This is a genomic window from Streptomyces sp. NPDC047028, from assembly GCF_040644095.1.
In the GTDB taxonomy this organism is placed as follows: domain Bacteria; phylum Actinomycetota; class Actinomycetes; order Streptomycetales; family Streptomycetaceae; genus Streptomyces.
This window is the reverse complement of sequence record NZ_JBEYVS010000024.1, coordinates 55,733-113,403: the sequence shown is the minus strand read 5'-3', so window position 1 is coordinate 113,403 and position 57,671 is coordinate 55,733. Positions and strand designations below refer to the sequence as shown.

General features: G+C 72.4%; 48 protein-coding genes and 2 pseudogenes (2 of these 50 running past the window's edge). 30 read left to right on the top strand and 20 right to left on the bottom strand.

The annotated features are described in order from the left end of the window. From ABZ854_RS22035 to ABZ854_RS22025, 3 genes and pseudogenes are all read right to left on the bottom strand, one after another. A protein-coding gene (locus ABZ854_RS22035; protein WP_361213470.1) for a PucR family transcriptional regulator crosses the window boundary here: on the bottom strand, positions 1-1,387 show its 5' portion. It extends 269 nt beyond the left edge of the window; only the first 1,387 of its 1,656 coding nucleotides appear in the window; it begins with the start codon at positions 1,385-1,387; its stop codon lies off the left edge, out of view. A gap of 125 nt (positions 1,388-1,512) precedes the next feature. Beyond that, positions 1,513-2,896: pseudogene (locus tag ABZ854_RS22030) on the bottom strand (FAD-binding oxidoreductase). Positions 2,897-2,983: 87 nt separating this feature from the next. Then, positions 2,984-4,786 carry a glycoside hydrolase family 15 protein gene (locus ABZ854_RS22025; RefSeq protein ID WP_361213514.1) on the bottom strand — a complete coding sequence of 601 codons (1,803 nt, stop codon included), beginning with the start codon at positions 4,784-4,786 and terminating at the stop codon, positions 2,984-2,986. A gap of 505 nt (positions 4,787-5,291) precedes the next feature. Between ABZ854_RS22025 and ABZ854_RS22020 the strand changes: the two genes are divergently transcribed. The 11 genes from ABZ854_RS22020 to ABZ854_RS21970 all read left to right on the top strand — a co-directional run bounded on the left by ABZ854_RS22020 (position 5,292) and on the right by ABZ854_RS21970 (position 18,037). Then, complete coding sequence (locus tag ABZ854_RS22020) at positions 5,292-6,959, top strand: CTP synthase (RefSeq protein ID WP_361213468.1); 1,668 nt, start codon at positions 5,292-5,294, stop codon at positions 6,957-6,959. Positions 6,960-7,044: 85 nt separating this feature from the next. Further along, entirely contained in the window at positions 7,045-7,671 is a 627-nt protein-coding gene (locus tag ABZ854_RS22015; RefSeq protein WP_361213466.1) for an NUDIX hydrolase, read from the top strand. 268 nt (positions 7,672-7,939) lie between these two features. Continuing rightward, the gene (locus tag ABZ854_RS22010) at positions 7,940-10,009 is read left to right on the top strand and encodes a tetratricopeptide repeat protein (RefSeq protein ID WP_361213463.1); all 2,070 of its coding nucleotides are present in this window, start codon (positions 7,940-7,942) and stop codon (positions 10,007-10,009) included. Positions 10,010-10,147: 138 nt separating this feature from the next. Beyond that, the gene (gene ald, locus ABZ854_RS22005; protein WP_361213460.1) at positions 10,148-11,272 is read left to right on the top strand and encodes an alanine dehydrogenase; all 1,125 of its coding nucleotides are present in this window, start codon (positions 10,148-10,150) and stop codon (positions 11,270-11,272) included. Positions 11,273-11,707: 435 nt separating this feature from the next. Further along, entirely contained in the window at positions 11,708-12,841 is a 1,134-nt protein-coding gene (locus tag ABZ854_RS22000; RefSeq protein ID WP_361213457.1) for a ParA family protein, read from the top strand. Continuing rightward, positions 12,826-13,389: a hypothetical protein gene (locus tag ABZ854_RS21995; protein ID WP_361213454.1), complete on the top strand. Its 564-nt coding sequence runs from the start codon at positions 12,826-12,828 to the stop codon at positions 13,387-13,389. Before ABZ854_RS22000 ends, ABZ854_RS21995 begins: the two co-directional genes overlap by 16 nt. Positions 13,390-13,407: 18 nt before the next feature. Continuing rightward, the gene (locus ABZ854_RS21990) at positions 13,408-14,469 is read left to right on the top strand and encodes a ScpA family protein (RefSeq protein ID WP_361213451.1); all 1,062 of its coding nucleotides are present in this window, start codon (positions 13,408-13,410) and stop codon (positions 14,467-14,469) included. Further along, positions 14,466-15,131, top strand: coding sequence for an SMC-Scp complex subunit ScpB (scpB, locus tag ABZ854_RS21985; RefSeq protein ID WP_361213449.1), 666 nt, complete (start codon positions 14,466-14,468; stop codon positions 15,129-15,131). The genes ABZ854_RS21990 and scpB overlap by 4 nt, the downstream gene beginning before the upstream one ends. Further along, positions 15,131-16,195, top strand: a complete 1,065-nt coding sequence (locus tag ABZ854_RS21980; protein ID WP_361213446.1) for a pseudouridine synthase — start codon at positions 15,131-15,133, stop codon at positions 16,193-16,195. Before scpB ends, ABZ854_RS21980 begins: the two co-directional genes overlap by 1 nt. A gap of 80 nt (positions 16,196-16,275) precedes the next feature. After that, entirely contained in the window at positions 16,276-17,283 is a 1,008-nt protein-coding gene (locus ABZ854_RS21975; RefSeq protein WP_361213443.1) for an ADP-ribosylglycohydrolase family protein, read from the top strand. A gap of 4 nt (positions 17,284-17,287) precedes the next feature. Continuing rightward, positions 17,288-18,037: a nucleotidyltransferase domain-containing protein gene (locus tag ABZ854_RS21970; RefSeq protein WP_361213440.1), complete on the top strand. Its 750-nt coding sequence runs from the start codon at positions 17,288-17,290 to the stop codon at positions 18,035-18,037. 15 nt (positions 18,038-18,052) lie between these two features. Here ABZ854_RS21970 and ABZ854_RS21965 read toward each other — a convergent pair whose 3' ends face one another. Together ABZ854_RS21965 and ABZ854_RS21960 are read right to left on the bottom strand one after the other, a co-directional pair. Beyond that, positions 18,053-18,742 (bottom strand): nucleotidyltransferase domain-containing protein, encoded by a 690-nt coding sequence (locus ABZ854_RS21965; RefSeq protein WP_361213437.1) that lies wholly within the window; start codon positions 18,740-18,742, stop codon positions 18,053-18,055. A gap of 22 nt (positions 18,743-18,764) precedes the next feature. Further along, the gene (locus tag ABZ854_RS21960) at positions 18,765-19,166 is read right to left on the bottom strand and encodes a Rieske (2Fe-2S) protein (protein ID WP_361213434.1); all 402 of its coding nucleotides are present in this window, start codon (positions 19,164-19,166) and stop codon (positions 18,765-18,767) included. A gap of 223 nt (positions 19,167-19,389) precedes the next feature. On the opposite strand from ABZ854_RS21960, the gene aroH reads away from it, so the two are divergent. The 5 genes from aroH to der all read left to right on the top strand — a co-directional run bounded on the left by aroH (position 19,390) and on the right by der (position 23,862). Next, entirely contained in the window at positions 19,390-19,752 is a 363-nt protein-coding gene (gene aroH / locus ABZ854_RS21955) for a chorismate mutase (protein WP_361213431.1), read from the top strand. Further along, complete coding sequence (locus ABZ854_RS21950; RefSeq protein WP_361213428.1) at positions 19,749-20,834, top strand: prephenate dehydrogenase; 1,086 nt, start codon at positions 19,749-19,751, stop codon at positions 20,832-20,834. Before aroH ends, ABZ854_RS21950 begins: the two co-directional genes overlap by 4 nt. A gap of 120 nt (positions 20,835-20,954) precedes the next feature. Beyond that, positions 20,955-21,641, top strand: coding sequence for a (d)CMP kinase (cmk, locus tag ABZ854_RS21945; protein ID WP_361213425.1), 687 nt, complete (start codon positions 20,955-20,957; stop codon positions 21,639-21,641). A 74-nt stretch (positions 21,642-21,715) separates the two neighbouring features. Further along, positions 21,716-22,303 (top strand): lysophospholipid acyltransferase family protein, encoded by a 588-nt coding sequence (locus tag ABZ854_RS21940; RefSeq protein WP_361213512.1) that lies wholly within the window; start codon positions 21,716-21,718, stop codon positions 22,301-22,303. A gap of 77 nt (positions 22,304-22,380) precedes the next feature. Next, positions 22,381-23,862: a ribosome biogenesis GTPase Der gene (der, locus tag ABZ854_RS21935; protein ID WP_361213422.1), complete on the top strand. Its 1,482-nt coding sequence runs from the start codon at positions 22,381-22,383 to the stop codon at positions 23,860-23,862. Positions 23,863-23,935: 73 nt separating this feature from the next. Here der and ABZ854_RS21930 read toward each other — a convergent pair whose 3' ends face one another. Beyond that, complete coding sequence (locus tag ABZ854_RS21930; protein ID WP_361213419.1) at positions 23,936-24,340, bottom strand: hypothetical protein; 405 nt, start codon at positions 24,338-24,340, stop codon at positions 23,936-23,938. Between the two features lie 137 nt (positions 24,341-24,477). After that, a complete protein-coding gene (locus ABZ854_RS21925) occupies positions 24,478-25,257 on the bottom strand; it encodes a hypothetical protein (RefSeq protein WP_361213416.1) in 780 nt (259 codons plus the stop codon). Positions 25,258-25,795: 538 nt separating this feature from the next. Here ABZ854_RS21925 and ABZ854_RS21920 point away from each other — a divergent pair. After that, the gene (locus ABZ854_RS21920; protein ID WP_361213413.1) at positions 25,796-26,446 is read left to right on the top strand and encodes a transglycosylase family protein; all 651 of its coding nucleotides are present in this window, start codon (positions 25,796-25,798) and stop codon (positions 26,444-26,446) included. Positions 26,447-26,847: 401 nt separating this feature from the next. Beyond that, positions 26,848-27,063 carry an I78 family peptidase inhibitor gene (locus ABZ854_RS21915; protein ID WP_361213410.1) on the top strand — a complete coding sequence of 72 codons (216 nt, stop codon included), beginning with the start codon at positions 26,848-26,850 and terminating at the stop codon, positions 27,061-27,063. Positions 27,064-27,083: 20 nt separating this feature from the next. On the opposite strand, the gene ABZ854_RS21910 is transcribed toward ABZ854_RS21915, so the two are convergent. Beyond that, positions 27,084-28,103: a phosphatase PAP2 family protein gene (locus tag ABZ854_RS21910; protein ID WP_361213407.1), complete on the bottom strand. Its 1,020-nt coding sequence runs from the start codon at positions 28,101-28,103 to the stop codon at positions 27,084-27,086. 220 nt (positions 28,104-28,323) lie between these two features. Then, the gene (locus tag ABZ854_RS21905) at positions 28,324-29,628 is read right to left on the bottom strand and encodes a mannosyltransferase family protein (RefSeq protein WP_361213404.1); all 1,305 of its coding nucleotides are present in this window, start codon (positions 29,626-29,628) and stop codon (positions 28,324-28,326) included. Positions 29,629-29,887: 259 nt separating this feature from the next. On the opposite strand from ABZ854_RS21905, the pseudogene ABZ854_RS21900 reads away from it, so the two are divergent. Continuing rightward, positions 29,888-31,432: pseudogene (locus ABZ854_RS21900) on the top strand (MFS transporter); the annotation flags it as partial. Positions 31,433-32,175: 743 nt separating this feature from the next. Continuing rightward, positions 32,176-33,366, top strand: a complete 1,191-nt coding sequence (locus tag ABZ854_RS21895) for an acyl-CoA dehydrogenase family protein (RefSeq protein ID WP_361213401.1) — start codon at positions 32,176-32,178, stop codon at positions 33,364-33,366. A 59-nt stretch (positions 33,367-33,425) separates the two neighbouring features. Here the strand turns inward: ABZ854_RS21895 and ABZ854_RS21890 are convergent, their stop codons facing one another. Continuing rightward, positions 33,426-33,863 carry a cell division protein SepF gene (locus ABZ854_RS21890; protein ID WP_129309927.1) on the bottom strand — a complete coding sequence of 146 codons (438 nt, stop codon included), beginning with the start codon at positions 33,861-33,863 and terminating at the stop codon, positions 33,426-33,428. A 333-nt stretch (positions 33,864-34,196) separates the two neighbouring features. Between ABZ854_RS21890 and ABZ854_RS21885 the strand changes: the two genes are divergently transcribed. The 3 genes from ABZ854_RS21885 (at position 34,197) to ABZ854_RS21875 (ending at position 38,125) form a co-directional block, all read left to right on the top strand. After that, positions 34,197-35,384, top strand: a complete 1,188-nt coding sequence (locus tag ABZ854_RS21885) for a DUF5685 family protein (protein ID WP_361213397.1) — start codon at positions 34,197-34,199, stop codon at positions 35,382-35,384. Between the two features lie 377 nt (positions 35,385-35,761). Further along, entirely contained in the window at positions 35,762-36,670 is a 909-nt protein-coding gene (locus ABZ854_RS21880; RefSeq protein ID WP_361213394.1) for a S1 family peptidase, read from the top strand. 372 nt (positions 36,671-37,042) lie between these two features. After that, positions 37,043-38,125, top strand: a complete 1,083-nt coding sequence (locus tag ABZ854_RS21875) for a S1 family peptidase (RefSeq protein WP_361213391.1) — start codon at positions 37,043-37,045, stop codon at positions 38,123-38,125. 2 nt (positions 38,126-38,127) lie between these two features. Here the strand turns inward: ABZ854_RS21875 and ABZ854_RS21870 are convergent, their stop codons facing one another. Then, positions 38,128-39,225: a DUF3533 domain-containing protein gene (locus ABZ854_RS21870; protein WP_361213388.1), complete on the bottom strand. Its 1,098-nt coding sequence runs from the start codon at positions 39,223-39,225 to the stop codon at positions 38,128-38,130. Between the two features lie 154 nt (positions 39,226-39,379). On the opposite strand from ABZ854_RS21870, the gene ABZ854_RS21865 reads away from it, so the two are divergent. Beyond that, entirely contained in the window at positions 39,380-42,904 is a 3,525-nt protein-coding gene (locus ABZ854_RS21865; RefSeq protein ID WP_361213385.1) for a DNA polymerase III subunit alpha, read from the top strand. Beyond that, positions 42,901-43,875 (top strand): hypothetical protein, encoded by a 975-nt coding sequence (locus ABZ854_RS21860; RefSeq protein ID WP_361213382.1) that lies wholly within the window; start codon positions 42,901-42,903, stop codon positions 43,873-43,875. The genes ABZ854_RS21865 and ABZ854_RS21860 overlap by 4 nt, the downstream gene beginning before the upstream one ends. A 17-nt stretch (positions 43,876-43,892) precedes the next feature. On the opposite strand, the gene ABZ854_RS21855 is transcribed toward ABZ854_RS21860, so the two are convergent. Further along, positions 43,893-44,267, bottom strand: coding sequence for a cupin domain-containing protein (locus tag ABZ854_RS21855; RefSeq protein ID WP_361213379.1), 375 nt, complete (start codon positions 44,265-44,267; stop codon positions 43,893-43,895). Between the two features lie 90 nt (positions 44,268-44,357). On the opposite strand from ABZ854_RS21855, the gene ABZ854_RS21850 reads away from it, so the two are divergent. Together ABZ854_RS21850 and ABZ854_RS21845 are read left to right on the top strand one after the other, a co-directional pair. After that, positions 44,358-44,804, top strand: a complete 447-nt coding sequence (locus tag ABZ854_RS21850) for a MarR family winged helix-turn-helix transcriptional regulator (protein ID WP_361213376.1) — start codon at positions 44,358-44,360, stop codon at positions 44,802-44,804. Between the two features lie 169 nt (positions 44,805-44,973). Continuing rightward, positions 44,974-45,837 (top strand): alpha/beta fold hydrolase, encoded by an 864-nt coding sequence (locus ABZ854_RS21845; RefSeq protein WP_361213373.1) that lies wholly within the window; start codon positions 44,974-44,976, stop codon positions 45,835-45,837. A gap of 73 nt (positions 45,838-45,910) precedes the next feature. Here the strand turns inward: ABZ854_RS21845 and ABZ854_RS21840 are convergent, their stop codons facing one another. Further along, entirely contained in the window at positions 45,911-46,897 is a 987-nt protein-coding gene (locus ABZ854_RS21840; protein WP_361213370.1) for a lytic polysaccharide monooxygenase, read from the bottom strand. Positions 46,898-47,063: 166 nt separating this feature from the next. Then, entirely contained in the window at positions 47,064-47,201 is a 138-nt protein-coding gene (locus tag ABZ854_RS21835; RefSeq protein WP_129309938.1) for a hypothetical protein, read from the bottom strand. 111 nt (positions 47,202-47,312) lie between these two features. Between ABZ854_RS21835 and ABZ854_RS21830 the strand changes: the two genes are divergently transcribed. Then, the gene (locus tag ABZ854_RS21830; protein WP_361213367.1) at positions 47,313-47,933 is read left to right on the top strand and encodes a class I SAM-dependent methyltransferase; all 621 of its coding nucleotides are present in this window, start codon (positions 47,313-47,315) and stop codon (positions 47,931-47,933) included. A 56-nt stretch (positions 47,934-47,989) separates the two neighbouring features. Here the strand turns inward: ABZ854_RS21830 and ABZ854_RS21825 are convergent, their stop codons facing one another. Then, complete coding sequence (locus ABZ854_RS21825) at positions 47,990-48,508, bottom strand: DUF402 domain-containing protein (RefSeq protein WP_361213365.1); 519 nt, start codon at positions 48,506-48,508, stop codon at positions 47,990-47,992. After that, entirely contained in the window at positions 48,489-49,418 is a 930-nt protein-coding gene (locus ABZ854_RS21820) for a GNAT family N-acetyltransferase (protein WP_361213362.1), read from the bottom strand. Before ABZ854_RS21820 ends, ABZ854_RS21825 begins: the two co-directional genes overlap by 20 nt. Before the next feature lie 70 nt (positions 49,419-49,488). Here ABZ854_RS21820 and ABZ854_RS21815 point away from each other — a divergent pair, with 70 nt between their 5' ends. After that, entirely contained in the window at positions 49,489-49,857 is a 369-nt protein-coding gene (locus ABZ854_RS21815; RefSeq protein ID WP_361213359.1) for a GntR family transcriptional regulator, read from the top strand. A 144-nt stretch (positions 49,858-50,001) separates the two neighbouring features. Here ABZ854_RS21815 and ABZ854_RS21810 read toward each other — a convergent pair whose 3' ends face one another. Together ABZ854_RS21810 and ABZ854_RS21805 are read right to left on the bottom strand one after the other, a co-directional pair. Continuing rightward, positions 50,002-50,772, bottom strand: a complete 771-nt coding sequence (locus ABZ854_RS21810) for a DUF72 domain-containing protein (RefSeq protein WP_361213356.1) — start codon at positions 50,770-50,772, stop codon at positions 50,002-50,004. A 15-nt stretch (positions 50,773-50,787) separates the two neighbouring features. Beyond that, positions 50,788-51,882 carry a DUF5925 domain-containing protein gene (locus tag ABZ854_RS21805; protein WP_129309943.1) on the bottom strand — a complete coding sequence of 365 codons (1,095 nt, stop codon included), beginning with the start codon at positions 51,880-51,882 and terminating at the stop codon, positions 50,788-50,790. Positions 51,883-52,002: 120 nt separating this feature from the next. Here ABZ854_RS21805 and ABZ854_RS21800 point away from each other — a divergent pair, with 120 nt between their 5' ends. Continuing rightward, on the top strand, positions 52,003-53,421 hold the full coding sequence (locus ABZ854_RS21800; protein ID WP_361213353.1) for a xylan 1,4-beta-xylosidase: 1,419 nt from the start codon (positions 52,003-52,005) through the stop codon (positions 53,419-53,421). 15 nt (positions 53,422-53,436) lie between these two features. On the opposite strand, the gene ABZ854_RS21795 is transcribed toward ABZ854_RS21800, so the two are convergent. Together ABZ854_RS21795 and ABZ854_RS21790 are read right to left on the bottom strand one after the other, a co-directional pair. Beyond that, on the bottom strand, positions 53,437-57,297 hold the full coding sequence (locus tag ABZ854_RS21795; protein WP_361213350.1) for a lipopolysaccharide biosynthesis protein: 3,861 nt from the start codon (positions 57,295-57,297) through the stop codon (positions 53,437-53,439). Then, positions 57,290-57,671 carry the end of a polysaccharide deacetylase family protein gene (locus ABZ854_RS21790; protein ID WP_361213347.1) on the bottom strand. The gene runs 422 nt beyond the window's last position, so the window shows 382 of its 804 coding nt (coding positions 423-804); its start codon lies beyond the right edge, outside the window; it ends in the stop codon at positions 57,290-57,292. Before ABZ854_RS21790 ends, ABZ854_RS21795 begins: the two co-directional genes overlap by 8 nt.

The following is a 57,671-nucleotide window of genomic DNA, read 5'->3' as shown; positions in this document are numbered from 1 at the left end:
CGCGCAGCCGCCACAGCAGCAGTTCCGTGTCCAGGCGCCGGGCGTCGTACCAGGGCCGGTCGGTCAGCCCCTGGGCCGCCGTCGCCGTCTCCGCGGCGTGCCGGAGCCCCGCCGACGCCGCCGCCCAGCCGCCCGCCACCCCGACGACCACCACCGGCGGCGGGGACCCGGGCCGGTGCATCCCGGCCCGCTCCACGCCCGTCCGCAGCGCCGTCGCGACCCGGTCGGCGACCGTCGACCGCTCCGACTCCGAGCGCAGCCCGAGCAGCACCGGCACCCGGCCCTCCACCGGCCGCACGCCCAGCAGCACCGGCACGCCCACCGCGGCCAGTTCCTCGCCGACGGCACGGGCCAGCACCGCCCAGCCCCCGCCGGGGGAGAGCGAGTCGCCGAGCCGCATCACCACCGGCAGCAGCGGGCCGGCTCCCGGCCGGAAGCCCAGCACCCTGGCCTGCGCGGGCGCGTCCTCCGCTGTGATCCGGCCCTCGGCCAGGTCGGTGAGGAAGTCGCCCCGGCCGCGGGCCGCCAGCTCCTCCTCCTGCCGGGCCTGCATCAGCACCACGGCCAGGATGCCCGCGGCCCGCTCGGCGGCGAGCCGGTGCACCGGGGCCAGCGGCGCGCACACCGGCAGCAGCACCAGCCGGGCCCGTACCGCGCCCGCCGCCCCCGGACCGCCGCCGGGCACGTCCACCAGCACCGAACCGGCCGGCGGCGGCACGTCCTTGTGCGGGCCCCGCAGCCCTTCCCAGACCTGTAGTGGATCGGCGCCCTCGGGGCCCGACCCGGCCGCGTACAGCAGAAGCCCGTCCGCCGTCTCCAGGAACACCGGGTTGCCGCCGAAGTCGGCCAGGATGCCCAGCACCTGCGGCACCCCGCCCCCGCCCAGCAGCGCCTCGGTGCACCGCCGGTGGACCTCCTCCGCCCGCTGGAGCAGGGCGTAGTGGCCGTTGACGATCTCGGTGTGGATCTCCTCGGTCACCGTCACGAACGGCACCTCGCGGTGCAGTTGGACCAGCGGCAGCCCCGCCGCCCGCGCGGTGTCCACGAGGGCGGCCGGCAGCCGCGCGAAACGCGGGCCCAGCTCCACCACCAGGGCGGCGATGCCCCGCTCGGCGAGCGTGCGGACGAACGCCCGCTGTTCGGCGGGCCGGGTGCCCAGACCGTAGCCGGTGGTGAGCAGCAGTTCGCCGCCCTTGAGGAGCGAGGCGATGTTGGGCACCTCGCCCGCGTGCACCCAGCGGACGGTCCGCCCGAGCCGGTCGGAGCCCGCCATGATCTCCGGCAGACCACTGCGCAGCCCGGGCAGCTCCAGCGCCCGCCGAACGGTGATCCCGGCGCCCTGGGTGTCGAACCCACCGCCCGCTCTGCTCTCCGTACCGCTGTCCATGCAGCGGACGCTACCTGCGCGAACGCCCTCGGCACACCTCCCGGCCGGAGCGTCGGCAACCGACGACAACGCCGCAGATGCGCGTGCCAAGCCCCGCGTCTGCGACATGATCCGCCGGACAGACCCTAGACCGGCCGGATGTTGTGGTTGAAGCGGAACACGTTGTCGGGGTCGTACGCCCGTTTCACCTTCTCCAGCCGCAGCAGGTTCCCGGCGCCCATACCCTCGCTGACCCGCTCACCGCCCTCGTCGCCGATGAAGTTGAGGTAGACGGCCCCGCTGCGCCACGGCCGAACGGCTGTGCGGACGTCCCGCACCCAGGCGATGGCCCGCTCGTCGTCGGCCGGGTCCTCCCAGATGCCGAAGGGGTGCACCGCCCAGGGCGCGTCCCGGTAGGGCACGGGGTACTCGTGCGGGCCGGCCGCGATCGCGCCGCCCAGCGGGAACAGGATGTGCTGGGTGCCGGTCGGCACGGGCATGCTGTCGGCGCACGAGCAGTACAGGTCCACCAGGTCGTCGGGCAGCCCTGTGAGGTACTCCGCCGACCAGTAGTTCCTGAGGCCCGGCGGATCGTCCAGCATGCACTGCACGTCCGCGTACGGCATCGGGCCGGACGATCTCCGCCTCGTGCGGCAGCGCCAGCAGCGGCCCGGCCAGCTTCCGCAGGCCCTCCTCGTCACCCGCGTAGGTGACCAGCACCCCGCACAGCAGCTTGCCGACCAGCTCCTCGGGGACGAACGGCTCCGGCGGACCCGTGACGTACAGCACCGCGCCGCTCACCTCGTCCGGGCCGCCGCGGATGACCTCGCGGAAGGTGCGCACCGCGTCCGGGCCGAACTGGGGGAGGCAGAGCAGCAGGGCGATGGAGAACTGGGGCAGCTCGTGCAGGTTCAGGGTGAGGGCGGTGGCGACGCCGAAGTTGCCCCCGCCGCCGTGCAGGGCCCAGAACAGTTCGGGGTTCTCGTCGGCGCTGGCGTGCACCCGCTCGGCGTCGGCGGTCACCAGTTCCACGCCGAGCAGGTTGTCGACGGCCAGGCCGAAGGTGCGGTCCAGCCAGCCGGAGCCGCCGCCGAGGACGAAGCCGCCGACGCCGGTGGTGGAGGCCCGGCCGCCGGTGGTGGCGAGGCCGTAGGGCTGGGTGGCCCGGTCCAGGTGGCTCATCGTGGCGCCGCCCTCGACCCGCGCGGCCTCGGCCGCCGGGTCCACGGTCACCTCGTGCATCCGGCGCAGGTCCACCACGAGCGCGTTGTCGCCCAGGGCCGTGCCGGCCACGCTGTGCCCGCCGCCGCGCACGGCGATCGGCAGGTCCAGCTCCCGGCCGAAGCGGACCGCGCGGACGACGTCGGAGGCGTTCGCGCACTGGGCGATCACCGCCGGGCGGCGGTCGATCATCGCGTTGAAGACGGTACGGGCCTCGTCGTAGCCGGGGTCCCCAGGGGCGAACACGTCGCCGACCAGATCCTGACGCAGTGCGGCAAGGGCCGCACCCGCCTTCGAGAGGGAAGCCATGGCCGCCCCCTTTCCAAAAAGGGGCTTCTGTCCGCCTTACAGCCTACGTTCCTGACATGGGGCGGTCACGCCGGGCGGGACGTCACCTCAGCCCCCGTACGCGCCCGACGCAGTCAACCGCAGCGCCGTGTCGATCAACGGAACATGGCTGAACGCCTGCGGAAAGTTCCCCACCTGCCGCTTCAAGCGAGGATCCCACTCCTCCGCCAGCAGCCCGAGGTCGTTGCGGAGCGCGAGCAGCTTCTCGAAGAGCTTGCGGGCCTCGTCCACCCGGCCGATCATCGCGAGGTCGTCGGCCATCCAGAACGAGCACGCCAGGAAGGCGCCCTCGTCGCCCGGCAGGCCGTCGACACCCTCGTCCTGGCCCTCCGTCGGGTAGCGCAGGATGAACCCGTCCGAGGTGGACAGCTCGCGCTGGATCGCCTCGATCGTGCCGATCACCCGCTTGTCGTCCGGCGGCAGAAAGCCCATCTGGGGGATCAGCAGCAGCGAGGCGTCCAGTTCCTGGGAGCCGTAGGACTGCGTGAAGGTGTTCCGCTCCTTGTCGTAGCCCTTCTCGCACACGTCCCGGTGGATGTCGTCGCGCAGTTCCTTCCACCGCTCCAGCGGGCCGTCCGCGTCACCCGACTCGATCAGCTTGATCGTGCGGTCCACGGCGACCCAGGCCATCACCTTGGAGTGCACGAAGTGCCGGCGCGGCCCGCGCACCTCCCAGATGCCCTCGTCCGGCTCCTGCCAGTGGTCCTCCAGGTAGCGGATCAGCTTCAGCTGGAGCAGAGAGGCGTAGTCGTTGCGGGCCAGCCCCGTCATGTGCGCCAGGTGCAGCGCCTCGGTGACCTCGCCGTACACGTCCAGCTGGAGCTGGTGCGCGGCGCCGTTGCCGACCCGGACCGGGGCGGACGTCTCGTAGCCCGGCAGCCAGTCCAGCTCCGCCTCGCCCAACTCGCGCTCGCCGGCGATGCCGTACATGATCTGCAGGTTCTCGGGGTCGCCCGCGACCGCGCGGAGCAGCCACTCGCGCCAGGCGCGGGCCTCCTCGCGGTAGCCGGTGCGCAGCAGCGAGGACAGGGTGATCGCCGCGTCCCGCAGCCAGGTGTAGCGGTAGTCCCAGTTGCGCACCCCGCCGATGTCCTCGGGCAGGGAGGTGGTGGGCGCGGCGACGATACCGCCGGTCGGGGCGTACGTCAGCGCCTTCAGCGTGATCAGCGAGCGGACCACAGCCTCGCGGTAGGGCCCGTGGTACGTGCAGTGCTCCACCCATTCGCGCCAGAACGTCTCCGTCGCCTCCAGCGACTGCTCCGGCTCGGGCAGGGGCGGCGGCTGCTTGTGCGAGGGCTCCCACGAGATCGTGAACGCGATCCGGTCACCCGGGGCGACCGTGAAGTCGGAGTACGTCGTCAGCGACTTGCCGTAGGTCTCCGCCTCCGTGTCGAACCACACCGAGTCGGGACCGGCGACCGCCACCGTGCGCCCCTCGTGCTTGTGCACCCAGGGCACGACCCGGCCGTAGGAGAACCGCATCCGCAGGGCCGAGCGCATCGGCACCCGGCCGGTGACGCCCTCCACGATCCGGATCAGCTGCGGGGCGCCGTCACGCGGGGGCATGAAATCGGTCACGCGGACCGTGCCGCGCGGGGTGTCCCACTCCGACTCCAGGATCAGCGAGTCCCCGCGGTAGGTGCGCCGGGCCGCCGTGGGCGGCGGCGCGTCGGCCGCGTGCGCCGGGCCGAGCCGCCAGAAGCCGTGCTCCTCGGTGCCCAGCAGCCCGGCGAAGATGGCATGCGAGTCGAAGCGGGGCAGGCACAGCCAGTCGACTGTGCCGTCCCGGCAGACCAGTGCGGCGGTCTGCATGTCTCCGATGAGTGCGTAGTCTTCGATGCGCCCGGCCACGTGCAACTCCAGTCGAACGGCCACGTCACCCCCGCACGGGGGCTGTCGCTAGTGCGGTCAAGGGGTCGTTGTTGTGCGTCGTTGAGCGGTGAAGCAAAGCAGCCCGCCGAGCCCTGAGGCAAAACGACAGTCCTTGCTCAACGAACTGCCGCGCGCTCGTTGTTCCGGGTGGTGCAGGCGGGGGTGTGCCGTCGTTTCCGGCCGGGCTCGGCAGCGAGTGTCCGAGCAGGATACGACGCACGTAGATGATCTGCGTGCCGCTCCGGGCAACCCGTGTGGGCCGAACGGGTGAGCACCGGGTGAGGGTCGTGTGCCCGGTACGGCCATGTGCCGGCGCGTGTGCGGAGCGTGGCCGGAAGCCATCGCGCCGCTTCGCTGATACCCTGGTAGCCCGTGGACGGGTGGGAGACCAACCCCCGAACCGCAGCGGCGGCACCCCCGGAATCCTCCGGTGCGGCGGCCGCACCGCATCACAGACAGCGACCACGGGAGCCCCCTCTTGGCCATGCCGCCGCATGTTTTCCGCAACAGCACCGCCACGACGACCAAGCACATCTTCGTCACCGGGGGTGTCGCCTCCTCACTCGGCAAGGGTCTCACCGCCTCCAGCCTGGGCATGCTGCTCAAGGCCCGCGGCCTGCGCGTCGTGATGCAGAAGCTGGATCCGTACCTGAACGTCGATCCGGGCACGATGAACCCCTTCCAGCACGGTGAGGTCTTCGTCACCAACGACGGCGCCGAGACCGACCTGGACATCGGACACTACGAGCGCTTCCTTGACCGCGACTTGGACGGCTCCGCAAACGTCACTACAGGCCAGGTGTACTCGACCGTCATCGCCAAGGAGCGGCGCGGCGAGTACCTGGGCGACACGGTGCAGGTCATCCCGCACATCACCAACGAGATCAAGCACCGCATCCGGCGCATGGCGACGGACGAGGTGGACGTCGTCATCACCGAGGTCGGCGGCACCGTCGGCGACATCGAGTCGCTGCCGTTCCTGGAGACCGTCCGCCAGGTCCGGCACGAGGTCGGCCGTGACAACGTCTTCGTGGTGCACATCTCGCTCCTGCCCTACATCGGCCCCTCGGGCGAGCTGAAGACCAAGCCGACCCAGCACTCCGTGGCGGCGCTGCGCAACATCGGTATCCAGCCCGACGCGATCGTCCTGCGCTGCGACCGCGAGGTGCCGACCGCGATCAAGCGCAAGATCTCCCTGATGTGCGACGTGGACGAGGCCGCCGTCGTCGCCTGCCCGGACGCCCGCTCGATCTACGACATCCCGAAGGTCGTGCACACCGAGGGCCTGGACGCCTACGTCGTCCGCAAGCTCGACCTGCCCTTCCGGGACGTCGACTGGACGACCTGGGACGACCTGCTCGACCGTGTCCACAATCCTGACCACGAGATCACCCTGGCCCTGGTCGGCAAGTACATCGACCTGCCCGACGCCTACCTGTCGGTCACCGAGGCGCTGCGCGCGGGCGGCTTCGCCAACAAGGCCCGCGTCAAGATCAAGTGGGTCACCTCGGACGACTGCAAGACCCCGGCCGGAGCCAAGGCCCAGCTCGGCGACGTCGACGGCATCTGCATCCCCGGCGGCTTCGGCGACCGCGGTGTGCTCGGCAAGGTCGGCGCCATCCGCTACGCCCGCGAGAACAGGATCCCGCTGCTCGGACTCTGCCTCGGCCTGCAGTGCATCGTGATCGAGGCCGCGCGCAACCTGGCCGACATCTCCGACGCCAACTCCACCGAGTTCGACCCGTCCACCGCCCACCCGGTCATCTCCACCATGGCCGAGCAGCTCGACATCGTCGCCGGCGAGGGCGACATGGGCGGCACCATGCGACTGGGCATGTACCCGGCGAAGCTGGCCGAGGGCTCGATCGTCCGCGAGGTGTACGACGGCAAGGAGTACATCGAGGAGCGGCACCGCCACCGCTACGAGGTGAACAACACCTACCGCGCGGAGCTGGAGAAGAAGGCCGGCATCCTCTTCTCGGGCACCTCCCCGGACGGCAAGCTCGTGGAGTACGTGGAGTACCCGCGCGACGTGCACCCCTACCTGGTGGCCACCCAGGCCCACCCGGAGCTGCGCTCGCGCCCGACCCGGCCGCACCCGCTCTTCGCGGGCCTTGTCAAGGCCGCGGTCGAGCGGCAGAACTCCGACTGACACACCGGTTGTACGGTGGCCGGGGCGCGCGCATTCGACATGTGCCGCCCCGGCTGCTGTTTTCGCACGTGGGGAAGGACTGGGCATGACCATCAAGGACACTCCCGAGGAGTGGGAGATCCGGGCGACCGAGACCCCCTTCACCGGGAACAAGACCTCCGTCCGCACGGACGACGTGGTCATGCCCGACGGCTCCGTCGCCCGCCGCGACTACCAGGTCCACCCCGGCTCGGTCGCCGTCCTCGCCCTCGACGAGGAGGACCGGGTCCTGCTCATCAACCAGTACCGCCACCCCGTGCGGCACAAGCTGTGGGAGATCCCGGCCGGCCTGCTGGACGTCCCCGGCGAGAACCCGCTGCACGCCGCCCAGCGCGAGCTGTACGAGGAGGCGCACGTCAAGGCGGAGGACTGGCGGGTCCTCACCGACGTGTACACCAGCCCCGGCGGCTGCGACGAGGCCGTACGGATCTTCCTCGCGCGCGATCTGTCCGAGGCCGAGGGGGAGCGGTTCGAGACGGAGCACGAGGAGACCGACATGGAGTACGCGCGCGTGCCGGTCGACGAGGTGGTGCGGCTGGTGCTGGCGGGGCAGCTGCACAATACGTGTCTGGTGGTGGGGGTACTGTCGCTGGCCGCTGCGGGGGCCTCCGGCGGTTTGGCCGGGTTGCGGCCGGCGTTGGCTCCTTGGCCGGCTCGGCCGTTCCAGGAGTGAATGATTGCGGCCCGCCGCGGGGGTTCGGTCGCGTTTGCTCCGTGACGGTGCGTTGTGGTTGATCGCGCAGTTCCCCGCGCCCCTGACGGGGCGCTGACGCTGAGCCTTGTTCCTATGATCCGTTGGTTCGCTGATCCGATCGGGTCGTCTTCGGCCCTCGCCGTCGTGCTCTGACAGGGGCGTTGCAGAGAGTGAACTAGGCTCTGCCTCATGCCCGAGCCGGGGTCGCCGGCGGGCTTGCGCGTGCGGTGGGACGGGAGTGTGGCCCGTGACGGATCAGGCGGTGGACGAGGACGGCGTACGGCAGTCGGGCGAACCGGCCGCCGAGGGTCATTTCCTGGGCCGCACACGGGAGTTGAAGGAACTGCGCGCCGACATCGAGCGCGCGGGACTGGACACCCTCTCCGGCCGGAAGGCACCACGCGCGCGCGTGCTGCTCATCGCGGGCCGCCCCGGTTCCGGCCGTACCGCCCTCGCCGCGGAACTCGTCCGGCAGGTCGCGGACGGTTACCCCGACGGGGTGCTGCGGGCCCGGCTCAGCGAGCCCGACGGGACCGCCGTACCCGTCGAGCGCACCGCCCGGGAGCTGCTCGCCGCCCTCGATGTGACCGCCCCGCCCGGGGCCGGCGAGGACGAGCTGACCGAGGCGCTGCGCACCGCGCTGGCCGACCGCCGGGCGCTGCTCCTGCTGGACGACGCCGCCGGTGCCGAGCAGGTCGACGCCCTGCTGCCCGAGGCGCCGGACTGTCTGGTCGTCGCCGTCTCCGCCGGTCCCCTCACCGGCATCCCCGACGTCCGCCCCTGCACGCTCGGCGGCCTCGACACCAAGTCGGCGGTGGAACTCCTCACCCGCTACACCGGCTCGGTCCGCATCACCGTCGACCCGCGATCCGCCGAGAGCCTCGCCGAGGCCTGCCAGGGCCGGCCCGCCGCGCTCACCCTGGCCGGCGGCTGGCTCGCCACCCGCCCCCAGGCCGCCGTCTCCGACCTCGCCAAGCGCCTGCGCGCCGACGCCGACGACGGTGGGGCCGACGCGGGTCCGCCGGACCGTGTCTTCCGCCTCGTGCACGACCAGCTGCCCGGACAGGCCGCCCGGATACTGCGTCTGCTCTGCCTGGCCCCGGCCGGCCTGGTCGACCCGCACACCGCCTCCGCGCTCGCCGGGTGCTCGGTAGGCGCCGCCCGCGCCACGCTGGACGACTTCGTGGCCCTCGGTCTGCTGCACGCGGTGGAGTCGCCGGTGCCGCAGTACGAGGTCCCCGGCTGTCTGCACCCCATGCTGCGCTCGCTCGCCGAGACCCGGGACCGACCCGGGGAGCTCCAGCTCGCCCGCGCCCGCATGCTGGAGCGGACCGTACGGCTGCTGCAGGCCTGCCGTGCCGTGACCGAGACGGACAGCCCCGAGGCGCGGGAGAAGCTCGCGGCCATGCCGCGCGAGGTGCGCTTCCCCAGCCCCCGGGCAGCCGCCGACTGGCTGACCGCCCGCCGGCCCGCCCTGCTGGCCGCCGCCCGGCTCGCGGTGGCCGACGGAGAGCTGGACACCCTCGCCCGCCGGCTGCTGTCCCAGCTGGTCAGGGCCATGGTCGCGCACCACGGCACCCAGGCCGCCGCCGCGGACCTGTACGGCGTCCACAAGCTCGTCCTCGACGTCGCCCGCCGCCGCGGACTGCACCGGGAACAGGCCGCCGCGCTGCTGAACCTGGGCGACGTGGACGCCCGCACCGGCCGTACCAAGGCCGCGCTCGCCCGCTACCGGGCAGCGCTGGAGGCCGGACGCGAGGCGAAGGACCCGTACGCGACCGGCCGCGCGATGGAATCCGTAGGCGGCGCGTACCTGGAGCTGGCGGACTACGACCGGGCCGCCGACTGGTTCGGCCGCGCCCTCGCCCTGTGCCTGGCCCGGGACGAGCGAGCCGAGGCCGCCCGGCTGTACGGCCGTACCGCCACCGCCCACACCTACGCGGGCCGCTACGGCGAGGCGCTCCGGAGCTGGCGGGCGGCCGCGGCCGGATACCGCAGGAACGGCGAGATCGCCGCCCACGCGCGGGCGTTGAGCGAGGTCGCCCGGGTCCAGGAGTACGCGGGCCGGCCGGAGGAATCGCTGCGCACCTGCCAGGAGGCGGTGGAGTGGGCGCGGCGCGCCGACGACGCCCGGCTGCTGGCCGCACTGCAGCTCAGGGTGGCCGACACCCTGGAGCGGATGGGCGACCCCGCGGCGGCCCGGCTGCACCGCGCTGCGGCCGAGCGCATGCTGGCCGAGGAGCCCTCGGAGAGCGGCACAGAGCCAGAATCGGCCGAGAAGGCCTGCGAAATCCGCAGTGCATCCGACGAAGATTGATGCAATGAAAGGCTAGACACGCAGAACACCTTCATTAGACTGGCTCTGCCGCACGTTCTCCTGCGGTGTCTCCCGGTGTGCCCCCGCACGCCCGGGTATGTCTTGTAATGCACCCCCATACCCCCTGAGCCAAGGACCGTGATCGACGTGAAGGTCGGTATCCCCCGCGAGGTCAAGAACAACGAGTTCCGGGTGGCCATCACCCCCGCCGGCGTGCACGAGCTGGTGCGCAACGGCCACCAGGTCGTCATCGAGCGGGGCGCCGGCCTCGGCTCGTCGATCACGGACGAGGAGTACGTCTCCGCCGGTGCCGCGATCCTCGACACCGCCGACGAGGTCTGGGCCACCGCCGACCTGCTGCTGAAGGTCAAGGAGCCCATCGCCGAGGAGTACCACCGCCTCCGCAAGGACCAGACCCTCTTCACCTACCTCCACCTGGCCGCCTCCAAGGAGTGCACGGACGCCCTCCTGGAGTCCGGCACCACGGCCATCGCCTACGAGACCGTCGAGCTGCCCAGCCGCGCGCTGCCGCTGCTCGCCCCGATGTCCGAGGTCGCGGGCCGGCTGGCCCCGCAGGTCGGCGCCTACCACCTGATGCGCGCGGCCGGCGGCCGCGGTGTGCTGCCGGGCGGTGTCCCGGGCGTGGCGGCCGGCAGGGCCGTCGTCATCGGCGGCGGCGTCTCCGGCTGGAACGCCGCGCAGATCGCCATCGGCATGGGCTTCCACGTGACCCTGCTCGACAAGGACATCAACAAGCTCAAGGAAGCCGACAAGGTCTTCGGTACGAAGATCCAGACCGTCGTCTCCAACGCCTTCGAGCTGGAGAAGGCCTGCCTGGAGGCCGACCTCGTGATCGGTGCCGTCCTCATCCCGGGCGCCAAGGCCCCCAAGCTCGTCACCAACGAGCTGGTGTCCCGCATGAAGCCCGGCAGTGTCCTTGTCGACATCGCGATCGACCAGGGCGGCTGCTTCGAGGACTCGCGTCCCACCACGCACGCCGAGCCGACCTTCCCGATCCACAACTCGGTCTTCTACTGCGTCGCCAACATGCCCGGCGCGGTGCCGAACACCTCCACCTATGCGCTGACCAACGCCACGCTGCCGTACATCGTCTCCCTCGCCAACAACGGCTGGGCGGAGGCGCTGCGCCGCGACGCAGCGCTCGCCAAGGGCCTCAACACGCATGACGGCAAGGTCGTTTACCGCGAGGTCGCCGAGGCGCACGGTCTGGAGCACGTCGACCTGGAGTCGCTCATCGGCTGACCCGCCGATCCGGAGCGGTCCTCTTCGCGACCAGCCAAGTCGTCAAATCGCCGTCAGTCAAAAGGCGATTCGTCAACACTGGTCGTCAACCTCGCACATCCGGCCGGACCTTGCCCGACAAGGTCCGGCCGGATGTGTGTATGGTCACTTCGCGACTCTCGGTCAACTCGCCTCGAACGTAACGCTTCGACCGATTCGCACACCGGTGAAACCTGCTGTGCGACGGCCGTACGCCCTTGACAGCGAGTTGTTTCATTGCCGACACATCCTGCCGGGTCCGGCGGATTGTGTTGCTGCGGACCGCCGACACGCCATAGAGTCGCCAACCGTCGGCATGGTGCCACGCTGACCTTGTCTAGAAGTTTCCTGGTCACCAAGGAGGTAAGACGACTTGTGAATGAGTCGACATTTTCTCCCGGGGGTGGTCAACCAGGAATGCCTGCACGGGGCCAGGGTCCCGCGGGATTCGAGGCTGTCGGCTCCGTCGCTGTGCGCACCTTCGCAGCCCACCAAGGTCCGGGTCCCCAGACCGCCCGGAGAGCACACCAGAGCATGGATGGTCATCACGTGAACGCCATGGCCGGCGACGGAAGTGGCGCGCCCCACAACCACCTCGCCGTCTACGACGAACTGCCCGAGGGGCACTTCTACGACCCCGACGCCGAGTACGAGCCCGATCCCGAGTACGCGGCCACGCTCGCGCCCGACGCCGCCCGGCAGCGCCGGGAGCGCGTCGGTCCGACCGGGCGCCCGCTGCCGTACTTCCCGATCCCGGGCCCGCTGACCGACCACGGCCCCGCGAAGATCATCGCGATGTGCAACCAGAAGGGCGGCGTCGGCAAGACCACGTCGACCATCAACCTGGGTGCCGCGCTCGCGGAGTACGGCCGGCGCGTGCTGCTCGTGGACTTCGACCCGCAGGGCGCGCTGTCGGTCGGTCTCGGTGTCAACCCGATGGAACTCGACCTCACCGTCTACAACCTGCTCATGGAGCGGGGCATGTCCGCGGACGAGGTCCTGCTGAAGACCGCGGTCCCCAACATGGACCTGCTGCCGAGCAACATCGACCTGTCGGCCGCCGAGGTCCAGCTGGTCTCCGAGGTCGCGCGCGAGTCGACGCTGCAGCGGGCGCTGAAGCCGCTGATGGACGACTACGACTACATCGTGATCGACTGCCAGCCCTCGCTCGGCCTGCTCACGGTCAACGCGCTGACCGCCGCGCACAAGGTGATCGTGCCGCTGGAGTGCGAGTTCTTCGCACTGCGCGGTGTGGCCCTGCTGACCGAGACCATCGAGAAGGTCCAGGAGCGGCTCAACCCCGACCTGGAGCTCGACGGCATCCTCGCCACGATGTACGACTCGCGCACGGTGCACAGCCGTGAGGTGCTCGCGCGCGTCGTCGAGGCGTTCGACGACCACGTCTACCACACGGTCATCGGGCGCACGGTCCGCTTCCCGGAGACCACGGTCGCCGGTGAGCCCATCACCACCTACGCCTCCAACTCCGTCGGTGCCGCCGCCTACCGCCAGCTCGCCAGGGAGGTGCTCGCCCGGTGTCACGCCGAGTGAGTCTGCCCGGGGCCGACGAACTGTTCCGAACGACCGGGGGGATGGCGCTGCAGCCGTCCACTCCCCGGCGCGGGACCAACGGTGAGGCCCGGGTGCCGGCTCCCGCGGGGGAGAGCGACGAAGCGGCCGCTGCGGGCACCGAGGACGTGCCGCAGTCGGTACCCGCCCAGAACGGGGACGGGGAGGGCGCGGAGCACGCGGCGGCCGACGCCGAGCCGGGGCAGGCCGGCGAGGCCCGGTCCCGGTCGGGGCGGCGGCAGGCGGGACCCGAAGGTCCCGGTCCGGCGGCGGCCGACCAGCCCCGCAAGCGCGGGCGGGCGGCGTCGCGGCGGCCCAGCGGGCGGGAGCGGCACGACGAGAAGATCACCGTGTACGTGTCCGCCGAGGAGCTGATGGACCTGGAGCACGCGCGGCTGGTGCTGCGTGGTGAGCACGGGCTGGCGGTCGACCGGGGGCGGATCGTGCGGGAGGCGGTGGCCGTGGTGCTGGCCGACCTGGAGTCCCGTGGGGACGCGAGCATCCTGGTACGGCGGCTGCGGGGGCGGTAGGGGTAGCCTTCGGGGGCTATGACCTCGCGTGACGTTCCCGTATCCGGTGCAGGTGCCGGGCACCGGCGTGCGTTGGGGCGTGGGCCCGGTGAGTCGGTGGTTGAGGCCGAGGGGCCCGCTGAGCCCGGTGGGCCGTTGTGCCCACCCTCCCCCACTCTCGACTTCGCTCGAGCGGGGGGACCCCCATCGCCCAGCGGGACGCCTGCCCACAACGGCGGCACGCTGGAAGAAGAACCCCGAGTCGCAGAGACGGGCGATTCCTCCGACGGAGTCTTCAAGGTTCGGCTGGCCAACTTTGAGGGGCCGTTTGATCTGCTTCTTCAGTTGATCTCGAAGCACAAGATGGATGTCACCGAGGTCGCGCTGTCGAAGGTCACCGATGAGTTCATGGCGCACATCCGGGCGATGGGGCCGGACTGGGACCTGGATCAGACGACCGAGTTCCTGGTGGTCGCGGCGACGCTGCTGGATCTGAAGGCGGCCCGGCTGCTGCCCGCCGCCGAGGTGGAGGACGAGGGGGACCTCGCGCTGCTGGAGGAGCGGGACCTGCTGTTCGCGCGGCTGCTGCAGTACCGGGCGTACAAGCAGATCGCCGACATCTTCAACCGGCGGCTGGACGACGAGGCCCGCCGCCGGCCCCGCACCGTCGGCCTTGAACCGCAGCACGCCGAGCTGTTGCCCGAGGTCGTCATCAGCATCGGCCCCGAGGGGTTCGCCCGGCTCGCGGTCAAGGCGATGCAACCTAAGGCCAAGCCACAGGTGTACATCGACCACATCCACGCCCCGCTGGTCAGCGTGCAGGAGCAGGCGGGGATCGTGGTGGCCCGGCTGAAGGAGCTGGGCGAGGCAAGTTTCCAGGCGCTCGTCGAGGACACCGACGACACCCTCACCGTCGTGGCGCGGTTCCTGGCGCTGCTGGAGCTGTACCGGGAGAAGGCCGTCGCCCTGGAGCAGGAGGGCGCCCTGGGGGAGCTGACCGTGCGCTGGACCGGCGGGGACGGGGACGCGGTGCCGATGGTCACCGACGAGTTCGACCGCCCGCCGGAGCAGCCCGGGGAGACCGAGGAGGAGAAGTCGTGAGCGAGGAGACCGCCGAGGTCCCGGCCGGCCTGCGGACCGTCGCCGGCCTCGACCTCAAGCCCGCCCTGGAGGCGGTCCTCATGGTCGTCGACGAACCGGCGACCGAGGACCACCTGGCCAGGATCCTGGAACGGCCCAAGCGGCAGATCGGGGACGCGCTGCGCGAGCTGGCCGACGAGTACACCGTGCAGGGCCGCGGCTTCGAGCTGCGGTTCGTCGCGGGCGGCTGGCGCTTCTACACCCGCGCCGAGTACGCCGACGCCGTCGAGCGGCTCGTCCTGGACGGCCAGACGGCCCGCCTCACCCAGGCGGCGCTGGAGACCCTCGCGGTCGTCGCCTACCGCCAGCCCGTCAGCCGCAGCCGCGTCTCCGCCGTCCGCGGGGTCAACTGCGACGGCGTGATGCGCACGCTCCTGCAGCGCGGTCTGGTCGAGGAGGCGGGCGCGGAACCCGAAACAGGTGCGATCCTGTACAGGACGACGAACTACTTCCTGGAACGGATGGGCCTGCGCGGCCTGGACGAGCTTCCGGAGCTGGCGCCCTTCCTTCCGGAGGCGGAGGCGATCGAGGCCGAGACCCAGGAAGCCGTACCCTCGTTCGATCCGGATGCCCCGGACCCGGACGACGGTCCCACGACGAACACGACGACGACGGAACTTTGATGCGAAGCAGCGGCAGCGGCAAGAGCGGCGGGCGCGGTAACCACCGCGGTGCCGGCAACGACAGGGACCAGAAGCAGGGGCAGGGCCGTCCCCGCAAGCCCCGCCCCGAGGAGCGCCGCTACGACGTGGGCCCCGGCGCCACCAAGGACGGTCCCAAGGCCGGGCGCGGCGGGGCCGCGCGCGGGGGAGCCAAGGGCGGCCCGCGCCAGTCCCAGCAGCGTGACGGGCGTACCGCGCCGGGGCGCTCGCGGGAGTACGAGGCGCGGGCCGAGGAGCGCAACCGCGAGCGGTACGCCGGCAAGAAGGACGTCAAGCCGCCCAAGACCTTCCCGGGCGCCGAGCAGGAGGGCGAGCGGCTGCAGAAGGTCCTCGCGCGCGCGGGCTACGGCTCCCGGCGCGCCTGCGAGGAGCTGATCGACCAGGCCAGGGTCGAGATCAACGGCGAGATCGTCCTGGAGCAGGGCCGCCGCGTCGACCCCGAGAAGGACGAGGTCAAGGTCGACGGCCTGACGGTGGCGACGCAGTCGTACCAGTTCTTCTCGCTGAACAAGCCCGCCGGGGTCGTCTCCACCATGGAGGACCCGGAGGGGCGGCAGTGCCTCGGTGACTACGTCACCAACCGTGAGACCCGTCTCTTCCACGTCGGCCGGCTCGACACCGAGACCGAGGGCGTCATCCTGCTCACCAACCACGGCGAGCTGGCCCACCGGCTGACCCACCCCAAGTACGGCGTGAAGAAGACCTACCTCGCGCACATCGTCGGCCCCATCCCGCGCGACCTCGGCAAGCGCCTGAAGGACGGCATCCAGCTGGAGGACGGCTACGCGCGTGCGGACCACTTCCGGGTCGTGGAGCAGACCGGCAAGAACTACCTGGTCGAGGTCACCCTGCACGAGGGCCGCAAGCACATCGTGCGCCGGATGCTCGCCGAGGCGGGCTTCCCGGTCGACAAGCTGGTGCGCACCGCCTTCGGCCCGATCACCCTGGGCGACCAGAAGTCCGGCTGGCTGCGGCGGCTGTCCAACACCGAGGTCGGCATGCTGATGCAGGAAGTCGATCTCTAGGCGCCCAGCCGCGGTCCGGCCCTTGCGTTGATCACCATCCCCCTTTATTGTCAGAATGACGATAAAGGGGGATGGTTCCTATGACCAAGCAGGCGGCCACCGGTGCGCTGATCGGGCTCGCCCTCGGGGACGCGCTCGGCTTTCCGACCGAGTTCAAGACCGTGCCGCTGATCCTCAACATGTTCGGGCCCTGGCGCGACATGGATCTGCCGCAGCGGGCGCGGGTGTCCGACGACACCCAGATGACCCTCGCCTTCGGGCGCGCCCTGCGTACCGCCATGGACCGGGGCGTGCTCGGCGCGCCGACGCTTCAGGCGCCGCTCCGCGCGGAGTTCGTCGACTGGTACGAGTCGCCGGACAACAACCGCGCCCCGGGTAACACCTGCCTGACCGCCTGTGGCCTGCTCAAGGACGACGGGCGCCGCTGGCAGGAGGCCAGCCAGATCGACTCCAAGGGCTGCGGCGCCAACATGCGCGTCGCCCCCGTCGGCCTCGTCCCCGGACTGAGCGACGACCAGCGGGCCGGGGCCGCCCAGTTGCAGGCCGCGCTCACCCACGGCCACCCGACGGCCCTCGCTGCCTCCGACCTCACCGCGCGCGCCGTGCACCTGCTCGCCCGGGGCGTCGATCCCGCCGGGCTGGTCGGGCAACTCCGGTCGTACGCCTACGACAACCGCAGCCGCTACCGCCACGCCTGGCTCGGCGACCTGTGGACCCGCTCGCAGGACCCGAGCCCCGAGCAGTTCATCGCACGCGGCTGGGACGAGTGCCTGGAGATCCTCGGCCGGTTGCAGGAGGCCGTGGGCACCGTCTCGCCGGAGACCGACCCGTGCCTGGCCACCGGGGAGGGCTGGATCGCCGAAGAGGCCTTCGCCACCGGGCTGCTGTGCTTCCTGCTCTTCCCCGACGAGCCCGTCACCGCCCTGCGCCGGGCCGCCTGCACCTCCGGCGACTCCGACTCGATCGCCTGCCTCACCGGCGCCTTCGCCGGCGCCTGGCTCGGCGCGGGCGCCTGGCCGGGAGACTGGGCCGACCGGATCGAGTACCGGGGCGACCTGGTGGCCCTCGGGGCGCTCTGGGACGCTTGAGCCCATGATCGACGACCTCGACATGGACCTGACGCCCGTGATCGCCGAGCAGCCCGACCCCCTGCTGTTCGCCACGGTCTCCGGCGCCCACCTGTACGGCTTCCCCTCGCGGGACTCCGACGTAGACCTGCGCGGCGCCCACCTGCTGCCCGCCGCAGACCTGGTCGGCCTTCGCGAGCCGGCCGAGACCCGGTCGCGGACCTGGGTGCGCGACGGCGTCGAGCTGGACCTCGTCACCCACGACCTGCGCAAGTTCGTACGGCTGATGCTGCGGCGCAACGGCTATGTGCTCGAGCAGCTGCTCTCGCCCCTGGTCGTGCACACCGGCGACGCGCACCGGGAGCTGGCCGCGCTCGTACCGGGCGTCCTCACCAGCCACCACGCCCACCACTACCGGGGCTTCGCGGTCACCCAGTGGCGGCTCTTCGAGAAGTCCGGCGAACTCAAGCCGCTGCTCTACACGTTCCGGGTGCTGCTCACCGGCATCCACCTCATGCGCACGGGCGAGGTGCAGGCCCATCTGCCCACCCTCGCCGACCGGTTGGAGGCGCCCGGCTATCTCTCCGAGCTGATGGCCGCCAAGGCGGAACGCGAGCACGGGCCGGCGGAGATCGACCACGCGCGCGTGGAGGCCGACGTGGAACGGCTGCACACCGCGCTCGACGAGGCGCAGGCCGGGTCGGCCCTGCCCGACGCCCCCACCGCCCAGGACGCCCTGCACGACCTGGTCGTCCGCCTCCGCCTCAAGGGCTGAGCCGGTCTCGCGGGCTCAGACGGTCGCAAGGGCCGAGGCGCGGCGCACGCGGAACAGGTAGTCGGCCACGCGCGCGTGATCGGGCTCCGGCGGCAGCGGACTGCCAGCCAGGGCCTCCTCCGCCTGTGCCGCCAGCCCGGCCATGCGCGCCTCCACCTCCGCCCAGGACACCTCGCCCCGCTTCACCGCGAGCAGGGGCTCCCGCCCGTCACCGACGTCGATCCGCAGCTCACCCGTGCGCAGCAGATCCCGGGCGCTGGTCAGCAGGCGGAGCAGGTGCATGGCGTGCTTCCAGCGCGGGGCGCCGGTCGTGCGGACGTCGGCGTCGAGCTTTTTGCGCTGGCCGAGGGCGTAGCGCGTGAAGGTGTCGTAGGCCCGGCGGGAGAGGAAGGCGTCCCGCAGGGACAGCAGTTCGCGGCCGGTGTCGTCCACGTGCTCCACCAGCGGTGAGTGCAGGCACTCCAGGATGTTCGGGTTGCCGCGCAGCGCCAGCTCGCAGAACCGCTCCAGCTCCCAGGAGAACTGCTCCTCGCCGGGCCCCTCACAATGCGTCGGCGGCTTCTCGAACCGCCAGAACAGGGGAGTGGGCGCCAGGAACACGCCCCGCCGGTCGGTGTCGCTGTCCCCGGTGGCCAGGCCGAAGGCCCGCGAGCCCATGACACAGGCGTAGATCGTGTGGTGACGTACCAGGTCCTCGGGCCGCATTCCGGGAGCGTACGCGGCCCGGTCACGCCAGGCGGATCGAATTTCCCTTCACCGTGATCGTCTCCGGTGGCAGCGGCTTGGTCGCCGGGCCCTGGGCCACCGCACCGTCGGCGATGCGGAATTTGCTGCCGTGGCAGGGGCAGTCGATGGTGCCGTCCGCGACCGTGGCCACCGTGCAGCCCATATGGGTGCAGACCGCTGAGAACGCCTTGAAGTCCCCCTTCTTCGGCTGGGTGACGACGACCTTCCGGTCCGTGAAGATCTTCCCGCCGCCCTCCGGGATGTCACTGGTCTTCGCCAGTTCCTCTCCGTCGGAGCCGCCGCCGCCGGAACCGCCGCTGTCGCCGCCGCATCCGATGCACGCGCCGGCGAGCGCCACGGCACCCGTCGTCACCACCGTGCGCCGTGTCGCGCCCTGTCTCATGCCACTACTCCGATACTCCGAACGCCGATTCGTCCAGAACGGTAGGAAACATCACGAACACCGGCATCCTCCCATTCGGGGCGCCCCCGCCGAAGGACCCGGGACAGGGGTCACCTGGTCGGCCCCGCCGTCTCAGCGGGCGGGCGCGGCGCGCCCCGCCGGCGCCGGCTGGCTACGCTGGACGGACCAACAGCCGTGACCTAAGTCAGCGAGGAGCAGCGCCGTGGCGGTACGAGCGGTCCGGGGGGCCGTCCAACTGGAGCGGGACGAGGCCGGGCACATGGACGAGCAGGTCGGAGCCCTGCTCACCGCCGTCCTGGAGCGGAACGGACTCACCCCGGACGACCTGATCAGCATCTGGTTCACCGCCACCCCCGACCTGCACAGCGACTTCCCGGCCGCCGCCGCCCGCAAGCTCGGCATCGTCGACGTCCCGCTGATCTGCGCCCAGGAACTGGACATCGCGGGCGCCATGCCCCGGGTCGTACGGATCCTCGCGCACGTCGAGTCGGACCGCGCCCGCGCCGACATCGCCCACGTCTACCTCGGCGCCGCCGCCGCCCTGCGCAAGGACATCGCCCAGTGAGGACCGCACTCGTCATCGGCACCGGGCTCATCGGCACCTCCGCCGCGCTCGCCCTGACCCAGCGGGGCGTCGTCGTCCACCTCGTCGATCACGACCCCGAGCAGGCCCGTACGGCGGCCTCGCTGGGCGCCGGCACCGCCGAGGCGCCCAGCGGCCCCGTCGACCTGGCCGTCGTGGCCGCTCCGCCCGCACACGTCGCCGCCGTCCTCGCCGACGCCATGGGGCGCGGTGTGGCCCGCGGCTACGTCGACGTGGCCAGCGTCAAGGGCGGACCGCGCCGCGAGTTGGAGGCCCGGGGCCTGGACCTGGCGTCGTACATCGGCACCCACCCCATGTCCGGGCGCGAGAAGTCCGGCCCGCTGGCCGCCACCGCCGACCTGTTCGAGGGCCGGCCCTGGGTGCTCACCCCGACCCGGGACACCGACACCGAGGTGCTGAACCTCGCCCTGGAGCTGGTCTCGCACTGCCGGGCCGTCCCGGTCGTCATGGACGCCGACGCCCACGACCGCGCCGTGGCCCTCGTCTCCCACATGCCCCACCTGGTGTCCAGCATGGTCGCCGCCCGCCTGGAGCACGCCGAGGAGGCCGCCGTACGGCTGTGCGGGCAGGGCATCCGGGACGTGACCCGGATCGCCGCCTCCGACCCGGGCATGTGGATCGACATCCTGTCCGCCAACCCGGGCCCGGTCGCCGACCTCCTCGCGGACGTCTCCGCCGACCTCGACGAGACCGTCCGCGCCCTGCGCTCCCTGCAGTCCGCCGACGAGGACAAGCGGCGCGAGGGCAGCACGGGCATCGAGGACGTGTTGCGCCGCGGGAACGCGGGACAGGTGCGGGTGCCCGGCAAGCACGGGTCCGCGCCGCGGGCGTACGAGACGGTCGCCGTCCTCATCGACGACCAGCCCGGCCAGCTGGCCCGGATCTTCGCCGACGCGGGCCAGGCGGGGGTCAACATCGAGGACGTCCGCATCGAGCACGCGACCGGGCAGCAGGCAGGTCTGGTGCAGCTGATGGTCGAGCCGAGGGCGGTCCCGGTCCTGACCGCCGCACTGCGCGACCGGGGCTGGGCGCTGCGCCAGTAGTCCGCGCGGCCGCAGCCGGGCGCGCACGCGTCCGGACGAGTGACGGGAACCCAGTAACCTTGTGCGGGGCGCGTTCGCTCCCCCAACCTCGCCCACACCGCACCAGGAAGGTGTCCCCCCGTGGAAAACGGCGCCGCCCAGCCCGTGATTGTCGCGATCGACGGCCCCTCGGGCACCGGCAAGTCGAGCACCTCGAAGGCCGTGGCCGCGCAGCTCGGCCTGAGCTACCTCGACACCGGCGCCCAGTACCGGGCGATCACCTGGTGGATGGTGAACAACGGCATCGACCTGGAGGACCCCACCGCCATCGCCGCGGTGGCGGGCAAGCCGGAGATCGTCTCCGGCACCGACCCGGCCCACCCGACCATCACGGTCGACGGGGTGGACGTGGCCGGACCGATCCGCACCCAGGACGTCACCGCGCAGGTCAGCGCGGTCAGCGCGGTGCCCGACGTGCGCACCCGCATCACCGAGCTGCAGCGGTCGATCGCCGCCGGCGCCGAGCAGGGCATCGTCGTCGAGGGCCGCGACATCGGCACGACCGTGCTGCCCGACGCCGACCTGAAGATCTTCCTCACCGCCTCCCCGGAGGCCCGCGCCGCCCGCCGCAGCGGCGAGCTGAAGGGCGCCGACGTGCATGCCACCCGCGAGGCGCTCATCAAGCGGGACGCGGCCGACTCCGGCCGCAAGACCTCGCCGCTGGCCAAGGCCGGCGACGCGGTCGAGGTGGACACCACCGACCTCACCCTCGCCCAGGTCATCGAGTGCGTCGTCACCCTGGTCGAGGAGAAGCGGGCCGGGAAGTGAGCAAGCCGTCCACCCCGGCGGAGCCGGCCTCGGAGCGGGGCGCCGAGGTCGGGCGGCGCATCGGCGTCGGCCTGATGTACGGGCTGTGGAAGCCGCGCGTGCTCGGCGCCTGGAAGGTGCCCGCCACCGGTCCGGTGATCTTCGCCGTCAACCACTCCCACAACATCGACGGCCCCATGGTGATGGGCGTGGCACCCCGCCCGACGCACTTCCTGATCAAGCGGGAGGCGTTCGTGGGACCGCTCGGCGCCTTCCTGACCGGCATCGGCCAGGTGCAGGTGGACCGCACGTCCGCCGACCGTACGGCCATCACCCGGGCGCTCGGCGTGCTGGCGGCCGGGGGAGTGCTGGGCATCTTCCCGGAGGGCACCCGGGGCGAGGGCGACTTCGCCTCACTGCGCGCGGGGCTGGCCTACTTCGCCGTGCGCGGCGGGGCGCCGATCGTGCCGGTCGCGGTGCTCGGCAGCACGGACCGGCCCGGACGGCTGATCAAGGGGCTGCCCCCGCTGCGCTCCCGCGTCGACGTCGTCTTCGGCGACCCGTTCCAGGCCGGGGACGGCTCCGGCCGGGCCACGCGGCGGGTGCTGGACGAGGCGACCGAGGGAATCCAGAAGCAGCTCACCGGCCACCTGGAAAACGCCAGGCGCCTGACCGGGCGCTAGGCGACACTTGAGTAGTGGATCAGCCCGCCAGGGGTGCTCCACCGATCACCACGAAGGAACGACGAGGTACGGACTTCATGAACGACCAGAACCAGCCCGGCGACTCGGCTGAGCACGAGTACGACCACGGGGCGCTCGGCGACGCCGAGTACACGCAGTTCATGGAGCTTGCCGCCGAAGAGGGCTTCGACATCGAGGACGTCGAGGGAGCCATCGAGGAAGCGGGCCACGGCCCGCTGCCGGTGCTCGCCGTCGTCGGCCGCCCCAATGTCGGCAAGTCGACGCTGGTGAACCGGATCATCGGCCGCCGCGAGGCCGTCGTCGAGGACAAGCCCGGCGTCACCCGCGACCGCGTCACCTACGAGGCCGAGTGGGCGGGCCGCCGCTTCAAGGTCGTCGACACCGGCGGCTGGGAGCAGGACGTCCTCGGCATCGACGCCTCCGTGGCCGCTCAGGCCGAGTACGCGATCGAGGCGGCCGACGCGGTCGTCTTCGTCGTGGACGCAAAGGTCGGCGCCACCGACACCGACGAGGCGGTCGTCCGCCTGCTGCGCAAGGCCGGCAAGCCGGTCGTGCTGTGCGCCAACAAGGTGGACGGCCCGAGCGGCGAGTCCGACGCGGCCTACCTGTGGAACCTGGGCCTCGGCGAGCCGCACCCCGTCTCCGCCCTGCACGGCCGCGGCACCGGGGACATGCTGGACGCCGTCCTCGAGGCGCTGCCCGAGGCCCCCGAGCAGTCGTTCGGCACCGCGATCGGCGGCCCCCGCCGGATCGCCCTGATCGGCCGCCCGAACGTCGGCAAGTCCTCCCTGCTGAACAAGGTGGCCGGCGAGGAGCGCGTCGTCGTCAACGAACTCGCGGGCACCACCCGGGACCCGGTCGACGAGATGATCGAACTCGGCGGCAAGACCTGGAAGTTCGTCGACACGGCCGGCATCCGCAAACGCGTCCACCTGCAGCAGGGCGCCGACTACTACGCCTCCCTGCGCACGGCCGCCGCCGTCGAGAAGGCGGAGGTCGCCGTCGTCCTGATCGACGCCTCCGAGAACATCTCCGTGCAGGACCAGCGCATCGTCACCATGGCCGTCGAGGCGGGCCGCGCGATGGTCATCGCCTACAACAAGTGGGACACCCTCGACGAGGAGCGCCGCTACTACCTGGAGCGGGAGATCGAGACCGAGCTGGGCCAGGTCGCCTGGGCCCCCCGGGTCAACGTCTCGGCGCAGACCGGCCGGCACATGGAGAAGCTGGTCCCGGCGGTCGAGGCCGCCCTCGCCGGCTGGGAGACCCGCGTCCCCACCGGCCGCCTGAACGCCTTCCTCGGCGAGCTGGTCTCGGCTCACCCGCACCCCGTCCGGGGCGGCAAGCAGCCGCGCATCCTCTTCGGCACCCAGGCCGGCACCAAGCCCCCGCGGTTCGTGCTCTTCGCCTCCGGCTTCATCGAGGCGGGCTACCGGCGCTTCATCGAACGCCGGCTGCGCGAGGAGTTCGGCTTCGAGGGCACCCCGATCCATATCTCGGTGCGGGTGCGCGAGAAGCGCGGCGCGAAGAAGAAGTAGCGGTCACGCGCAGACATAGCGGTACGGCACGAAGGGCGGCCCCTGAGCACCAGGGGCCGCCCTTCGCCGTACGTCACATGCCCCGGCGCGGGGCCGGGGGCAGCGCGGCCGGCACGAAGTGCGTCCGCGTCTCCTGCTGCTGCCCGCCGAGCGTGCCGATCCGCTGCCACTGCGACTGTGACTGCTGCCGGGCGCTGTACGCACCGGCGCTGTAAGCGCTGTACGAACTGCTGAACGACCCCGGGCGGTGGCCGCCGTAGAAACCCGTGCTGTGCGGGATGCACCCGAAGGCGGTGAACCCCAGCTCCTCCTCGCCGCTGCGGTCACCCGGCAGCGTACGGAAGGTCCTGACCCACTCGGCGTAGAGCGAGTCGTAGATCGGCGTGGCCGACGGCCCCCCGCCCCCCTCCGGCCCCGACCGAGCGGCCGGAACAGAGGAGAACGGAGCCCGACGAGAAGGAGTGTCGTATGCGTGCACATAACTCCAAACGACCGGAACCTCAAAGAGATGCGGTGCTGGAACGCGCCCCAAAGGGGCGCGGGGAACGGCGCTAGCAACCACCACGCACCCGCACCCGCCGACGAACAGCACTCACCCGCCCCGAGGGCGCAAACTCAGGTACCGGCAAGAGGCAGAGCAGCGGCGACCAACTTCCCACTCCCCGCAGCCTTGTCGAGAGACTCCCGCAGCAGATCCTCCCGAGGCTGCCGCCCGATCGACCCCACCGGCGCCGCGAACATCAGCACCTGCTGATGCTTGTTCGCCGCCGCCCGCCAGCTGTCCGTGACCTGCAGCGGCTGGTGCGCCTGCCACCACGCCACCGGCTGTCCGCCGTTCGGCGACGGCTGCAGCACCGCGTGCAGCTGGCCCACCGCGAGCAGCACCGACCAGCCGTGCAGCACCGGCGGCACCGTGGTCAGCGCGGTCACCGGCATGAAGCCCTGCTCGATGAGGAGCGGCAGGAAGTCGTCGCCGGCCCCGGTGGAGCCCGGCCGCACGATCGGCGCGGTCGGCTCGACGACCAGCGCGGGGTGCAGCTCGCCCTCGATGAGGACGAGTCCGCTGGTCACGCCGAGCACGGCCTGCTCGGGCACGGCCTTCTCCGGCTGGCCGACCGGCCCGCTCCCGATCGAGCGGACGGCGCCCTGCAGTTGCTCCTCGGTGACCTGGACGACCTGCGAGGGCAGGCAGCCGGCGTGGGCGAAGGCGAGGACGGCAGTCTCGTCGCCGACGAACAGAACGGTGCTGGTGCGCTCCTGCCCGGAGTCGCCCGGGGTGCGGCAGGACGTGCAGTCGTAACTGCCCGGGGCGTTCTCTCCGGCGAGCAGCCGGTCGGCTTCTTCGTCGCCGATCTCGGCGCGTACGGCGTCACTGACGTCGAGCATGCGCGGCACGGTGGCTCCCTCGGGATGCGGTGCTGGGTCGGCCGGGCGGCTCCCGGCCCTGAGCCCCGGGGTTCCGGGCTCATGAAGATGACAACGGAGGACCTGTGGCCGGGGTCACGCACCGCGGGGAACGGAATCGAACCATCCCGAGCACAGCGTCACGTCCCGCCCGGAACCGGCCACTCAGCGTCAACTTCGCGCGTCGTCAAGGAACTTGTACGGGTGAAGTGAGTCACAGATCCTCTCGACTGCTGGTCGACATATCCGGAAATCAGCGGATGAAGGTGCTGGCCGAAAATCGCCGATACCCGGGGTAATGACCAACTGGCCTGGGCGGACCCGGAGTTGGTTGCCGCCGGGCGCCCCGGCTCCCTACATTCCTCCGCCGTGTGCATCGAGCACCGCTCGGGTACGTCCGCCGGCCGGCACAGGCAGCGCAGCATCGCCGCACCGGCCGCGGCGGACGGGGCGGGCGCGAGGAACCGCGAATCAGCGCGGCGAGACGCGCTCCGTCCGGGGGAGCCCGGGTTCGTGGAGAGGGAACCACATGTCCGAGTGTGCCCATACCAGCCGTACCACCGCGCGTCCCGGCAGTGCCCGCAAGGGCCGTACCGCGGCCGTCCTCGCCGGAGCCGTCCTGCTGGCCCCGCTGGGGCTGCTGGCCGCGACCGGCGACGCGGCAGCAGCCGGCAACGGCGTGTGGGACCGCATCGCCCAGTGCGAGAGCGGCGGCGACTGGCACATCAACACCGGCAACGGCTACTACGGCGGGCTCCAGTTCGCCGCCGGCACCTGGCGCGCCTACGGCGGTACCGCGTACGCTCCGACCGCCGACCGGGCCTCCAGGAGCGCGCAGATCGCCGTCGCCACCAAGGTCCAGCACGCCCAGGGCTGGGGCGCCTGGCCGGTCTGCTCGGCCCGCGCGGGAGCCTCGGGGTCCGCGCCGTCGGCGGCCTCTCCAGCCGCCTCGAAGGGCGACGTGACGACGAAGTCCGCCCCGGCGAAGGCGCCGAACCGCCCCGCGGGCCACACCAACCGCAGCGCCGCGCGCGGCGACTACACCGTCCGCGCGGGTGACACCCTCAGCAGGATCGCCGCCCGGCACGGGATGACCTGGCAGCGGGTCTACGCCGCCAACGCGTCCGTCATCGGCGGCGATCCCGACCTGATCGTCCCGGGCCAGCGCCTCGCGCTCTGACCCGTCACGTCCGGCACCCCCGCGGCCCGCGGGGGTGCCGGCGTTTTCCGCCTCCGGGGGACGCGTCCCCGTGCGGCGAGGATGTGCGCATCGCGTGAAATTCTCATGAGAACGTCGGGCGCCCTGCCGTCCCCCCCGGAATCCGGGAGAATCCCCTTGAGAAGGCGCTCCCGCCCCTTCCCGGGGCGTTTTCCGGCGTCACCATTCGAAGGGGGTCGCCGACACGCGGAAATCGAGTTCGATCAGCTCGGGAAGCCGTACGGAAACGCTCGTACGGGTGAGCAATTTCGGCCGGAACGGGTGTCGGGAACCTGTGACAGAAGTGTGACCGGAGGGGGACGCGTGCCGGGTGGTGCCAGGCCCTGCTTCCGTCGTCGGCCCCCGCGGCCTAGCGTGGCCGCATGACATCTTTCCCCACTCCGCCGGCGGAGCCCCAGGACAGTCCGGACGGGTACGTCGGCCTCGACGGCGCCCACGCCGAGCGGCTCGCCCGGGAGCGGGGGTGGCACACGGTCCGGTCGCTGCCGCCGGGTTCGATCATCACCATGGAGTACCAGGTGGGCCGGATGAACTTCGAGGTCAGCGACGGCCGGGTGTCCCGCGCCTGGAAGGGCTGAACCGGACGCCCAGCCATCCGTCAGGGGCGGGCCGGCTGGGTCGTGCCGCGCGGGACGCGTTCGGCGTGCGGCGGACGGCGGCTGCCGGCCGGGGTGACCGGGGTGCGCTCCGAGCGGGCCGAGTGCGCGCCGGTGGTGCGGTACGCCGGGGCTCGTGGGCCGCGCGCCGGTGCGACGGGCTCGCGCGCCGGGGTGGGCTGCTCGGCGGGCGCGGCACGCTGTTTGAGCAGCACGGGGGCAGGGGCGACGGGGACGGCCGGTGCGGGCACCGGGCGGCCACGACGGGCACGCCAGAGGTCGCGCAGGTCGAACAGCGCGTTCTCGGCCCGGGTGATCAGCGGCTCGAACCAGGGCAGGGCGAGCAGGATCAGCAGCCCGGCGGCCCAGCCCAGCAGCACGTCGCTCAGCCAGTGCGTACCGAGGTAGACGGTGGTGAGGCCGACGCCGAGGGAGGTGATCGCCGACAGGGCCGAGAGCCAGCGGCGAGCGCGCGGACTGGAGGCCAGATAGGCCAGAATTCCCCAGGTCACCACGGCGTTCGCGGTGTGGCCGCTGGGAAATATATCGCCGCCCATGCCCATCTCGTTCGAACCGATCACGGTCGCGTAGTGCGGACCGAGCCGCCCCATCCCGAGCTTGGCGGCGCCGACCGTGATGTTCAGCAGCAGCAGCGAGGTCGCCAGCGTCAGCAGCGGGCGCAGGGTGTGCTGCCGCCAGGAACGCCAGCCCAGCCAGGCCGCGACCATCACCGCGGTGGGGCCGCGCTGGCCGAGCACCACGTAGTAGTCGAGGAACGCGTGGATCTGCGGCCACTGCTGGTACGGGCGGAAGAACATGACCTGCCAGTCCAGCCGGACCAGCCAGGAAGTGATCACCACGGCCCACACGATCGCCAGGTAAAAGGCGAGGGTCGCCGTGAACAGCACGACCCGGTGCCGGCTCATCCTGGGCACGTCGATGTGAGCCGGTCGTTCCGGCTCACGGTCCAGCCTGGCGAACACCCGGTCCAGACGCCGGGTCAGGCTTCGTTCGGTACGCACCCAATCGACGTTACAGCGAGTGAGCTGTGTTCCCTGTCAAAACAGCTGGGTCGTGATGACGATGTGATGTGGGAAACGTCTCAACAGCGCCCAGAATTCCACTGGTTCCGCAATCCGTTGAGAAGGCTTCCGGCAATTCCTTTGATCATGCCGGGCGGCAGTCTTATGGCACTTATGAATTCGTTCACCGGTTCACCGGGTGGAATGGGTGCGGGAGGGGTCACGGCGGGCCGGAACCGTTCAGCCAGAACGCCCCGTAGATCGCCGAGGCCACCGCCACACCCGCAACGGTCAGCACCGACCGGGAGCGGCGCGTCCGGGCCAGGGCGCGGGCGAGCGGCAGCAGCAGCGGGAACGCGGGCATCAGCAGCCGGGGCTTGGAGCCGAAGTAGCTCGACGCGCACAGGGCGAGCGCGAGCACGACCCCCGTGTAGACGAGCAGCGGCAGCGGCTGCCGCTGCCGTACGCCCGCCAGGTAGAGCCGGACGAGCAGGGCGACGCCGGCGATCAGGCCGAGGCCGACGAGCGCCGACGGGAACGACGTGAGCTTGCCGACGGCGAAGCGGGCGAAGGCGTACCCGCCGTCGAAGCCGTTGCGCCAGCCGGCCTGGACGTCGAGGTAGCCGAAGAGGCCCTTTCCGGTGCGGTGGCCGACCCACAGGACATAGCCGGCGGTGCCCAGCGGGGCGATCAGCAGACCGAGGGCGCGGCGCAAGGAAGGGGGGGCGCCGGGCAAGGCGGGGGCGTGCGAGGCGAGAGGGAGGGCGCGTGCTGTGTTGTGCGCGCTGCTCGCGCTCTGTACGCGCCCGGCGCGCGCGCTGCTCGCCGGGCTCGGGGCGCATTCGTCGTCGCGTGCGCCGTGCGCCCCCCGCGCGCTTCGGTCTCGCACGAACGAGACAAGGCCCGCCGCCCACACCGCCGCGACCACAGCGAGCCCTACCGGCCGGGTCAGCCCGGCGAGCGCCGCCAGCGTCCCTGCGGCCACCCACCGCCCGGTCAGCACCGCGTACAGCGACCACGCGGCCAGCGCCGTGAACAGCGACTCGCTGTACGCCATCGACTGCACGATCCCCACCGGCAGCACGGCCCACAGCAGCACCGCGTACAGGCCTGCCCGCGCCCCGTACACCCGCTCCGCGACCGCGAAGATCCCGCCCGCCGCCGCCAGCGAGGCCAGCAGGCTCACCACGAGACCGGCGTCCGCGTACGACAGCGGCCCGCACGCGTGCAGCAGCCGCTCCAGCCAGGGCAGCAGCGGGAAGAACGCCAGGTTGGAATGCAGGTCGCCGTTCGGCAGCCGCACCTCGTAGCCGTACCCGAGGTGGGCGACCCGGGTGTACCACAGGGCATCCCAGCGCGCGGTCAGCAGCGTGTACCCGCTCTTACAGCGCGCGGCGCTCCACACCGCCAGCACGACCAGGCCCAGGGCGCGCACGGCGGCGTACCCGAGCAGGGCCGGAGCCGCCCGCCGGACAGGCCCTAGGGGGGCGCGGGCCGGGGCCACGCGCGTCGCGAGATCGGTCACGGGCTCGATTATCGACCGGACCGGGAACCCGGCCGGCCGCCGGGGCGTTTTCAAGGGCGGAGGACGTGGCGTACGCCACATGGGTTCCCTGCCGCGTGTGAGAGGTCCGCCACGCGTCCGCGGAACGAACTCGCGTACGCTCAGGTGTCACCCGCGTGGGATCGCGCGGGCCGGAGACCCCGCTCCTCTCCGGCCGTACGACGGGAGTCCCCACCCCGTCGGTCCGCCGCACGCGAGGGATCATCTGGGAGGTACGTACATGTCCGGGACGACCACGGCCGCCGCACTGCTGCGCCGTCGGGCGGCCGGGGCCGGTGCCAACCGCTGGGTCGTGCTCGTCGTCCTCTGTGTCAGCCTGCTGCTCGTCGCCCTCGACGCGACGGTGCTGCACGTGGCGGTCCCCGCCGTCACCGAGGACCTGCGGCCCGGCGCGATAGAACTGCTCTGGATCGTCGACGTCTACCCACTGGTCTGCGCCTCGCTGCTGATCCTCTTCGGCACGCTGGGCGACCGGGTCGGCCGCAGACGCATCCTGCTGCTCGGCTACGCCCTCTTCGGGGTCGCCTCCGCGGTGGCCGCGTTCGCGCAGACCGCCGAGACGCTGATCCTCGCCCGCGCCCTGCTCGGCGTCGGCGGCGCGATGATCATGCCGGCCACGCTGTCGATCCTCCGCCAGGTCTTTCCCGACCGGCGCGAGCGCGCGCTGGCCATCGGCATCTGGAGCGCTGTGGCCGCGGTCGGCGCGGCGGTCGGACCGCTGCTCGGCGGATTCCTGCTGGAGCACTTCTGGTGGGGCGCGGTCTTCCTGATCAACATCCCGCTGATGCTGGTCAGCCTGCCGGTGGGCCGGATCCTGCTGCCCGAGTCGCGCGGCGACGGGGCCGGCCCCTGGGACGTGACCGGCGCCCTGATGGCGGCGGTCGGCCTGTTCGGCGTCGTCTTCGGCGTGAAGCGGCTGGGCGGCGGCGAGCCGGTGGCGAGCCCGCTCACCGTGCTGCCGCTGCTGATCGGTGCCGCACTCGTCCTCCTCTTCGTACGGCGCCAGCGGCGGCACCCGCATCCGCTGGTGGACCTGCGGATGTTCCGCCGCCCGGCGTTCAGCACCGCCGTGGGCTGCATCGTGCTGGCGATGCTCGCCCTGGTCGGCCTGGAGCTGATCGCGGCGCAGTACCTGCAACTGGTGCTCGGCCTCTCCCCGCTGCAGACCGGCCTGCGGCTGCTGCCCCTGACCGTCGCCGCGATGGCGGCGGGCCTGGCCGGCGCGCGGATGCTGCGCCGCTTCGGACCGCGCCGGATGGTGTGCTTCGGCTTCTGCCTGACCGCCACCGCGGTCGTGACGCTGACGGCCATGGGCGGCGTGGACGACGCGCCCCTGCTGCTGACCGGTTTCGTGCTGCTGGGCTTCGGCCTGGAGATGACGCTGTTCGGGGCGTACGAGTCGATGCTGAGCGAAGCCCCGCCGGCACAGGCCGGCGGTGCGGCGGCGATCGGCGAGACGTCGTACCAGCTCGGCGCCGGCATCGGCATCGCGCTGCTCGGCAGTGTGATGAACGCCGCCTACGCCCCCGGCCTCGCCTCGGTGCCGGGCGTCCCGGCACGGGCCTCGGCCGCGGCGAGCAACTCGCTGGGCGAGGCCTACGAGGTCGCCGGGCATCTCGGCGGCCCCGCCGGAGCCGCCCTGCGCCACACGGCCCGGCACTCCTTCGTCCACGGCCTCCATGTCACGCTCCTGGTCAGCGCGGGCCTGCTGCTGCTCGGCGCGGTCATGGCCCTGCGCCTGCCGCGGGTGATGCACTGCCCCGAGGAGAACACCGAGCCGGGCCTCGCCGTCCACAGCGGCCTCCCCGCCGAGACCGGCTTCCCCGCCCCCAGGCAGGCCGAGCGGCCGGCACCGGCCGCCGGGGCCGGGCAGCGGGAGTGGCCCGCGACGGTCGCGCGGTCACGGGAGACGGAGTGGCTGCGGTCGGCCGAGCTGCCGACCGGGGCCGAGCGGCCGTGGGCCGGCGAGACACCAGTGGCGGCGGAGCACGCGCAGGCGGCCGAGTCGTCGGCGGCGAGCGAACACCCGTGGGGGAGCGGGGCGCCGGCGGCGGACGGCGGACTGCGGGCGATCGGCAGGCCGCGCACACCCGACGGGTCCCCGAAGACCGACGTGCCCCGGAAGGCCGACGAGCCCTGGAAGGCCGACGAGCCCTGGAAGGCCGACGAGCCCTGGGCGCTCGGCCTGCCCCGCGCGATCGGCAGGCCCCGGGCGGCCGAGGACCACCGGGCGGCCGAGGCCCTCCGCACGGCCGACGGCCACCGCACCGCCGACGACCCCGGCTCCGGCAGCGCCGCACGGACGGCTGACAGCCGCCCGGCCGCCGACGGCCGCCGGACCTCCCGGACCGCCTCGGCGGACAGGTCCCGCGCACCCGGCAAGCCCCGGGTGGGCGCCGCTCGAGTGGTGGCGCTGGACGCGGGGGACGGCGCACCGTAACGTCGGCTCCGGAATCGTAACTAGCGCTGCTAGTTTTCAGAGTGCCTCAGTGTGCCGGAGGGTGTTCCATGTCCGCGTCCGCGAAGCTGCCCCCGTTCGACCCCGCCGACCCCCTCGGGATCGACGACCTCCTGGACCCGGAGGACCTGGCCGTCCGGGACACCGTGCGCGCCTGGGCGGCCGACCGCGTCCTGCCGTACGTCGCCGACTGGTACGAGAAGGGCGAGCTGCCCGGCATCCGTGACCTCGCGCGCGAACTCGGCTCCATCGGCGCCCTCGGCATGTCCCTGTCCGGGTACGGCTGCGCCGGCGCCACGGCCGTGCAGTACGGCCTGGCCTGCCTGGAGCTGGAGGCCGCCGACTCGGGCATCCGCTCCCTGGTCTCCGTGCAGGGCTCCCTCGCCATGTACGCGATCCACCGCTTCGGCAGCGAGGAGCAGAAGCAGCGGTGGCTGCCCCGCATGGCCGCCGGCGAGGTGATCGGCTGCTTCGGACTCACCGAACCCGACCACGGCTCCGACCCCGCCTCCATGCGCACCCACGCCAAGCGCGACGGCGGCGACTGGATCCTCAACGGCCGCAAGATGTGGATCACCAACGGCTCGGTCGCCGGGGTGGCCGTCGTCTGGGCGCAGACCGAGGACGGCATCCGCGGCTTCGCCGTACCGACCGACACCCCCGGTTTCTCCGCCCCGGAGATCAAGCACAAGTGGTCGCTGCGCGCCTCGGTCACCAGCGAACTCGTGATGGACGACGTACGGCTGCCCGCCGACGCCGTGCTGCCGGAGGTCACGGGGCTGCGCGGACCGCTGAGCTGTCTCTCGCACGCCCGGTACGGCATCGTCTGGGGCGCCATGGGCGCCGCGCGCAGCAGCCTTGAGGCGGCCGTCGACTACGCGAAGTCGCGGGAGCAGTTCGGGCGGCCGATCGGGGGCTTCCAGCTCACCCAGGCCAAGCTCGCCGACATGGCGGTCGAACTGCACAAGGGGATTCTGCTCGCCCATCACCTGGGGCGGCGCATGGACGCGGGCCGGCTGCGTCCGGAGCAGGTCAGCTTCGGCAAGCTCAACAACGTCCGCGAGGCCATCGAGATCTGCCGCACGGCGCGGACGATCCTCGGTGCCAACGGGATCTCCCTGGAGTACCCGGTGATGCGGCACGCGACCAACCTGGAATCGGTGCTCACCTACGAGGGCACCGTCGAGATGCACCAGCTCGTGCTGGGCAAGGCGCTCACCGGGCTCGACGCGTTCCGCTGAGCCCGTCGGCGGCCCCGATGGTCTTGTAGGGGGAGGCAGGGCCGGTGAGCGGCCCTGCCTCAGCTCTGGTTGAAGAAGCCGTCCGAACGGTGCTGGGACGCGTCCCCGCTGATGATCTCCGTGTCGGCCGGGGTCAGCAGGAACACGCGGTTGGACACGCGGTCGATCGAACCGCGCAGGCCGAAGATGAGCCCGGCCGCGAAGTCGACGACGCGCTTGGCGTCGGCCGGTTCCATCGCCGTGAGGTTCATGATCACCGGGACGCCGTCCCGGAACAGCTCGCCGATGGCGCGGGCGTCCCGGAAGCTGTCCGGGGTGACCGTACCGATCCGGCGGTCCTTCTCCTCGGCCTTGTCCGTGGCCACCTTCACCCGGGGGTCCGTGACCCAGGCACCCTCGGACTCGGCGCCCTCGGTGTAGTCGTCGTCGTAGTAGCGCTCGTCATCGTTGTCGTCGACGAGGCCGAGCCACGCACTCGCCTTGCGTACCGATCCCATGGACGCCTCCTCTCACAGCGGTCCTTCTTGCTTCCGCATCCCTATGGTCATCCATGATGCGGACGGCGCGCCAAGTGAATAGACGCCGCGCGGGGGGTTTGTGACGGTACTGGTGCACAGCGCGTCCGTCGAGAGTCCTTGTGCCCCAAGGGTCGTGACTCATACGGCTGCTGACTGTGAGTGAAATATGATTGTCATGGGCGTACGGGTGATGCACGGTGCGTACGGGTGAACGAGCGGACCGATACGCCGCTTATACGACGTCGGTACGAGCGGACGGTCGGCCGATACGATGCGGCGGCTCAACATCGCTTCACGCCACGGGGGATCGTCGTGTTCGGAATCGTACGACCATGCAGTCACCGGCTCGGAGAGGGCCTCAAGGCCCAGTGGATGGCGCACATGTGCGGCCTGTGCCTGGCCCTGCGCCGCGATCACGGACAATTCGCCCGAATCGTGACGAACTATGACGCACTGCTCATATCGGTTCTGACGGAGGCTCAGGCCGGAATTCGGGGTACGTCGCGGCGCACCGCCGGCCCGTGTCCGCTGCGCGGGATGCGCACGGCGTCCGTGGCCAAGGGTGAGGGGGCACGGCTGGCCGCCGCCGTGTCCCTGGTGCTCGCCTCTGCCAAGATCCGCGACCACGTCGCCGACGGGGACGGTCTGCTGGCCCGCGGGCCGGTGGCCGTCGCCGCGCGCCGGGTCGCCGCGAACTGGACGCGGGCCGGGGCGCGCGGCGGTTCGGCGGTCGGGTTCGACACCGCCGTCCTCCTGGACGCCGTCGAGCGCCAGACCGGCGTCGAGGCGCTCGCCGGGCACGGCACCCCGCTGCTCGCGGTCACCGAGCCCACCGAGACCGCGACGGGCGCCGCCTTCGCTCACACCGCCGTCCTGGCCGGGCGGCCGGGCAACGCCGGGCCGCTCGCCGAGGCGGGCCGGCTCTTCGGCCGGCTCGCCCACCTCCTGGACGCCGTCGAGGACAGGGACGCCGACGCCGCGTCGGGCGCCTGGAACCCGCTGACGGCCACTGGAACGTCCTTGCCCGAGGCGCGCCGGCTCGCCGACGACGCCCTGCACGGCATCCGCCTGGCCCTGCGCGAGGCCGAGTTCACCGACGGCGCGCTGGTCCACCGGCTCCTCGTCCACGAACTGCGCCGATCCGTGGACCGGGCGTTCGGCGCGGGGCACGCGAGGCATGGCGCGCATCAAAGGCCACTGCATGAGGGCTTGGGCCACCCGAACCTGAGTCACCCCAACCTGGGCCACCCGGACGTGGGTCGGCCCGGTTTCGGGCACCCGCCCGCCCACAAGCCGCGCGGCTTCCTGGCCGGCTGCGGCATGTTCGCCCTCCTCTGCTGCGGCTGCCGGATGTGCTGCGCCGAGGAGTACGAGGGCCCCTGGTCCCGGAAGAAGCGCGAGGGCTGCTGCCGGGACTGCGACTGCGACTGCCCGTGCGACGGCTGCGACGGCTGTGATGGCTGCGGCGACTGCTGTTGTTGCCCGTGTGACGGCTGTTGACCAGGAGCCGCCCACTGATCCTCCTCTTGGGAGCGGAAGGCCCTACGGGGCGGGGGCCCGTGAGACGCTGCCGGAGTGGCGGGGTCCTGACGTGTACTGGTCAAGAGAAGGGCAGTGCACGGTCCGGAGCCTGATCCGCTAGGCGAACGCGCGTAGTTCGGCCGAAGGTTGAAGGCTGTACGGCCGAAAGGCGCCCTTGTGCCGACCGGCCGTTCGGCCGAATACTCCCCCTCAGCGCTTGCCGGGGGCACGCGCTGCCGGAAACCTGAGACATCGGAACCCGGTGCGCACGGCCTCCGTACGCGATGCCCCCTGGCTGCGCCTCACGGGCCCCGACCCCACGCGGGCCCCCGACTTCCCCTGGGAGGGAACGACACGTGAGGATCAAGCGCACCACTCCCCGCACCGGAACGGCGAGACGGACCCGGCTGGTCGCCGTGACCACGGGCCTGCTGGCCGTGGCCGCGTTCGCCGCCCCCACCGCCAACGCCGCGAACGCCGGCGACAACCACACGTTCAGCGCCAACCAGCTCACCCGTGCGAGCGACTCCGTCCTCAAGGCCGACGTCCCGGGCACCGCCTGGGCGGTGGACAGCAGGACCGACCGGGTCGTCGTCACCGTCGACAGCACCGTGTCCCCGGCCGAGATCGCCAAGATCAGGCGGCAGGCCGGCGCCGGCGCGGACGCGCTCACCATCAAGCACACCGACGGGAAGTTCAACAAGCTCATCACCGGCGGCGACGCCATCTACGGCGGCCAGTACCGCTGTTCGCTGGGCTTCAACGTGCACAGCGGCAGCACGTACTACTTCCTGACCGCCGGCCACTGCGGCCAGGTCGCCTCCACCTGGTACAGCAACTCCAGCCACAGCACCGTGCTGGGCACCAACGTCGGCTACAGCTTCCCGGGCAACGACTACGCGCTGGTGCGCTACACCAACTCGTCCGTCTCGCACCCGAGCGCGGTCGGCGGCCAGTCCATCACCCGGGCGGCCACGCCCAGCGTGGGCCAGACCGTCTACCGGCGCGGCTCCACCACGGGCACGCACAGCGGCCGGGTGACCGCGCTGAACGCCACCGTCAACTACGGCGGCGGTGACGTCGTCTACGGGCTGATCCAGACCACGGTCTGCGCCGAGGGCGGCGACAGCGGCGGCCCGCTCTACTACGGCAGCACCGCCTACGGTCTGACGTCCGGCGGCAGCGGCGACTGCTCCTCCGGCGGTACGACGTTCTTCCAGCCGGTCACCGAGGCGCTGAGCCACTACGGCGTGAGCGTCGGCTGAGGTTCGTCCGTCCTCCCGGCCCGCCGGTGGTGGGCCACCCGGGCCCCCGTACGCCGCGGCGTACGGGGGCTTCGCCGTGTCCCGCATCGGCTGTGTCCCGCATCCCGCATCCAAAGGGGCGGAATCGAGCCACCGTTGGCGGTCGACGCCCGGTGAGAGGTTACTCGCTCGTAGTGTTTGCAGTGCGAATTCCCAGGGACGACTGGCCTCGGTCCAGTGGGGCGGGGGCGTACGGGGTACCCGTGCGCGCGTCCTGAAGTCGACCTTGTGTGCTCCCTGTGCGGCTCGGAATAGTGGGCGCCCGTCAACCAGCCTTCCGTCCCGTGAGTCCCCACAACTCCGCGGGTCGATCCCCCCACAGGAGGACGTGAGTTGCAGCACCGACGCATACCCAGGCGACGGGCCGCCGTGATCGGAGCGGGCATCACCGCCCTGGTAGCCGCGGGAGTCACCTTCCAGACTGCGAACGCCAGCGAACCCTCCCACGCCGCAACGCAGCCCCGGGTCCTGTCGGCCCCGGCGGCCGGAAAGCTCGCCTCCAGCCTGCTGAGCGGCCTCGGTTCCGGCGCGGCCGGCAGCTACTACGACGCCGGGTCCCAGAGCCTCGTCGTCAACGTGCTCGACCAGACCGCCGCCAGGACCGTCGAGGCGGCCGGCGCCAAGGCCAGACTCGTCACCCACTCCCTCGCCGAACTCGACGGCGCCCGCGCGATGCTGAAGAAGGACGCGACCATCCCCGGCACCTCGTGGGCGACCGACCCGGTCAGCGACAAGGTCGTCGTCACCGCGGACCGTACGGTGTCCACGGCGCGGTGGGGCAAGCTCTCCCAGGTGGTCGCCGGGCTCGGCGGCAAGGCCGAACTCAAGCGGTCCAAGGGGACCTTCAAGCCCTTCGTCGCCGGTGGCGACGCGATCACCGGCTCGGGCGGTCGCTGCTCGCTCGGCTTCAACGTGGTCAAGGACGGGCAGCCGTACTTCCTGACCGCGGGGCACTGCACCGAGGCCATCTCCAGCTGGTCGGACTCCTCGGGCGCCGTGATCGGCCAGAACGCGCAGTCCAGCTTCCCGGGCAACGACTTCGGGCTGGTGAAGTACACGGCCGGTACCGATCATCCGAGCGAGGTCGACCTCTACAACGGCTCGGCCCAGCAGATCACCGGCGCGGCGGAGGCGACCGTCGGCATGAAGGTCACGCGCAGCGGCTCCACCACGCATGTGCACGACGGCACGGTCACCGGCCTGAACGCCACCGTCAACTACTCGGAGGGCACGGTCAGCGGGCTCATCCAGACCGATGTGTGCGCCGAGCCCGGGGACAGCGGCGGCTCGCTGTTCTCCGGGAGTAACGCCATCGGGCTGACCTCGGGCGGCAGCGGTGACTGCACCTCCGGCGGGGAGACGTTCTTCCAACCCGTCACCGAGGCGCTGTCCGCCACGGGGAGCCAGATCGGCTGACGTTACGGCGACTCGGAGCCGCTGAGGCCGTCGGGGTCCCGCGCCGGGTCCGTCCGGGGCGGGACCCTTCCGTGTGCGCGGGCGCGGAGGGTGGCCATCAGGAGGGTGACCGCGATGCCGCCCAGGGCCCAGCCCGCCAGGACCCAGAGCGCGCCCGTGCTGCCGTTGCCCCGGAAGTAGGCGATGGAGCGAGCCGCCCAGGTGCCCGCGCCCGGCGGCAGGGTCGGCCCGATCGTGCTCCAGAAGGGGGGCAGCAGCGGGAAGGGGAAGGCGCCGCCGGCGCTCGGGTTGCCCGCGATCACCACCAGCAGGATCGCCAGGCCGATGCCGACGATGCCGAAGACGCCCTGGAGGGCGAGGGTGGCCGCGCCCACCGCGAAGGTGATCAGGGCCCCCAGCCCCCACAGGGCGTACACGCTGCCGGGCAGGGCGCCCAGCGCGGGGCCCACGATCAGCGCGCCGCCCAGCCCGCCGGCGGCCGCCACCAGCGCCATCGCCGACAGGCGGATCACCGCGCGCCGGGGGTTGGCGGGCCGGGCGCCGGTGCTGACCGCCAGGGCCGAGGCGCACAGATAGCCGCCCACGCACCAGCCGACGACGAGGTAGAACGACGACAGGCCGTTGAAGTCCCCGGCCGAGGCGGGGGCCACGTCCACCACGCGCACGGTGCGGTGCTGGGCCGCGTCCAGGCCGGTGATGAGGTTCTTCAGGGTGGTGGCGAGGGCTGTGCCGCCGCCGGTGGCCACCAGGAGGGTGTCGGTGGTGCCGCGGGGGTCGACGACCAGGGCGCCGTCGAGGTCCCGGTGCAGGATCCGGCTGCGGGCGGTCCGGGCGTCCGGCACGGTCCGGGGGCTCAGCGGGTGGCCCGCCAGCTGGTCGAGCCGGGTCACCGTCCGGTCGGCCACGGGCTGCGGGGCCACCACCCCGAAGGCGATGTCCCGGGGCTGTGGGTGGTGCAGGGCGCCCACGTAGGAGGCGATGAAGAGCAGCTGGAGAGCGATCACACCGATGACGAGCGCCGTGGCCCGGGGGGTCACGGCGTCCTTCAGCTCGGCGAGGAAGGAGCGGTCGGGCGGGGCCGCCCCGGCTGTTCGGCTCATCCCCCCACGGTCCGGGCAAACCGGTGTTTGCGCAGGTGGGAGGCGGCTGAACGGATGTCGCACAGATGTTCGAGAATGGAGGTATGGTGGGGTGACGGGGTAGGGAACTGATGTTCGAAGAGTCGTTCGGGGCTCACGAGTGCGGGAGGTGCGTGTGCCGGGCTTCGCGCATCTGCACACCGTCTCCGGGTTCTCCCTGAGGTACGGCGCCTCGCATCCGGAGCGGCTGGCCGAGCGCGCCTCGGAGCGGGGCATGGACGCCCTCGCGCTGACCGACCGCGACACCCTCGCCGGCGCCGTGCGCTTCGCCAAGGCCTGCGCCGGGGCGGGGGTCCGTCCGCTGTTCGGGGTCGACCTGGCGGTGGGCGCGCCGGAGGCCGTACGACGGGAACGGCGTCGTACGCCGGTGCGCGGGGGTGCCTTTGTCGATGAGTCGACCCCACGGGTGACCTTTCTCGCCCGGGACGGCGCCCGGGGCTGGGCTGGCCTGTGCCGGCTCGTCACCGCCGCCCACCGGGGCGAGGGCCCGCCCCTGCTGCCCTGGGGCGAGAACCACGGGGACGGGCTGACCGTCCTGCTCGGGCCGGGCTCGGACGTGGGGCGGGCCCTCGCCGCCGGCCGTCCCGACCGGGCCGCGAAGCTCCTCGGCCCCTGGCGCGAGGTCTACGGCGACGCGCTGCGGCTGGAGACCGTCTGGCACGGCCGGCAGGGCACCGGCGCCGGGTCCCTGCGGCTGGCCGCCCGTACCGTCGGCTTCGCCGCCGAGCAGCGGATCCGGCCCGTGCTCAGCAACGCCGTCCGCTACGCCGACCCCGGCCAGGGCCCGGTCGCCGACGTGCTGGACGCCGCCCGGCGGCTGGTGCCGATCGACCCCGCCGGGGAGCTGGACTCCGGCGAGGCCTGGCTGAAGGACGCCCGCGCCATGCTGCGGGTCGCCGAGCGGGTGGTGGAGGCGGCCGGCTACCGGCGCGACACCGCCCACCGGCTGCTGGAGCAGACCGGGGCCACGGCCGCCGCGTGCCTGGTCGACCCGGAGGACGACCTCGGCATCGGCACCGTCCACTTCCCCGAGGCCCGCCTCGTCGGCGCCGGCCGCCGCACCGCCCAGCGGACGCTCGCCTCCCGGGCGGTGGCCGGGATGGTCCGGCTCGGGTACGGCGGCCGGCGCGCGTACTGGGAGCGGATGCACGACGAACTGGACATCATCGCCCACCACGGCTTCGCCTCCTACTTCCTGACGGTCGCCCAGGTCGTGGACGACGTGAAGGGGATGGGCATCCGGGTGGCGGCACGCGGTTCCGGCGCGGGCTCCCTGGTCAACCACGTCCTCGGCATCGCGAACGCCGACCCGGTCGAGCACGGGCTGCTGATGGAGCGCTTCCTGTCCAAGGAGCGCGTCGTGCTGCCCGACATCGACATCGACGTGGAGTCCGCGCGCCGGCTGGAGGTCTACCGGGCGATCATCGGCCGGTTCGGCACCGAGCGGGTCGCCACCGTCTCCATGCCCGAGACCTACCGGGTGCGGCACGCCGTCCGGGACGTGGGGGCCGCGCTGTCCATGGACCCGGCGGAGATCGACCGGGTGGCCAAGTCCTTCCCGCACATCCGCGCCCGGGACGCCCGCGCGGCGCTGGCGGAACTGCCCGAACTCAAGGAGCTGGCGGGGGAGGAGGATAAGTACGGCAGGCTGTGGGAGCTGGTCGAGGCGCTAGACGCCCTCCCGCGCGGGGTCGCCATGCACCCGTGCGGGGTGCTGCTGTCCGACGCCTCGCTGCTCGCCCGTACGCCGGTGGTGCCGACCAGCGGCGAGGGGCTGCCCATGTCGCAGTTCGACAAGGAGGACGTGGAGGACCTCGGGCTGCTCAAGCTCGACGTGCTGGGCGTGCGGATGCAGTCGGCGATGGCGCACGCGGTCGCCGAGGTGGAGCGGACGGCCGGTGAGCGGATCGAGCTGGACTCCCTGACGCCGGGCGACCCGGCGACCTACCAGCTCATCCGGTCGGCGGAGACACTGGGCTGCTTCCAGATCGAGTCACCGGGCCAGCGGGACCTGGTGGGGCGGCTGCAGCCGAGCACCTTCCACGACCTGGTCGTCGACATCTCGCTGTTCCGGCCCGGCCCGGTCGCCGCCGACATGGTGCGGCCGTTCATCGAGGCCCGGCACGGGCGGGCGCCCGTCCGGTACCCGCACCCCGACCTGGAGCGGCCGCTGAAGGAGACGTACGGCGTCGTCGTCTTCCACGAGCAGGTCATCGACATCGTCGCCGTGCTGACCGGCTGCGGGCGCGGGGAGGCCGACCGGGTCCGGCGCGGGCTGTCCGACCCGGAGTCGCAGGGGCGGATCAAGGTGTGGTTCGCCCAGCAGGCGGCGGCGAACGGGTACGACGCGGAAACGATCCGGCGCACCTGGGAAATCGTGGAGGCCTTCGGCAGCTACGGCTTCTGCAAGGCGCACGCGGTCGCGTTCGCCGTACCGACCTACCAGTCGGCATGGCTGAAGGCCCATCACCCGGCCGCCTTCTACGCCGGGCTGCTCACGCACGACCCCGGGATGTACCCCAAGCGGCTGCTGCTGGCGGACGCGCGGCGCCGCGGGGTGCCGATCCTGCCGCTGGACGTGAACGTGTCGGGAGTCGCCCACCGTATCGAACTGGTGTCTGAATCGCCCGGGAATCCGGGGCGTTGGGGGCTCCGCCTCGCCCTGTCCGACGTGCACGGCATCAGCGAGGCCGAGGCGAAGCGGATCGCCGGCGGACAGCCGTACGCCTCCCTGCTCGACTTCTGGGAGCGGGCCCGGCCGAGCCGTCCGCTGGCCGGCCGGCTGGCCCAGGTGGGCGCGCTGGACGCGTTCGGCGCCAACCGGCGCGACCTGCAACTGCACCTGACCGAACTGCACCGGGGCGCCCGGGGCGGCGGCGGGGGCCAGCTCCCCCTGTCCGGAGGGCGGAAGACCGCCCCGGCCGGGCTGCCCGACCTCACCGCGTCGGAGCGGCTCAGCGCCGAGCTGGGCGTGCTGTCCATGGACGCCTCCCGCAACCTGATGGACGACCACCGGGAGTTCCTGGAGGAGCTGGGCGTGGTCTCCGCGCGCCGGCTGCGCGAGGCCCGGCACGGCGAGACCGTGCTGGTCGCGGGCGCCAAGGCGGCCACCCAGACCCCGCCGATCCGGTCCGGCAAGCGGGTCATCTTCTCCACGCTGGACGACGGCACGGGCCTGGTCGACCTCGCCTTCTTCGACGACTCGCACGACGCCTGCGCCCACACCGTCTTCCACTCCTGGCTGCTGCTCGTGCGCGGGGTGGTCCAGCGGCGCGGCCCGCGCAGTCTCAGCGTGGTCGGTTCGGCCGCCTGGAACCTCGCCGAACTCGTCGAACTGCGCGCCGGCGGCGGCCTCGACGAGGTGGCGGCCCGGCTCGCCGAACCACCGGGCGCGCCCGGGGACGGTCCCGCGCCGGGCGGAAAGGGACCAGACGGGGAGGGGCCCTCCCGGGCCCGGCTCGCCGGTTCCGACGGGCGGCCCGCGCCGGCCGGCTCCGCCGCCCCTGAGCGGAGGGAGGGCCGCCGGATCCGTATGCCCACGGGGTACGAGATGCACCCCTGGGCCGATCTGCGCCCCGCGGGCGAAGGGCCCGCGGTGGGAAGGAAGTTGTGGCACCAGAGTCCGGGGAGTGCGGGATGACCATCCTCTGCGTACGTTTCCAGCTGCCGTCGGAGCACGAGGCGGCCCTGCCCGGACTGCTCGGGCTGCTGGAGGAGTTCACCCCGGTCGTCGAGGCGCTGCCCCCGGACGGCGCGCTGGCCGACCTGCGGGGCGCCGAACGCTTCTTCGGGCGCGACGCCGTGGAACTGGCCTCGGTGATCCGGGTCCGCTCCATCGCGCTGTACGGCGTCGACTGCGTGATCGGCGCCGGACCGGGCCCCATGTTGGCCCGCATGGCGCTGCGCGCCGCCCGGCCCGGGGTGACCTGCGCCGTGCCCGGCGACCCGGACGGCGTCGCGGAGTTCCTCGCCGGACGGCCCGTGGCCGCGCTGCCCGGCGTCGGCCCGGCGACCGCCCGCACCCTGTGCGAGTACGGCCTCGACACCCTCGGTCTGGTCGCCGCCGCGCCCCTGTCCACGCTCCAGCGGCTGATCGGCGCGAAGGCGGGCCGTGAACTGCGGGAGAAGGCGACCGGCGTCGACCGCGGCCGGGTCGTGCCGAACGCCGTCTCGCGCTCACTGGCGACCGAACGCGCCTTCGACATAGACGAGTTGAACCCAGACCGACACCGCAGGGAACTGCTGTCCGCCGCCGAGGAGATCGGCGCCCGGCTGCGCGCGGTGGAGAAGGTCTGCCGCACCCTGACCCTCACCGTCCGCTACGCCGACCGGTCCTCCACCACCCGCAGCCGCACCCTCGCCGAGCCGACCGCGCACTCGGCGGCCCTGACGAAGGCGGCCTACGGCATGTACGAGGCCCTGGGCCTCCAGCGTGCCCGGGTCCGCGCCCTCACCCTGCGCGCCGAGGGCCTGACCCCCGCCGACCAGGCCTCCCACCAGCTCACCTTCGACCCCGTGGACGAGAAGGCCCGCCGTATCGAGGAGGTCGCGGACCGGGCCCGCGCGAAGTTCGGCCCCCGCGCGGTGATGCCGGGATCGCTGGCGGCGTAATTCCTTTGCTGAGCTGCTCAGTTGGCCCACGGGGGAGTGATCACGGTGCCGTCGGCCAGCTCCGCCTCCAGGCCGACGGACGTGGTCACCCAGGACAGGGCGGTGTGGTCGGCCGGGTTCTCGACGGCCAGGGTGGCACCGGGATTGATGATCACCGTGTCGCCGGCCGAGACCCGCTCGGTGTGTCCGTCGAGGGTGATCAGCAGTTCGCCGACGAGCACGTGGAAGATCTCCTCCCGGTTGACGGTGTGCGCGGGCGCCCTGGTGCCCGCCGGGATCTCACCCCGCCAGGCGCACAGTTCCTTGCTGCCGGTCAGCGGGGTGGCGTACGAGACGAAACGGGCGCCGTGGATCTCATGGGTGACTGCTTCGGAGGAGCGGACGACGGGCATGGTGATCTCCGTTGGAAGGGAAAAAGTCAAGCTACTTGTCTATATGGTCAAGCTATTTGACCAATACGTCAAGGGTGTTTCAATGCCCCCGTGCAGAACTCCGACGCCATGGCCCTGTCCGCCGCCCTCCTCGCCGTAGCGGGGGACCTCGTCCAGCGCATCCATGACGGGGTGGCGGCCCGCGGTTTCACGGACATCCGGCCCGCCCACGGCTTCGCCTTCGCGCGGCTCGCCCCCGACGGGGCCACGGCCACCGAACTCGCCGCGCACCTCGGGGTCACCAAGCAGGCCGCCGGCCAGCTGGTCGACGAGATCGTCCGCAAGGGGTACGCCGAGCGCAGGCCGCATCCCGAGGACGCGCGCGCCCGGCTGGTGGTGCTGACCGAGCGGGGGTGGAGCTGTACCCGGGCTGCCGACGCGGCGGCCGCCGAGGTGGTGTCCGGGTGGGCCGGCCTGCTAGGTGAGGCGGAGGTGCGCGCACTGCTGGACCGGCTGGCGCGACTGGCGCCCCACGGTCCGATCAGGCCGGCGTGGTGAGAAGGCCCGGCGAACGGGCGCCTCTGGTTATCACTGGAAGTTTTTACTGACGCGTAACTTCACTCCTCTGCTACTCGCCCGTAACTTGACAAGTGAACAGCATCCCGTGATCCGGATCACAGGGCCAGGTCATCGCAACCCCACCCTTGACCCGCAAGGAGATCGCCAGATGCTGCCCTGGAAACGAGCGCTCAGACCGTTCGCCGCGCTCCTCCTCACCGCCGCGGTCGCCACCGTCCCCGCCGCCACCGCGCACGCCGCCGGCACCGCCCCCAGTACCGGCTGGAACGACTACTCCTGCAAGCCCTCCGCCGACCACCCCCGCCCGGTCGTCCTGGTCCACGGGACCCTCGGCAACTCCATCGACAACTGGCTGTCCCTCGCGCCGTACCTGGAGCACCGCGGGTACTGCGTCTTCTCCCTGGACTACGGCCAGTTGCCCGGCGTCCCCGTCTTCTACGGCCTGGGCCCCATCGACAAGTCGGCCGGACAGCTGGCCACGTTCGTCGACCGGGTCCGCACCGCCACCGGCGCCGCCAAGGTCGACCTGGTCGGCCACTCCCAGGGCGGCATGATGCCCCGCTACTACCTGAAGTTCCTCGGCGGCGCCGCCAAGGTGAACGCCCTCGTCGGACTCGCCCCCGACAACCACGGCACCGACCTGGACGGCCTCACCAACCTGCTGCCGTACTTCCCCGGCGCCGAGGACCTGATCAAGGCCACCACCCCCGGCCTCGCCGACCAGATCACCGGCTCGGACTTCCTCACCAAGCTCAACGCGGGCGGCGACACCGTCCCCGGAGTGCGCTACACGGTCATCGCCACCAAGCACGACGAGGTGGCGACGCCCTGGAAGAGCCAGTACCTGAGCGGTTCGGACGTCCACAACGTCCTGCTCCAGGACCTGTGCCCGCTCGACCTGTCCGAGCACGTGGCGATCGGCCTGTTCGACCGGATCGCGTTCCACGAGGTGGCCAACGCGCTCGACCCGGCCCACGCCTCCGCCACCACCTGCGCGTCGGCCTTCAGCTGACCGTCGTGTGCCGCCGGGGCCCGTCCGGCCTGAGCCGCCGGACAGGCCCCGGATTCCCCCGGCCGAGGACCGGCTACGACCGGCGTCCGCCCGTCGCGCGGCGCCGCACGGACAGGAACAGCGCGGCCGAACCGAGCGCCAGGGCCGCCGCGCCGCCGATCGCGAGGTACGAGGTGCCGCCCGCGGCGCCGGTCTCGGCGAGGTCACCGGAACGCCCGGCGGCCTGAGGCCGGTTGACCGGAGCCGTGGCGGCCGGCTCGACGGAGGTGCCGCCGCCGTGCGCGTGTCCGTCGTGCTTGACCGTCGACTTTCCGGCTCCGGCCTCGACCTGCGCGTCGGAGGGCGCGGAAGCGGTGGGCCCGGGGGAGCTGGGCGCGGGGGCAGTGCCGCCGGCCCCACCGGCGTTGCCGCTGCCGTTGTTGCTACCGCCGAAGTCGACGTCGGAGCAGGAGTAGAACGCCTCCGGACTGTCCGAGCGCTGCCAGACGGCGTACAGCAGCTGCTTGCCGGTCCGTTCCGGCAGCCTGCCGGAGAACGTGTAGAAGCCGCCCGAGGCGACCGGGTCCGTGGCCGTCGCGACGGGGTGCGCGAGGTCCAGCGCCGACCACGCCAGCGGCTTCGCCGGGTCGTAGCCGGGCTTCGTCAGATAGACCGTGAAGGTGCCCTTGTGCGGCGCGGTCACCCGGTACCTGAAGGTGTACGACCCGCCGTGCACGCGCGTCGCCGGCCAGTCGGCGCGGGCCAGGTCGAGCCCCTTGAACTCCTCGTTGCCGGCGCTGCACAGCTTGCCGTCCGGGATGAGCTGCCGGTGCCGCCCGGCCGCGTCGCCGATCCGGATGCCGTTCCAGTCGTACAGCGCCTGCGTGCCACCGGCCGCCACGGCCGCCTTGCAGGCCGCGGACCCCGGGTGCTCGGGGCCCTCCGCGTAGCACTGCGAGACCCGGCTGACCGGGTCGCCCATCGAACCGTGCGCGGAGGCCGGCGCGGCGGAGAGAACGGTCAGGGCGAGCGGCGCGACTGAGGTGACCGCGACGGCGACGGCCTTGCGGCGTGCGGGCATGACGAACTCCTCGGAACGGTCTCTGGGTGGGGGCTGATCCCGTGGGGGGACTCAGAAACTAGCCCGAGGAGACCGTGAATTCGCCTGCCGTCCCCTGCCGAGGGGGATTCTTATGGCGGCGTTAAGGGAGCGCTGAGGCAGGCCTCAGACAGCCGTGCCGCACACGTCAGCCGTCCGGCCACCAGGTGCGCGCGATGTCCTTGCGCACCTCCGGGCGGGCGGCGGGGCGTTGCTCGTCCGCCTCCTCGCGGATCCGGCGGCTGTCCGTCCTCTTCAGGGGCTTCTGCACGGTCACACGGCGCATGGCTGCCTCCTTCGTGCCTACCGGGTTCCGCGTCTGGCACGGAGGTAGACCCTTTCGGCGAGAGTTCCTCATCGGAGCCGGTCTGTCAGTGGCGGGTGTCACTCTGGGGACATGACGAACGACAGTGATCGCATGGTTGCGGGGCGTACCGAAGTCGACTGGGACGCGGCGGCGGCCGACTTCGACGACGAGCCGGACCACGGGCTGCGCGACCCCGGCGTGCGCGCCGCCTGGGCGGCCAGGCTCCGCACCTGGCTCCCCGGCCGCCCCGCCGACGTCCTCGACCTCGGCTGCGGCACCGGCAGCCTGTCGCTCCTCGCGTCCGAGCAGGGGCACCGGGTGACCGGTGTCGACCGTTCCCCGGCCATGGTCGACCGCGCCCGCGCCAAGCTCGCCGGCCGGGACGCCGTGGTCCTGCCCGGTGACGCGGAGGCCCCGCCGGTGGGGGAGCAGCGCTTCGACGTCGTCCTCGTACGGCACCTGCTGTGGGCGCTGCCCGGCCCCGCCCGCGTGCTGCGCCACTGGCGGGACCTGCTGCGGCCCGGCGGCCGGCTGGTGCTGGTCGAGGGTGTGTGGGGCACCCTCGACCCGGCCGGCATACCCGCCGACCTGCTCACCGGCCTGCTGGCACCCCTGGCCCGGCAGGTGCGCGTCGAGCCGCTGTCCGGGGACGAGGCGCTGTGGGGCAAGACCGTGCACGACGAGCGGTACGCGGTGCTGGCCGTGGTCTGAGACCGCCGGCATGCCGCGATGCCGTCGGCGTGCTCCGAGGTGCCGCGGTCGCGTCTTCAGGGCAGCAGCTCCTCGAAGGCGCCCTCGCGGGCCCGCCGCTCCAGCTCGTCCAGCGCGGCCACGGCCGCCGATGCCGCCGCCGGGTCGGACTCCGTCAGCCCGCTCGCGGCGAACTCGTCCTCGTCCAGCCGTCGTATGTCCGTGCCGTCGGCCGACCGCCACAGGTCCAGGTCGAGGTCCTCCACCACGAGTTCGGCTCCCGAGAGCACCGCGGGGCGGGTGACGTCGCAGTACCAGCCCTTCACCGTGCCGTCCGCCGCGCGGACCTCCTTCACGGAGTACCACCGGTCCCGCCAGTAGTGCTCGGTGAACACGTCGCCCGGCTCGAAGCGCACGAAGCCGAAGTCGCGCACGCCCTCGCCCGCCCAGGGGGCGCGCACGGACAGCCTGGTGCCGTCGTCGCCCAGCAGCTCCGCCGCGTAACGGATCTTCGTGCGGCCGCCCTTGACCAGCACGACCTCCACCAGGGCCGCCGGCCCTGCCGGCTTCGCGGGCTCAGCCGAGTTCGCGGGCATAGCGCACCTCCGACGCGCAGATCTCGTACCCGAGCCACCTGTTGACGGCGATCATCGGATCGTTGCCGGTGTCGTTGCCCGTGAAGGCCTCGGTGACGCCGGCGGCACGGGCCCGGTACAGGGAGTGGATCTTGGCGAGCTTGGCCAGGCCGCGGCCGCGGTGCGCGCGGGCGGTGCCGGTCATCGCCGACGAGTAGCGGCCGTCGCCGTCGGTGTAGGCCACGCTGAAGGCGACCGGACGGCCGTCGACGACCGCCGCCATGGTCAGCTCGCGGTCCAGCAGCGGATGCTTCCAGGTCTGCTCGACCCAGGTGTCGTAGTCGGTGAACTCGAAGCCCACGTCACCCGGTTCGTCCGCCACCGTCTCGGCGTCCAGCTCGAACAGGGGGCGCGGGTCGTCCGCGAAGTCCGCCGCGCTGCGCAGTTCGACGCCCGTCGGGACCTCCGGGAGCGGCGGCAGCGTGGCCTTCGCCAGGTCCAGGCGCAGGAAGTGGGCGGAGCGGCGGCGCTCGTAGCCGCGCCGCTCCGCGAACGCGCGGTTGGCCGGCTCGTCCAGCACCCAGCTGAACAGCGTGGTCGCGCCCTGGTCGCCCAGGTACTCCTCGGCGACCCGGGCCAGCAGGCGGCCCGCGCCGCGGCCGGTGCGGTCCGGCCGGACGTACACGTTCACCATGCCCTGGCCGGGCTCGGAGCTGTCGTACGCCAGATGGACCTGGGCGGTGCCGATCACCTCGCCGTCCTCCTCCGCCACGAGGGGGCGGTACCGGGCGTCGGGATGGGTGTGCACGGCGTTGTGGCGGACCGAGTCCGCGGTGAACAGGATGTACGGCAGGGCGAGTCGGCGGACGCGGGCGAAGCCCTCGGTGTCCGCGGGGACGTCCGGGCGCAGGTCGCGCACGATCACGGTCATGGTCCGGCACCGTACGTCGCGAACTGCCGGGGTGCCTCTCATTTTCCGCCGGGTGCGGGACAATCGGCGGGTGAGCCTGAAGATCCACATCGATGACAGCGCGCCGCCGTACGAGCAGGTACGGGCGCAGATCTCCGAGCAGGCGCGGGCCGGTGCACTGCCGGTGGGCTACCGGCTGCCGACCGTGCGCGGGCTGGCCGAGTCGCTGGGGCTCGCGGTGAACACGGTCGCCAAGGCCTACCGGGCGCTGGAGGGCGACGGGGTGATCGAGACGCGGGGCCGCAACGGAACGTACGTGGCCGCTGCCGGCTCGGCCGCGGAGCGCGAGGCGTCGCTGGCCGCGCAGGCGTACGTGGAGCGGGTACGGCGGCTGGGGCTGGGGGAGGCGGCCGCACTGTCCGCCGTGCGGGACGCCCTGCGGGCGGCTTATGGGGGGTAGGGGGCGCGGGGACATCGGCCGGGACTGAGGGGAGTTCGGCACCGCCGGGAGACGCCGTCGTGGCTGAGCGCCGTCGAGGCGGAGAGAAATCGAGCGGCGTGCTCGTCCGCCCGGCGTGGGGCGCGACGTCGCGGCGGGGACCGGTCACCGGTGCTTCGTGGGCTCCGGGGTTCGGGTCACTGCCAGACCCGCTCGTGTCGCCGCTCGTGCGAAGGTCACCGCGTCCTGGACTGCCGCGCCGCCCGGGTCGTTGTTGAAGTAGGCGTGGACGGGCTCCTCGTCCGGCCAGGTCGTGGCGATGCGGTCGACCCAGGTTTCCAGGGAGCGGTGGCCGTAGCGGGGCCAGGGCCGGGCGCGGCCCTGGTGGAAGCGGACGTAGCCCCAGGGGGCCGTGCGCCACAGCGGGGTGACGGGGCGGGCCTGGATGTCCGCCCAGCACAGGGCCGCTCCCCGGGAGGAGAGGACGTCGCGGACCTCGGGTGTCCACCAGGAGTCGTGGCGGGGCTCGACCGCGACCCGGGTGTCCGGCGGGAAGCAGGCCAGGCACGCGGCCAGCAGGGCCGGGTCGGCGCGCAGCGTCGGCGGGAGCTGGAGGAGGACCGGGCCGAGCCGGTCACCGAGGCCGGCGGCGTGCGTCATCAGCCTGTGGACCGGCTCCTCGGGCTCCTTCAGGCGCTTGATGTGGGTCAGGTACCGGCTGGCCTTGACCGCGACCGTGAAGTCCGGCGGGACGCGCTGCCGCCAGGCGGCGAAGGTGTCGTAAGACGGCAGCCGGTAGAACGCGTTGTTGATCTCCACCGTGGCGAACAGCCGCGTGTACTCCTCCAGCCACAGCCGCGTCGGGACCCCGGCCGGGTACACCAGGTCCCGCCAGTCCTTGTACTGCCACCCCGAGGTGCCGACGAACAGGGTCATACCAGCATCAAAGCACTACAGGTACAGTCCCGCGTCCGCCCCGTCCCGCGCGCCCGGCACGGAGGTCGGTGCCGTGCCCCGCCGCAGCGCGTACAGCTCCGCGAGCGTGGCGCCCTCCCGGCCGACGCCCTTCTCGGTGCCGAGCCAGTCCACCGCCTCCGGGCGGGTCAGCGGGCCCACCTCGATGCGGGCCAGACAGCGGCCGGGCCGGACCACGGCCGGGTGCAGCCGCTCGAGGTCCTCGTTGGTGGTGACCCCCACCAGCACGTTCCGGCCCTGGCCGAGCAGGCCGTCGGTGAGGTTGAGCAGCCGGGACAGGGCCTGGCCGGCGGTGTGCCGGGCCTCGCCGCGGATCAGTTCGTCGCAGTCCTCCAGCAGGAGCAGCCGCCAGCGGCCCTTGCCGCCCGCGTCGTCCTCGCCGATCGCGATGTCCATCAGATAGCCGACGTCGGAGAAGAGGCGTTCGGGGTCGAGGACGCAGTCCACCTGGCACCAGTCCCGCCAGGACCGGGCCAGCGTGCGCAGCGCGGAGGTCTTGCCGGTGCCGGGCGGCCCGTGCAGCAGGAGCAGCCGGCCCGCGATGTCCTCGGGGGTCGTCCTCATCAGGGTGTCCATCGCCTCGGCCACCGGCGCCGTGTAGTTGGGCCGCACCTCGTCCCAGGTGCCGGCCGAGATCTGCCGGGTGGTGCGGTGCGGGCCGCGGCGCGGGGAGACGTACCAGAAGCCCATCGTCACGTTCTCCGGCTGCGGTTCCGGGTCGTCGGCCGCGCCGTCCGTGGCCCGGTCCAGGACCGACTTCGCCAGTTCGGCGCTGGTCGCGGTGACCGTGACGTCCGCGCCCCGGTTCCAGCGGGAGATCAGCAGGGTCCAGCCCTCGCCCTCGGCGAGGGTCGCGCTGCGGTCGTCGTCGCGGGCGATCCGCAGCACCCGGGCACCCTCGGGCAGCAGGGTCGCGCCCGAGCGCACGCGGTCGATGTTCACGGCGTGCGAGTACGGCTGCTCGCCCGTCGCGAAGCGGCCGAGGAACAGCGCGTCGACGACGTCGGACGGCGAGTCGGAGTCGTCGACGTGGAGCCGGATCGGCAGGGCGTCGTGTGGGTTGGCGGACATGCCGCCATGATCCGGTACCGATGCCGTCCGCGCACGGCATTTCCGCCGCTTGTCCCGGTCTTCTCCCGGTCTCCCCGACACCTGCCCGGCAACGGGACTCCGCCGTTACTGTTGTCCTCGATGCGACGTCATGGGTGGTATACGGGGACTCGGCGGTGGCGGCTCACCGCCCTGCTCGGAGTGGGCGTGGCCGTCCTGGCCCTGGTCGTGACCCTGATCCACACGCTGCCCGGCGGCGGCAGCACCGCCGGGACCTCGCGCGCCGGCGACAAGGTGCACGGCACGCCCGCCGTACCGGACGGCCCCCCCGAGCCGTCCGTGGGCTGGGGTTTCACCCACACCCAGTACAGCGCGGACGAGGGCAGCGCCACCGCTACCGGACGCGTCCGGCGACTGCTCGCGCGGGACGGCGGGCTGCCGCAGGACCAGGCCCTCATGGGCTGGGGCGCCGACAACCCCGAGCCGGTCAAGGGGCATTACGACTTCGGCGCGATGGACCGCCGTATCGACTTCATCCGCGCCTCCGGCGGTACCCCCGTCGTCACGCTGTGCTGCTCCCCGGACTGGATGAAGGGCGGCAGGGCCGGCGTCGACAACACGAACTGGAGCCAGGCCGCGCTGGAGACCGCGCCCACCCCGGAGCACTACCAGGACTTCGCCGACCTCGCCGCGACCGTCGCCCGCCGCTACCCCGACGTACGGCACTTCCTCGTCTGGAACGAGTTCAAGGGCTTCTGGAACGACGCGAAGCACCGCTGGGACTACGAGGGCTACACGAAGATGTACAACCTCGTCTACCGGGCGCTGAAGAAGGTCGACAAGGACATCATGGTCGGCGGCCCGTACCTGGTGATGGACAGCCTCGACCCCCGCGACCCGAACGCCTCCGGCGCGCTGAAGGGCCCCTGGGGGGCCATGGACCAGCGCGTCATCGACGCCTTCGACTACTGGAACACCCACAAGGCGGGCGCCGACTTCGTGGTCGTCGACGGCTCCAGCTACACCAACGACGACGAGCTGCTGCCGAACGAGTTCGGCGCCACCGACAAACTCACCGCCGTCAGTGCCTGGGTGCGCCGCCAGACCCACGACCTGCCCCTGTGGTGGGCGGAGTACTACGTGGAGCCCGGCGACGCCAACGACGACCGCAAGGGCTGGTCCGAGCAGCACCGCCTGGCCGTCCACGCCGCCGGCCTCATCGCCATGGCCAAGGGCGGCGCGGACTCCGGCTTCTACTGGAACCCGGAGGAGAAGTCCGGCACCGACTGCCCCGGCTGCCTGTGGACGCCGACCGACACCGCGGCAGGCGGCCGTGAACTGCCCATGTACAGCCTCCTCTCCCGCTTCGACCAAGCCTTCCCCCCCGGCAGCCACTACGAGCCGGACCCCGTCGCCCCGGACGACGTACCCAACGTCCGCGTCCTCGCCACCGCCAAGACCGCCCTCGTCGTCAACACCCTCAACCGCACGATCAGCGCCCGCGTCGACGGCAAACGATTCGCCCTACGGCCCTACGAGGTGAAGTGGCTCGCCCGCTGAGCCACTTCACCCCCTTCACTTCATCGTCAGGAAGCGTTGGATCAGGGAGGCCAGGAACAGGGTCAGGAGGGGGAGGGAGAACCAGAAGCTGCTCTGGAGCAGGCGTAGGTGACGGATGGTCGGGCGGGCTGCCACTCGGAGCAGTTCGCGGGCGGTCAACAGGAGGATCAGGGCCACGGCGGCCAGGGCGCCGACCACCGACCAGGGGGTCCAGGTCACCTGCGGGCCGATGGGGCCCGGTGCCGGTTTGGGGACCGGGCCGGGCGGCTGCTTGCGCATCGCGTACACGGTGACGTCGTCGTTGCGGAGGACCTTGGTCAGGTCCTGCCGGTTGTCGAGGTTCCGGATCAGCCCGGACTCCCAGGTCGGCGCGTAGCCCGCGTCCAGCCGCAGGTACGTCACCTGACTTTCGTTGATCATGAGGTACGAGTTCGGGCCCGCGTCCTTCAGGGCCTTCACCAGGCCCGACACCAGCTGCGGGTCGGCCGGCGCCAGGGTCGGCACGTAGTTCACCCGCTCCATGTCCCGCGCGCCCCACGGCAGCGCCGGAGTCACGTCGTTGACCGTGTCCTGGGTGAGCCACAGCAGCCGTACCGTCGGCTTGTCGTGCGCGTACACCCAGTTCATGGCGGCGACCTCGCCGGGCCGGGTCCGCTCGAACGGCTCGTTGCCCCAGCGGGCGACCAGGAAGCCGCCCATGAGCAGCAGCCCGACCAGCAGCGCGGCGACCGGGGCCAGCCGGTTGCGGCCCTTCTCCCGTTCCCCGGCGGTGGCTCCGGTGCGCGGGAAGAGGGCGAGGGCGCCCAGCAGGGCCGCGCCCGGGAGCGCGAACATGAAGACGCGCAGCGCCATCTCACCGCCGTACGACTGCATGCCGAAGCCCAGGAACGGTACGAACGTGAGGACCAGCAGCGAGCGTTCGCGGTACCGGTTCAGGCGCCGGCGCAGCCAGCCCCAGCAGGCGAACCCCAGGACGGAGCCGGCCAGCAGCACGCGTGTGTACAGCACCAGCTTGTGCGTCGGACTGCCGCCCTGGATACGGCCGGACACCGAGGTCGACACGTTGCCGCCCACCCCGCCGACCCCGCCGAACAGGTCGTCGAAGTGCCCCGACCAGTACGGCTCGGCCATGAAGCCGAGCCAGGCCGCGACGACCACCGCGAACAGGATGGGCAGCCCGCGCAGTTCGGAACGCCGGGCGAGGACCAGGACTGCGAGCACGCCGAGCATCACGAACGGGGTGAGCTGGTGCGCCGGGACGCTCGCCGCGAACAGGCCGATCAGCACCAGCAGCAGGACGGCCCGTTGCCGCCGGTCGGCCGGCTCGACCTCGGCCTCACCGGGCCGGTAGCGCGTCCAGAGCACGCGTGGGGCGCGGAACCAGACCAGCAGCACCGCCACGAACATCAGGTACAGCAGATAGGTGAAGCCCTGCGGGGAGAAGTAGTCCTGGCCGACCCACCCGCTCAGCATGAACAGCCAGATCCCGGTCCACTTGGCCCGCCAGCTCGCCCGCAGCGACCGGGTGAGCAGGAACATCGGTGCCAGGTAGGCGAGTTGCACGGCGGTCGGCCACCAGCGGATGACCTCGGTGAAGTCCTTGATCCCGCAGGCCCGCCCGACGAACGCGCCCACCGCGAAGAAGCCGGGCCAGCTCCAGCGGGCGTCCAGGTCGGGTACGGCGGACCCGGTGCGGTCGATGTAGTCGATGAAGCCGAGGTGCTGCCAGGCCGTCGGGAACCGGGGGTCGGTCTCGATCACGGCGGGCAGCGCGTGCAGGGAGATCACCGTCGCCAGCAGCGTGATCAGCAGCAGCGCCCGGTGTTCCCGGCGCAGCCGGAGCAGCGCGGCGAACACCGTGATCAGCAGCGCCGCCCCGGCCAGCGTGGGCAGGGGCAGCACTGAGACCAGCCCGAGCCCGCCCATCCGGTCCAGATCGGCCTCGCCGAGCCGCGACGCGGGCACCCAGTACAGCAGCAGGGCCGCCACGAGCAGACAGCCGAGGACGACACCGGTGCGGGTGGGCAGCAGCCGGTGCCGGGAGGGGGGCGGTGGCGGCTCCTCCGGTCCGCCGGTCTCCGGTACGTCGGTCTCCGGTCCGCAGGTTTCCGGTACGTCGCCGCCGGGCTCCGACTGCCGCGGCAGCAAGGCCTCGCCGGGCCCCAGCGACGCCGCCGTGCCCGGTTCCCGCTCCTCCACCGGCAGCCCCGGCCGGGGCCCCTCGGCGACCGGAGTACGTGACGTGCCCGGGGCCGGCCGGACCGGCAGCGTCCACGTCGGCCGGTCGTCCCCGGCGGCGTCCGCGTCCACCACCGGCGTGCCCGCGGGCGGGGTTCCGGGCCCCGGGCGGACGTCCGGCCGGCGTTCGACGTGGTCGAAATCGACGTGGATGCCGAGGGCCAGGGTGTCGCCGTCCAGCGCCCAGGCCGGGCCGCGCCGGCGCGACGGGGCGGCAGGCACCGGGACCTCGCGCGCCCCCAGGTCGGCGAGGTCGCCGTCCGGTGCCGCCGAGTCAGGTACGGCGTCCGGCGCGGCCCGCAGCGTCCGCCACAGCCTCGGTGCGGCCAGCGTGACGATCACCGTGAGGCTGGAGATCTCGGCGACCCCGGCACCCGTGAGGCCCATCCGGGGCAGCAGGAGCAGCGTCAGCCCCAGCACGAGCACGCACAACAGGCCCTGCATCCAGGCGAGTCCGCCGGTGCGGCTCTGGGCGCGCAGCACCGCGAAGTACGTCTCCATCACGACCCGCAGCAGCGCGCCGACGGCGAACCAGCGCAGCAGCGGGGTCGCCGCCTCGGCGTAGTCGTCGCCGAACACGCCGAGGATCCACGGGGCCGCGAGGAACAGGAGCCCGCAGATCGGCAGCATGATCCGGGCCATCCGCCGCAGCGCGGCCCGGGTGTTGGCGGCGAGCCGCGCGGGGTCGTGCGAGCCCTCGACCGTGAGGGACGCGCCCATGTTGATGGCGAGCAGGTTGACGGTGCCGCCGATGGTGGTGGTGATGTAGAAGTACGCGTTGTCCTCGGAGCTGACCTGCGAGGCGATGATCACCGGGACCAGGTAGACCACGGCGAGGGAGAACAGGGACCCGGTGTAGTCCCCGGCGAGGAAGCGGCCGACCTCCTTCAGCGTCGGCGGACGGGCGCGGTCCTCGGTGGCCTTGACGTGCCGGGGGACCAGCCGCCGGAACACCAGCCAGCCCAGCGGCACCACGGAGGTGGCGATCGCCGCGACCCAGGACACGAAGACACCCGTGGTCGGCACGGCCACCGCGAACGCCACGAGCAGCGCCAGCTTGACCGCCGAGAACACGGTGTTGCCGACCGGCACCCAGGGCGCGCTGCGCAGCCCGGTCAGCACCCCGTCCTGCAGGGTGAGCAGGTTCCACGCGGCGACGGCCGCGATGAAGCCGAGCCCGTTGAGGGGACCGTGCAGGAAGCGGTACGACGGTCCCCACGCGTCCAGGGTGAGCAGGAACACCCCGGCGGCCACCGCCACGACCAGTGAACTTCCCGCGTAGGTACGCAGGATGAGGCGGCCGGTGCGCTGCCCGGACACCGGGATGAACCGGGCGAGTGCGCCGGTCAGGGTCACCGCGGTCAGCCCGGCGAGGAGCTTCATCGCGGCGATGGCGGCCGAGCCCTGCCCGACCGCCGACTCGGAGTAGTAGCGGGCGGCGGCGAGCCAGAAGCCGAGGCCGAGGACGGCGGAGATGCCGGTGTTGAGCATCAGCGCGTAGGCGTTGCGGAACAGCGGACTGCCGCCGGGCGCCCGGCCCATGCCGGGCAGGCGCAGGCGGCGCCCCGACGGTGCGGGCGCCTCGGTGCCGGGCGCTGGGGCCTCGGTCGTGGTCGTGGTCGTGGTCGTGTCAGACACGGGAACGGATGGCCTTCCGGCGGACCTGGCGTGCTCTCCGGACGAGGGCGTACCCCTGGGTGAGGGCGCGGTCCCGGGCGAAGGTGCGGGCGATCGCGCGGCCCTGGAGCAGCCGCTCGAACTCCTCGGCACCGGTGCTCCGCCGGACCGTGACGCGCCGCAGGGCGTACGGCCCCTGCCGGCGGCGGGCGAGCGCGTTGCCGACCGCGAGCGCCTGGTCGTACCCGGCCGCGCGCACGGCCCGGCGGACCCGGCGGTCGGAGTAGCCGTACGGGTAGGCGAACGACACCGGCCCGCCGCCGCCCAGTTCAGCGGCGATGATCTTCGTGCTGTCGGTCAGTTCGGCGGCCAGAGCGGTGTCGTCGAGCTGGTCG

What these genes read in the sequence shown, in the direction of transcription:
- ABZ854_RS22020 (WP_361213468.1), top strand. Translation starts at nt 5,292, where the DNA reads ATGCCGCCGCATGTTTTCCGCAACAGCACCGCCACGACGACCAAGCAC.
- ABZ854_RS22015 (WP_361213466.1), top strand. Translation starts at nt 7,045, where the DNA reads ATGACCATCAAGGACACTCCCGAGGAGTGGGAGATCCGGGCGACCGAG.
- ABZ854_RS22000 (WP_361213457.1), top strand. Translation starts at nt 11,708, where the DNA reads ATGCCTGCACGGGGCCAGGGTCCCGCGGGATTCGAGGCTGTCGGCTCC.
- ABZ854_RS21990 (WP_361213451.1), top strand. Translation starts at nt 13,408, where the DNA reads ATGACCTCGCGTGACGTTCCCGTATCCGGTGCAGGTGCCGGGCACCGG.
- ABZ854_RS21980 (WP_361213446.1), top strand. Translation starts at nt 15,131, where the DNA reads ATGCGAAGCAGCGGCAGCGGCAAGAGCGGCGGGCGCGGTAACCACCGC.
- ABZ854_RS21975 (WP_361213443.1), top strand. Translation starts at nt 16,276, where the DNA reads ATGACCAAGCAGGCGGCCACCGGTGCGCTGATCGGGCTCGCCCTCGGG.
- ABZ854_RS21970 (WP_361213440.1), top strand. Translation starts at nt 17,288, where the DNA reads ATGATCGACGACCTCGACATGGACCTGACGCCCGTGATCGCCGAGCAG.
- ABZ854_RS21965 (WP_361213437.1), bottom strand. Translation starts at nt 18,742, where the DNA reads ATGCGGCCCGAGGACCTGGTACGTCACCACACGATCTACGCCTGTGTC.
- ABZ854_RS21960 (WP_361213434.1), bottom strand. Translation starts at nt 19,166, where the DNA reads ATGAGACAGGGCGCGACACGGCGCACGGTGGTGACGACGGGTGCCGTG.
- ABZ854_RS21940 (WP_361213512.1), top strand. Translation starts at nt 21,716, where the DNA reads ATGTACGGGCTGTGGAAGCCGCGCGTGCTCGGCGCCTGGAAGGTGCCC.
- der (WP_361213422.1), top strand. Translation starts at nt 22,381, where the DNA reads ATGAACGACCAGAACCAGCCCGGCGACTCGGCTGAGCACGAGTACGAC.
- ABZ854_RS21920 (WP_361213413.1), top strand. Translation starts at nt 25,796, where the DNA reads ATGTCCGAGTGTGCCCATACCAGCCGTACCACCGCGCGTCCCGGCAGT.
- ABZ854_RS21915 (WP_361213410.1), top strand. Translation starts at nt 26,848, where the DNA reads ATGACATCTTTCCCCACTCCGCCGGCGGAGCCCCAGGACAGTCCGGAC.
- ABZ854_RS21895 (WP_361213401.1), top strand. Translation starts at nt 32,176, where the DNA reads ATGTCCGCGTCCGCGAAGCTGCCCCCGTTCGACCCCGCCGACCCCCTC.
- ABZ854_RS21890 (WP_129309927.1), bottom strand. Translation starts at nt 33,863, where the DNA reads ATGGGATCGGTACGCAAGGCGAGTGCGTGGCTCGGCCTCGTCGACGAC.
- ABZ854_RS21870 (WP_361213388.1), bottom strand. Translation starts at nt 39,225, where the DNA reads ATGAGCCGAACAGCCGGGGCGGCCCCGCCCGACCGCTCCTTCCTCGCC.
- ABZ854_RS21860 (WP_361213382.1), top strand. Translation starts at nt 42,901, where the DNA reads ATGACCATCCTCTGCGTACGTTTCCAGCTGCCGTCGGAGCACGAGGCG.
- ABZ854_RS21855 (WP_361213379.1), bottom strand. Translation starts at nt 44,267, where the DNA reads ATGCCCGTCGTCCGCTCCTCCGAAGCAGTCACCCATGAGATCCACGGC.
- ABZ854_RS21845 (WP_361213373.1), top strand. Translation starts at nt 44,974, where the DNA reads ATGCTGCCCTGGAAACGAGCGCTCAGACCGTTCGCCGCGCTCCTCCTC.
- ABZ854_RS21840 (WP_361213370.1), bottom strand. Translation starts at nt 46,897, where the DNA reads ATGCCCGCACGCCGCAAGGCCGTCGCCGTCGCGGTCACCTCAGTCGCG.
- ABZ854_RS21835 (WP_129309938.1), bottom strand. Translation starts at nt 47,201, where the DNA reads ATGCGCCGTGTGACCGTGCAGAAGCCCCTGAAGAGGACGGACAGCCGC.
- ABZ854_RS21830 (WP_361213367.1), top strand. Translation starts at nt 47,313, where the DNA reads ATGACGAACGACAGTGATCGCATGGTTGCGGGGCGTACCGAAGTCGAC.
- ABZ854_RS21825 (WP_361213365.1), bottom strand. Translation starts at nt 48,508, where the DNA reads ATGCCCGCGAACTCGGCTGAGCCCGCGAAGCCGGCAGGGCCGGCGGCC.
- ABZ854_RS21820 (WP_361213362.1), bottom strand. Translation starts at nt 49,418, where the DNA reads ATGACCGTGATCGTGCGCGACCTGCGCCCGGACGTCCCCGCGGACACC.
- ABZ854_RS21810 (WP_361213356.1), bottom strand. Translation starts at nt 50,772, where the DNA reads ATGACCCTGTTCGTCGGCACCTCGGGGTGGCAGTACAAGGACTGGCGG.
- ABZ854_RS21805 (WP_129309943.1), bottom strand. Translation starts at nt 51,882, where the DNA reads ATGTCCGCCAACCCACACGACGCCCTGCCGATCCGGCTCCACGTCGAC.
- ABZ854_RS21800 (WP_361213353.1), top strand. Translation starts at nt 52,003, where the DNA reads ATGCGACGTCATGGGTGGTATACGGGGACTCGGCGGTGGCGGCTCACC.